Source organism: Hafnia sp. HMSC23F03 (assembly GCF_001816025.1).
Lineage (GTDB): Bacteria > Pseudomonadota > Gammaproteobacteria > Enterobacterales > Enterobacteriaceae > Hafnia > Hafnia paralvei.
The window spans coordinates 1-50,103 of record NZ_KV824235.1 but is presented as its reverse complement, the minus strand read 5'-3'; the positions used below and the strand labels follow the sequence as shown (position 1 = coordinate 50,103).

General features: G+C 49.5%; 45 protein-coding genes and 1 riboswitch. Of the genes, 16 read left to right on the top strand and 29 right to left on the bottom strand.

The genetic code is table 11. The annotated features are described in order from the left end of the window. The first annotated feature begins 561 nt into the window (after positions 1-561). From nrdA to HMPREF3091_RS18150, 8 genes are all read left to right on the top strand, one after another. On the top strand, positions 562-2,847 hold the full coding sequence (nrdA, locus tag HMPREF3091_RS18185; RefSeq protein ID WP_004092303.1) for a class 1a ribonucleoside-diphosphate reductase subunit alpha: 2,286 nt from the start codon (positions 562-564) through the stop codon (positions 2,845-2,847). Between the two features lie 124 nt (positions 2,848-2,971). After that, entirely contained in the window at positions 2,972-4,102 is a 1,131-nt protein-coding gene (nrdB, locus tag HMPREF3091_RS18180; RefSeq protein WP_004092301.1) for a class Ia ribonucleoside-diphosphate reductase subunit beta, read from the top strand. Positions 4,103-4,134: 32 nt separating this feature from the next. After that, on the top strand, positions 4,135-4,449 hold the full coding sequence (gene yfaE / locus HMPREF3091_RS18175; protein ID WP_070717768.1) for a class I ribonucleotide reductase maintenance protein YfaE: 315 nt from the start codon (positions 4,135-4,137) through the stop codon (positions 4,447-4,449). A 475-nt stretch (positions 4,450-4,924) separates the two neighbouring features. After that, a complete protein-coding gene (locus tag HMPREF3091_RS18170) occupies positions 4,925-6,505 on the top strand; it encodes an ABC transporter substrate-binding protein (RefSeq protein ID WP_070717765.1) in 1,581 nt (526 codons plus the stop codon). 36 nt (positions 6,506-6,541) lie between these two features. Further along, on the top strand, positions 6,542-7,585 hold the full coding sequence (locus HMPREF3091_RS18165) for an ABC transporter permease (protein ID WP_070717762.1): 1,044 nt from the start codon (positions 6,542-6,544) through the stop codon (positions 7,583-7,585). Next, positions 7,585-8,409 (top strand): ABC transporter permease, encoded by an 825-nt coding sequence (locus tag HMPREF3091_RS18160; protein ID WP_070717761.1) that lies wholly within the window; start codon positions 7,585-7,587, stop codon positions 8,407-8,409. Before HMPREF3091_RS18165 ends, HMPREF3091_RS18160 begins: the two co-directional genes overlap by 1 nt. Continuing rightward, positions 8,402-9,256, top strand: coding sequence for an ABC transporter ATP-binding protein (locus HMPREF3091_RS18155; RefSeq protein WP_070717759.1), 855 nt, complete (start codon positions 8,402-8,404; stop codon positions 9,254-9,256). The genes HMPREF3091_RS18160 and HMPREF3091_RS18155 overlap by 8 nt, the downstream gene beginning before the upstream one ends. After that, positions 9,243-9,959: an ABC transporter ATP-binding protein gene (locus tag HMPREF3091_RS18150; RefSeq protein ID WP_070717756.1), complete on the top strand. Its 717-nt coding sequence runs from the start codon at positions 9,243-9,245 to the stop codon at positions 9,957-9,959. The genes HMPREF3091_RS18155 and HMPREF3091_RS18150 overlap by 14 nt, the downstream gene beginning before the upstream one ends. A 98-nt stretch (positions 9,960-10,057) precedes the next feature. Here the strand turns inward: HMPREF3091_RS18150 and HMPREF3091_RS18145 are convergent, their stop codons facing one another. The 7 genes from HMPREF3091_RS18145 to moaA all read right to left on the bottom strand — a co-directional run bounded on the left by HMPREF3091_RS18145 (position 10,058) and on the right by moaA (position 14,415). Further along, a complete protein-coding gene (locus tag HMPREF3091_RS18145; RefSeq protein WP_004092289.1) occupies positions 10,058-10,768 on the bottom strand; it encodes a Bax inhibitor-1/YccA family protein in 711 nt (236 codons plus the stop codon). Positions 10,769-10,974: 206 nt separating this feature from the next. Beyond that, positions 10,975-11,553, bottom strand: a complete 579-nt coding sequence (locus tag HMPREF3091_RS18140; protein WP_070717753.1) for a flavodoxin family protein — start codon at positions 11,551-11,553, stop codon at positions 10,975-10,977. 127 nt (positions 11,554-11,680) lie between these two features. After that, positions 11,681-11,938, bottom strand: a complete 258-nt coding sequence (locus HMPREF3091_RS22315; protein WP_083321461.1) for a hypothetical protein — start codon at positions 11,936-11,938, stop codon at positions 11,681-11,683. Positions 11,939-12,208: 270 nt separating this feature from the next. Further along, a complete protein-coding gene (moaE, locus tag HMPREF3091_RS18135) occupies positions 12,209-12,661 on the bottom strand; it encodes a molybdopterin synthase catalytic subunit MoaE (protein ID WP_035503157.1) in 453 nt (150 codons plus the stop codon). Positions 12,662-12,663: 2 nt separating this feature from the next. Then, positions 12,664-12,906, bottom strand: a complete 243-nt coding sequence (gene moaD, locus HMPREF3091_RS18130; protein ID WP_004092281.1) for a molybdopterin synthase sulfur carrier subunit — start codon at positions 12,904-12,906, stop codon at positions 12,664-12,666. After that, entirely contained in the window at positions 12,903-13,385 is a 483-nt protein-coding gene (gene moaC, locus HMPREF3091_RS18125) for a cyclic pyranopterin monophosphate synthase MoaC (RefSeq protein ID WP_004092279.1), read from the bottom strand. Before moaC ends, moaD begins: the two co-directional genes overlap by 4 nt. A gap of 43 nt (positions 13,386-13,428) precedes the next feature. Further along, a complete protein-coding gene (moaA, locus tag HMPREF3091_RS18120) occupies positions 13,429-14,415 on the bottom strand; it encodes a GTP 3',8-cyclase MoaA (protein ID WP_070717750.1) in 987 nt (328 codons plus the stop codon). Further along, positions 14,406-14,559, bottom strand: a riboswitch (molybdenum cofactor riboswitch). Its footprint overlaps the gene before it by 10 nt. A 261-nt stretch (positions 14,560-14,820) precedes the next feature. Between moaA and yvcK the strand changes: the two genes are divergently transcribed. Next, on the top strand, positions 14,821-15,729 hold the full coding sequence (gene yvcK / locus HMPREF3091_RS18115) for a uridine diphosphate-N-acetylglucosamine-binding protein YvcK (RefSeq protein WP_070717749.1): 909 nt from the start codon (positions 14,821-14,823) through the stop codon (positions 15,727-15,729). 81 nt (positions 15,730-15,810) lie between these two features. Here yvcK and HMPREF3091_RS18110 read toward each other — a convergent pair whose 3' ends face one another. Together HMPREF3091_RS18110 and HMPREF3091_RS18105 are read right to left on the bottom strand one after the other, a co-directional pair. Continuing rightward, positions 15,811-16,962, bottom strand: coding sequence for a YjgN family protein (locus tag HMPREF3091_RS18110; RefSeq protein ID WP_246840022.1), 1,152 nt, complete (start codon positions 16,960-16,962; stop codon positions 15,811-15,813). A gap of 243 nt (positions 16,963-17,205) precedes the next feature. Next, on the bottom strand, positions 17,206-18,399 hold the full coding sequence (locus tag HMPREF3091_RS18105; protein ID WP_070717744.1) for a nicotinamide mononucleotide deamidase-related protein YfaY: 1,194 nt from the start codon (positions 18,397-18,399) through the stop codon (positions 17,206-17,208). Positions 18,400-18,609: 210 nt separating this feature from the next. On the opposite strand from HMPREF3091_RS18105, the gene tyrP reads away from it, so the two are divergent. Both tyrP and trpS read left to right on the top strand, forming a co-directional pair. After that, positions 18,610-19,821 carry a tyrosine transporter TyrP gene (tyrP, locus tag HMPREF3091_RS18100; RefSeq protein ID WP_070717773.1) on the top strand — a complete coding sequence of 404 codons (1,212 nt, stop codon included), beginning with the start codon at positions 18,610-18,612 and terminating at the stop codon, positions 19,819-19,821. Between the two features lie 179 nt (positions 19,822-20,000). Further along, positions 20,001-21,017, top strand: coding sequence for a tryptophan--tRNA ligase (gene trpS / locus HMPREF3091_RS18095; RefSeq protein ID WP_070717741.1), 1,017 nt, complete (start codon positions 20,001-20,003; stop codon positions 21,015-21,017). Between the two features lie 59 nt (positions 21,018-21,076). On the opposite strand, the gene HMPREF3091_RS18090 is transcribed toward trpS, so the two are convergent. Next, positions 21,077-21,622 (bottom strand): YfaZ family outer membrane protein, encoded by a 546-nt coding sequence (locus HMPREF3091_RS18090; protein ID WP_004092264.1) that lies wholly within the window; start codon positions 21,620-21,622, stop codon positions 21,077-21,079. 397 nt (positions 21,623-22,019) lie between these two features. On the opposite strand from HMPREF3091_RS18090, the gene HMPREF3091_RS18085 reads away from it, so the two are divergent. Further along, positions 22,020-23,453, top strand: a complete 1,434-nt coding sequence (locus HMPREF3091_RS18085; protein WP_004092263.1) for a catalase — start codon at positions 22,020-22,022, stop codon at positions 23,451-23,453. Positions 23,454-23,526: 73 nt separating this feature from the next. Here HMPREF3091_RS18085 and HMPREF3091_RS18080 read toward each other — a convergent pair whose 3' ends face one another. From HMPREF3091_RS18080 to HMPREF3091_RS18025, 12 genes are all read right to left on the bottom strand, one after another. Continuing rightward, entirely contained in the window at positions 23,527-24,693 is a 1,167-nt protein-coding gene (locus HMPREF3091_RS18080) for a fimbrial protein (protein ID WP_246840021.1), read from the bottom strand. A 25-nt stretch (positions 24,694-24,718) separates the two neighbouring features. After that, on the bottom strand, positions 24,719-25,444 hold the full coding sequence (locus HMPREF3091_RS18075) for a fimbrial biogenesis chaperone (RefSeq protein ID WP_246840020.1): 726 nt from the start codon (positions 25,442-25,444) through the stop codon (positions 24,719-24,721). Positions 25,445-25,456: 12 nt separating this feature from the next. Beyond that, positions 25,457-27,946: a fimbria/pilus outer membrane usher protein gene (locus HMPREF3091_RS18070; RefSeq protein ID WP_246840019.1), complete on the bottom strand. Its 2,490-nt coding sequence runs from the start codon at positions 27,944-27,946 to the stop codon at positions 25,457-25,459. A gap of 101 nt (positions 27,947-28,047) precedes the next feature. After that, a complete protein-coding gene (locus HMPREF3091_RS18065; protein ID WP_070717733.1) occupies positions 28,048-28,590 on the bottom strand; it encodes a fimbrial protein in 543 nt (180 codons plus the stop codon). Between the two features lie 358 nt (positions 28,591-28,948). Continuing rightward, on the bottom strand, positions 28,949-30,367 hold the full coding sequence (menE, locus tag HMPREF3091_RS18060; protein ID WP_070717730.1) for an o-succinylbenzoate--CoA ligase: 1,419 nt from the start codon (positions 30,365-30,367) through the stop codon (positions 28,949-28,951). Next, complete coding sequence (gene menC / locus HMPREF3091_RS18055; RefSeq protein WP_070717727.1) at positions 30,348-31,319, bottom strand: o-succinylbenzoate synthase; 972 nt, start codon at positions 31,317-31,319, stop codon at positions 30,348-30,350. Before menC ends, menE begins: the two co-directional genes overlap by 20 nt. Then, positions 31,319-32,176 carry a 1,4-dihydroxy-2-naphthoyl-CoA synthase gene (gene menB, locus HMPREF3091_RS18050; RefSeq protein ID WP_008813977.1) on the bottom strand — a complete coding sequence of 286 codons (858 nt, stop codon included), beginning with the start codon at positions 32,174-32,176 and terminating at the stop codon, positions 31,319-31,321. The genes menC and menB overlap by 1 nt, the downstream gene beginning before the upstream one ends. Positions 32,177-32,189: 13 nt before the next feature. Further along, positions 32,190-32,963, bottom strand: coding sequence for a 2-succinyl-6-hydroxy-2,4-cyclohexadiene-1-carboxylate synthase (menH, locus tag HMPREF3091_RS18045; protein ID WP_070717724.1), 774 nt, complete (start codon positions 32,961-32,963; stop codon positions 32,190-32,192). Next, the gene (gene menD / locus HMPREF3091_RS18040) at positions 32,960-34,639 is read right to left on the bottom strand and encodes a 2-succinyl-5-enolpyruvyl-6-hydroxy-3-cyclohexene-1-carboxylic-acid synthase (RefSeq protein WP_070717722.1); all 1,680 of its coding nucleotides are present in this window, start codon (positions 34,637-34,639) and stop codon (positions 32,960-32,962) included. Before menD ends, menH begins: the two co-directional genes overlap by 4 nt. Positions 34,640-34,907: 268 nt before the next feature. Continuing rightward, positions 34,908-36,230, bottom strand: coding sequence for an isochorismate synthase MenF (gene menF / locus HMPREF3091_RS18035; RefSeq protein ID WP_070717721.1), 1,323 nt, complete (start codon positions 36,228-36,230; stop codon positions 34,908-34,910). A gap of 243 nt (positions 36,231-36,473) precedes the next feature. Further along, positions 36,474-36,827, bottom strand: a complete 354-nt coding sequence (locus tag HMPREF3091_RS18030) for a hypothetical protein (protein WP_070717718.1) — start codon at positions 36,825-36,827, stop codon at positions 36,474-36,476. A gap of 138 nt (positions 36,828-36,965) precedes the next feature. Then, entirely contained in the window at positions 36,966-37,469 is a 504-nt protein-coding gene (locus HMPREF3091_RS18025) for a DUF1097 domain-containing protein (RefSeq protein ID WP_004092231.1), read from the bottom strand. A 312-nt stretch (positions 37,470-37,781) separates the two neighbouring features. Between HMPREF3091_RS18025 and HMPREF3091_RS18020 the strand changes: the two genes are divergently transcribed. Beyond that, entirely contained in the window at positions 37,782-39,248 is a 1,467-nt protein-coding gene (locus tag HMPREF3091_RS18020) for a C69 family dipeptidase (RefSeq protein WP_070717715.1), read from the top strand. A gap of 88 nt (positions 39,249-39,336) precedes the next feature. Here the strand turns inward: HMPREF3091_RS18020 and HMPREF3091_RS18015 are convergent, their stop codons facing one another. Next, on the bottom strand, positions 39,337-40,242 hold the full coding sequence (locus HMPREF3091_RS18015) for a LysR family transcriptional regulator (protein ID WP_070717712.1): 906 nt from the start codon (positions 40,240-40,242) through the stop codon (positions 39,337-39,339). Between the two features lie 222 nt (positions 40,243-40,464). Here HMPREF3091_RS18015 and HMPREF3091_RS18010 point away from each other — a divergent pair, with 222 nt between their 5' ends. The 3 genes from HMPREF3091_RS18010 to HMPREF3091_RS18000 are packed head-to-tail and all read left to right on the top strand — an operon-like array spanning position 40,465 to position 43,314. Next, positions 40,465-41,964 (top strand): UbiD family decarboxylase, encoded by a 1,500-nt coding sequence (locus tag HMPREF3091_RS18010; RefSeq protein WP_070717711.1) that lies wholly within the window; start codon positions 40,465-40,467, stop codon positions 41,962-41,964. A 9-nt stretch (positions 41,965-41,973) separates the two neighbouring features. Further along, a complete protein-coding gene (locus tag HMPREF3091_RS18005; protein WP_070717709.1) occupies positions 41,974-42,561 on the top strand; it encodes a UbiX family flavin prenyltransferase in 588 nt (195 codons plus the stop codon). Between the two features lie 36 nt (positions 42,562-42,597). Then, positions 42,598-43,314 carry a DUF554 domain-containing protein gene (locus HMPREF3091_RS18000; protein WP_035503148.1) on the top strand — a complete coding sequence of 239 codons (717 nt, stop codon included), beginning with the start codon at positions 42,598-42,600 and terminating at the stop codon, positions 43,312-43,314. Between the two features lie 61 nt (positions 43,315-43,375). Here the strand turns inward: HMPREF3091_RS18000 and hybE are convergent, their stop codons facing one another. Genes hybE through hybO form a run of 6 tightly spaced genes read right to left on the bottom strand, consistent with a single transcriptional unit; the run spans position 43,376 to position 49,380 of the window. After that, complete coding sequence (gene hybE / locus HMPREF3091_RS17995) at positions 43,376-43,879, bottom strand: hydrogenase-2 assembly chaperone (protein ID WP_004092220.1); 504 nt, start codon at positions 43,877-43,879, stop codon at positions 43,376-43,378. Next, positions 43,869-44,363: a HyaD/HybD family hydrogenase maturation endopeptidase gene (locus HMPREF3091_RS17990; protein WP_070717705.1), complete on the bottom strand. Its 495-nt coding sequence runs from the start codon at positions 44,361-44,363 to the stop codon at positions 43,869-43,871. Before HMPREF3091_RS17990 ends, hybE begins: the two co-directional genes overlap by 11 nt. Then, positions 44,363-46,066 (bottom strand): hydrogenase 2 large subunit, encoded by a 1,704-nt coding sequence (hybC, locus tag HMPREF3091_RS17985; protein WP_070717703.1) that lies wholly within the window; start codon positions 46,064-46,066, stop codon positions 44,363-44,365. The genes HMPREF3091_RS17990 and hybC overlap by 1 nt, the downstream gene beginning before the upstream one ends. Then, the gene (hybB, locus tag HMPREF3091_RS17980) at positions 46,063-47,250 is read right to left on the bottom strand and encodes a Ni/Fe-hydrogenase cytochrome b subunit (RefSeq protein WP_035503146.1); all 1,188 of its coding nucleotides are present in this window, start codon (positions 47,248-47,250) and stop codon (positions 46,063-46,065) included. The genes hybC and hybB overlap by 4 nt, the downstream gene beginning before the upstream one ends. Continuing rightward, complete coding sequence (gene hybA / locus HMPREF3091_RS17975; RefSeq protein WP_070717699.1) at positions 47,243-48,223, bottom strand: hydrogenase 2 operon protein HybA; 981 nt, start codon at positions 48,221-48,223, stop codon at positions 47,243-47,245. Before hybA ends, hybB begins: the two co-directional genes overlap by 8 nt. A gap of 2 nt (positions 48,224-48,225) precedes the next feature. Beyond that, on the bottom strand, positions 48,226-49,380 hold the full coding sequence (gene hybO / locus HMPREF3091_RS17970) for a hydrogenase 2 small subunit (RefSeq protein WP_008814001.1): 1,155 nt from the start codon (positions 49,378-49,380) through the stop codon (positions 48,226-48,228). Between the last annotated feature and the right edge of the window lie 723 nt (positions 49,381-50,103).

Below are 50,103 nucleotides of genomic sequence, written 5' to 3'. Positions count from 1 at the left end.
CCCGACTCGGACGCCTGCACGGAGTGCATGTATATTTCAGTGCATTAGGCGTACGAAAACTTACACCGTAACCTAATAAGCAACCGACGTACGGAACCTTACACAACCACAACATAAACAACCAGCTTACGAAACCTTTCACCGCTAGTGCATAAACGCAATATTTCCGTGATCAATATTTGACTTTTCGCCACCGAATAAGAAACCAGCAGTCGATCAATTTATTTTATTTTTAAGCGCAATCTTATCCCCCTAGCCTCTCCACCGCTGCCGCCAGTAATGACGGTACGTTAGCGCCTGACTTAACATTTCACCCCCAAGTTATCCACAATTATGAGCCGTTTTGTTCACTTGCAAAGTCACGCTAAGAACACTATCTTGTTATCACACCTTGATTAACACACCACATCTTGTGTTCACAGCATAAAATCGACACTACTCGTTAAGATACTGCAACAATGTTTTTGCACTAATTTAACGCGTGTGTTTTTCGCAAATTTGCCTTTAGCAAATAATGCGATGGCGTGAAGCATGAGATCGCACACGGACAGGTATCGCCCTATGAATCAAAGTCTGCTGGTCACCAAACGTGACGGAAGCAAAGAACGTATCAATCTTGATAAAATCCACCGCGTGCTTGATTGGGCAGCGGAAGGACTGAGCAATGTTTCGGTCTCTCAGGTGGAACTGCGTTCTCACATCCAGTTTTATGATGGGATCCGCACCGCGGACATTCACGAAACCATCATCAAGGCCGCTGCAGACCTGATATCCCGTGATGCTCCAGACTATCAGTATCTGGCCGCACGTCTGGCTATTTTCCATCTGCGTAAAAAAGCCTACGGTCAGTTTGAACCGCCTAAATTGTACGATCACGTCGTTAAATTGGTCGAAATGGGCAAATATGACAAACATCTGCTGGAAGATTACACCCCAGAAGAGTTTGCTCAGATGGATGAGTTTATCGATCACTGGCGTGACATGAATTTCTCTTATGCCGCAGTGAAGCAGTTGGAAGGTAAATATCTGGTTCAGAACCGCGTCTCTGGCGAAATCTACGAGAGCGCGCAGTTCCTGTATATTTTGGTTGCAGCCTGTCTGTTCTCTAACTACCCGCGTGACACTCGTCTAAGCTACGTAAAACGTTTCTATGACGCGGTATCTACGTTCAAGATTTCACTGCCTACGCCAATTATGTCTGGCGTGCGCACCCCTACCCGCCAATTCAGCTCTTGCGTGCTGATTGAGTGTGGCGACAGCTTGGACTCTATCAATGCGACCTCTAGCGCCATTGTGAAATACGTTTCTCAACGCGCTGGCATCGGTATCAACGCGGGTCGAATCCGTGCGTTGGGTAGCCCAATTCGCGGCGGTGAAGCATTCCACACCGGCTGTATTCCTTTCTACAAACATTTCCAGACGGCGGTGAAGTCCTGCTCTCAGGGTGGCGTACGCGGCGGTGCTGCAACGTTATTCTATCCCTTGTGGCATCTGGAAGTTGAAAGCCTGCTGGTGTTGAAAAACAACCGTGGGGTTGAAGGCAACCGCGTACGTCATATGGACTACGGCGTTCAGCTTAACCGCCTGATGTATCAGCGTCTGATCAAGGGCGGCGATATCACGCTGTTTAGCCCATCCGATGTCCCCGGCCTGTACGATGCTTTCTTCGCCGATCAGGATGAGTTCGAGCGCCTGTATATGCAATACGAGGCTGACGACAGCATTCGTAAGCAGAAAGTGAAAGCGGTCGAGCTGTTCTCTCTGATGATGCAGGAACGCGCTTCCACCGGCCGTATCTACATCCAGCATGTGGATCACTGCAATACCCATAGCCCGTTTGATCCGGCTATCGCACCGGTACGTCAGTCAAACCTGTGTTTGGAAATTGCGTTGCCAACCAAGCCGCTGAACGACGTTAATGATGAAAATGGCGAAATCGCACTGTGTACGCTGTCAGCGTTTAACCTCGGTGTGATCAACTCGCTGGACGATTTAGAAGAGCTCGCGGTGCTGGCGGTTCGTGCGCTTGATGCCCTGCTCGACTATCAGGACTACCCAATTCTGGCCGCTAAGCGCGGGGCGATGGGGCGTCGTACTCTGGGTATTGGCGTCATTAACTACGCTTACTATCTGGCGAAAAACGGCGTGCGCTACTCCGATGGCAGCGCAAATAACCTGACCCACAAAACATTTGAAGCTATTCAGTATTACCTGCTGAAAGCCTCTAATGAGCTGGCGAAAGAGCAAGGTGCTTGCCCGTGGTTCAACGAAACCACCTATGCGCAAGGCATACTGCCAATCGACACCTACAAAAAAGATTTGGATACAATTTGCAACGAGCCGCTGCATTACGACTGGGAAGCCCTGCGTAGCGATATCAAGCAGTACGGCCTGCGCAACTCAACGTTGTCAGCCCTAATGCCGTCTGAAACGTCCTCGCAGATTTCTAACGCGACTAACGGTATCGAACCACCGCGTGGTCACATCAGTATCAAAGCGTCAAAAGACGGTATTTTACGTCAGGTTGTACCTGAGTATGATCGTCTGAAAAACGCCTATGAACTGCTGTGGGAAATGCCAAACAACGATGGTTACTTGCAGTTGGTCGGTCTGATGCAGAAATTTATCGATCAGTCGATTTCCGCCAATACCAACTACGATCCGTCGCGCTTCCCATCAGGGAAGGTTCCGATGAAGCAGCTGTTAAAAGACTTGCTGACGGCGTACAAATTTGGGGCTAAAACCCTGTATTATCAAAACACCCGCGATGGAGCAGAGGACGTGCAAGACGACTTGCAGGCAACGCCTGAAGACGACGGCTGCGAAAGCGGCGCTTGCAAGATTTAATCACGACCAATACGACTAACTCTGCGACAGCAGACATCAATTGACCCGATAAATTTCGAGTTACAGGTCAACGGCAAACACGCCTGTAACTTGAAAGATAAAGGGAAAACGGGATTAGCGTTTTATGGCTTACACCACATTCTCACAAAACCAAAACGATCAGTTGCTCGAACCTATGTTCTTTGGCCAGTCAGTTAACGTTGCGCGTTACGACCAGCAAAAGCATGAAATCTTTGAAAAACTGATCGAAAAACAGCTCTCTTTCTTCTGGCGCCCTGAAGAAGTTGACGTGTCTCGCGACCGTATTGACTATCAGGCTCTGCCAGAGCATGAAAAGCATATTTTTATCAGTAACCTAAAATATCAGACCTTGCTGGATTCAATTCAGGGACGCAGTCCAAACGTGGCGTTACTGCCGCTGATCTCCATCCCTGAGTTGGAAACCTGGGTTGAAACTTGGTCATTCTCCGAAACCATTCACTCACGCTCCTACACGCATATTATTCGTAATATCGTGAACGATCCGGCGACCGTGTTTGACGATATCGTGGCCAATGAAGAGATCCTTAAGCGCGCGAAAGATATCTCTGGCTACTACGATGATTTAATCGAGATGACCAGTTACTGGCATCTGTTAGGCGAAGGCACTCACAACGTTAATGGTAAGACTGTAACCGTTAACCTGCGTGCCTTGAAGAAACAGCTGTATCTGTGCCTGATGAGCGTTAACGCACTGGAAGCCATTCGCTTCTACGTTAGCTTCGCCTGTTCTTTCGCTTTCGCCGAACGCGAATTAATGGAAGGTAACGCAAAAATCATCAAGCTGATCGCCCGTGATGAAGCATTACATTTAACAGGCACCCAGCACATTCTGAATCTGATGCGTTCAGGTCAAGACGATCCTGAAATGGCTGAAGTTGCGGTTGAATGCGAGAAAGAGTGTTATGACCTGTTTGTTTTGGCGGCTCAGCAGGAAAAAGAGTGGGCTGAATATCTGTTCCGTGACGGTTCCATGATTGGCCTGAATAAAGATATTCTTTGCCAATACGTTGAGTACATTACCAACATCCGTATGCAGGCCGTTGGTTTAGGATTACCGTTCCAGACTCGTTCGAACCCAATCCCGTGGATCAACGCATGGCTGGTGTCTGATAATGTTCAGGTAGCGCCACAGGAAGTTGAAGTTAGCTCGTATTTAGTCGGTCAGATTGACTCTGAAGTCAATGCCGATGACCTGAGCGACTTCGAGCTGTAAATCCCGCGATGACTTTTACATCTCAGGATCACATGCTGGCGGTAGACGATGCCGCCAGCATCCAGTCAGAAAGCAGCACGGCGGTACCAACTACTCCCACGATTACCCTCACGCTTTCCGGCGCGCGTCTTGATTATATTCATAGCAAAGGCTCGCTGCTTGAGACGCTTGAGCACCATAAAGTTCAGGTTGAGTACCAGTGCCGTTCAGGCTATTGTGGCTCTTGCCGCTGTAAGCTCACCAAAGGTCAGGTGGTTTATCGCCAAAAGCCGTTGGCATTTATCAACGAAGGTGAGATTTTGCCCTGTTGCTGCCATCCCATCGATGATATCGAGGTGGAGCTTTAATCGCCTCCACCGCGATTCTTTTACCTGCCAGTTCTTTCCCTATCACACTGATAATTCTCACAAGAACTAGTCCTAACTCCCACATTTCTGCATGTTTATTTTAAACATCACACAATCAATTGTATGATATAGCCAGCTTTTTATGTGATAAGGACTCGGCTTGGCTCAGACGTGTGCTGGCAGCCGATTTATAAATAATCAGCTGTTGGTCATTATGTCGATTGTTTAAGAGATCGAGATACACGGGTCGAGCACACCAAGGGACAGTTACGGACCCCATCCTTGTGTTCCCCCCCTAAAATCAAGCTTAACCAAATGGCATTTCCATGACTCATAGATTATTTGGTTCTAGCAAACTCCTTTTGGGACTTTGCCAGCGGGCATGCACTTTTTTAGTGTGGACGCTGAGTACGACAGCAGCCATTTATAAGACCATCCAATATAAAATCGAGTCCTATCACGGAGCTACATAGCCATGAAAGCAAAACTTTTACCCATGTTAATTCTGGCCACCCTTTCAGCCGGAACGCTCGGTGCAAACGCATGGGCAGCAACACCACCAAAAACGCTGGTTGTCGTACAGTCACTCGACGATATTGCCAGCCTTGACCCTGCCGAAAGCAACGAACTCTCAAGCATTCAGACCATCCCTAGCCTTTACCAGCGTTTAGTTCAGGCTAACCGCGATAATCCGGCTAAGGTTGATCCCGTATTGGCTGAAAGCTGGCAAGGCGATGCGGCAACTAAAACGCTGACCATCAAGCTAAATCCTAATGCTAAGTTTTCCTCCGGTAATCCTGTACGCCCAGAAGATGTCATTTTCTCGTACACCCGAGCGGTTACGCTGAATAAGTCACCGGCTTTCATCCTGAACGTATTGGGCTGGGAAGCGGACAATGTAGCCAGTCATCTGAAAAAAGTGGATGACCATACGCTACAACTGACGTGGACTGCCAACGTTAGCCCTGACGTTGCACTGAATATTTTATCCACGCCCATTGCGTCAATCGTGGATGAAAAAACCGTCACACCCAATATTAAAAAAGGTGATTTAGGTAATGAATGGCTGAAAATGCACTCAGCCGGTAGCGGCCCCTTCAAAATGCGCGTTTATCAACCGCATCAGGCTATCGTGATGGATGCCAATCCGCTTTCTAACGATGCTCCGAAAATGGCCAACGTGATTATTAAGAATGTGCCAGACCCTGCTTCTCGCCGCCTGCTGATCCAGCAAGGCGATGCCGATATTGCGCGTGGTCTCGGAGCAGACCAAACATCCGCATTGCAAGGTAAAGCAGGCATCAACGTGATGAGTATCCCTTCTGCCGAGCAGAACTACCTCGCCTTCAACGCGGGCAACAGCGCCAACCCGCTGCTGGCGAATCCCGCACTTTGGGAAGCTGCGCGTTATCTGGTCGATTACCAAGGCATTACCCAAGACCTGTTAAAAGGCCAATATTTCATCCATCAAAGTTTCCTGCCCGTTGGCTTCAAGGGCGCGCTAGAAAATAATCCGTTTAACTTTGATCCCGCTAAAGCCAAAGCGATTTTAGATAAAGCCGGTATCAAAAATGCCTCATTCACGCTGGATGTGGAAAACAAAGCGCCGTTTATCACCATCGCGCAGTCTATTCAGGCAAGCTTTGCTCAAGGCGGTGTAAAAGTCGATCTTCTGCCAGCCGCAGGTAGCCAAGTTTATGCACGCGTGCGCGCTCGCCAACATCAGGCGGCTATCCGTATGTGGTTACCTGATTATTTTGATGCTCATTCCAACGCCAGCGCCTTTGCTTACAACGATGACAAAGGCAGCACCGTAGCCTGGTTGAACGGGTGGAAAATTCCCCAGCTAAGCCAGCAGACGCTTGCCGCCGTCGCTGAAGCCGATAGCGCTAAACGCCTGGATATGTACAGCAAAATGCAGCAGGAAATACAGCGCAACTCGCCGTATGTGTTTATCGATCAGGCGAAAACACAGGTCGTGCTGCGCGATAATGTCAAAGGCTATCAGCAGGGCCTGAACGCCGATATGGTTTACTACGATCGCGTAACCAAATAATTCATCCGCTATTTTTATTCATCAGGCGGAGAACTTATGGCTGCTGATTTCACGCCGGAAAATCGTTTCCGGCGTCATTTACAGACCCTGCTACAGGGTCTGGTTACGCTCGCCCTCACCTTACTAGGGCTACTGTTAATCACTTTCTTGCTATCTGCACTGTCTCCGGTAGATCGCGTGTTACAAATCGTCGGCGATCACGCCAGCGTGTCTACCTACAATCAAGTGCGTCACCAACTCGGATTGGATCAACCCTTAGCCGTGCAGTTCTGGCACTACCTATTACAACTGGCTCATGGCGATCTTGGTACGGCAAGTGCGACCGGTCAGCCCGTTCTACAAGATCTGCTGACGGTCTTTCCTGCAACCCTTGAACTGGCAACCTTAGCATTAATCATCGGCGCTTCTCTGGGGGTGTTCTTCGGCGTACTTTGCGCACGCTATGCGAGAACCCGTTGGGATATCGCCATTCGCACCCTAACCCTGCTAGGCAACTCGGTACCGATATTCTGGCTTGGGCTGCTAATGCTGCTGCTGTTTTATGCTCGATTGCAGTGGAGTGCAGGCCCCGGACGGTTAGATGACATCTACCAATACAGCGTGGAAGCCAAAACTGGTTTTGTGCTCATAGACACACTGCTGTCTGGCGACACCGGCGCATTGCTCAATGCGATTAACCATCTGACGCTGCCAACGCTGTTGCTCGCATACTTTTCTATGGCCAGTATTACCCGCCTCACTCGCTCAGCCTGTTTGGGCGAAATGAACAAAGAGTACGTAACGCTGGCGCGAGCCAAAGGTGCCAGCGAGGCGGCTATTCTCCTTCGTCATGTTTTACCTAACATCCGTGGCACGCTGTTTACCGTTATCGCGCTGGCCTACACCAGCATGCTGGAAGGGGCGGTACTAACAGAAACCGTATTTTCATGGCCGGGCATCGGGCGCTATCTCACTACCGCGTTGTTTGCTGGCGATACCACCGCGGTCATGGGCGGTACTTTAGTTATTGGCATCTGTTTTGTGCTGATTAATAACCTGACGGATCTGCTGGTACGTCTTACCGATCCAAGGGTGCATTGATGAATCTATTACGCAAAATCACGCGCTCTCCGGCAGCATGCTGCGGAAGTGTGTTAATTCTCCTCCTGATAGCAATCGCTATTTTCGCTCCGTGGCTGGCAGGACAAGATCCAAACTGGCAGAACGCCGCCTCTCGTCTGCTGCCTCCAGAGTCAGGGCACTGGCTTGGCACTGATGCTTATGGCCGAGATATGCTGGCACGGATGATTTACGGTACTCGCCCCATGCTGGGAATGGTGTTACTGGTGACCGCTATCACGCTGCCGCTCGGGCTGCTGATCGGTATTTTATCGGGTTACTATGGTGGCTGGACTGAACGCATTCTGATGCGTTTTACCGACGTGGTGATGTCGATGCCGCGTTTAATTCTGGCCTTTGCCTTTGTGGCCATGCTCGGACCGGGGCTCATCAATGGCGCACTGGCACTGGCGATCACCACCTGGCCTGCCTATGCTCGTCAGGCACGTACTGAAATTCAACGCCTGAGAAACAGTGATTATCTGAGCGCCGCCGAAATGCTGGGCATTCGGGGTTTAAGGCTAATGTGGGGGCATATTTTACCACTTTGCCTCCCTTCAGCGATTGTGCGCCTCGCGCTCGATCTGGCGGGGATTATTCTCGCCGCAGCGGGTCTTGGATTCCTTGGCTTGGGCGCTCGCCCTCCGATGGCTGAATGGGGCGCGATGATTGCCGACGGCATGCAGGTGATATTTGACCAATGGTGGATCGCCACCATTCCGGGAGCCGCAATCCTCATCAGTAGTCTGGCATTTAATCTGTTGGGCGACGGCCTGCGCGATATTTTGGAGCCCGAACATGACTGATCGTTCAAGAAATAGCGAACCGCTATTGGAAGCCGCTGATTTGTGCGTAAGCTTTGGCCGTTCTCAGGTCGTGAATCATATGAATTTATCACTGGGCCAAGAACGTTTGGCGCTGGTAGGAGAATCAGGCTCAGGCAAGTCCATGACCGCACGCGCGCTCATGGGGCTGATTCGTCAACCGGGTACAGTGAGCGCCAAAGCGCTGCGGTTCGAACAACAAAATTTACTGGCGCTCAGCGCAAAGCAATGGTCATCGCTGCGCGGCAACCAGATTGCTATGGTGTTGCAAGATCCACGCTACGCGCTCAATCCTGTGCTCACTATCCACCAGCAGATAGAGGAAGCCCTATCCCTACATCAGCGGCTATCGCGTGCCCAGCGCCATGAGCGAGTGCAACACATGGCCGAATCAGTCGGCCTTCCTCTTGCCAGCTTGAAGCGATATCCCGGAGAACTGTCAGGCGGTATGGGGCAACGCGCCATGATCGCGATTGCGCTCATCAATGATCCACACGTGTTGATTGCCGATGAGCCCACCTCGGCGTTGGATGCACGTCTGCGCCACCAAATTTTGGCATTGTTAGTTGAACAATGTGAACAGCGACGCATGGGATTATTGCTCATTAGCCACGATCTGCCTCTGGTGGCTGAGCACTGTGAGCGCGTGATGGTGATGTATCAAGGGCGACAGGTTGATGAACTGCGCGCCGCTGAACTACCACAGGCAACGCATCCTTATACGCGTACGCTGTGGACCTGCCAACCTAACGCGCACACCTACGGCACAACGCTACCGGTGCTCGATCGTTCGCTGTCTTTCGGGGGCAAAGCATATGTCGCTGATTAACATTCAAGATTTACGAGTCAGCTTTTCCGATGGAAAGCAGTATAAACACGTCGTGCAGTCAGCCCATTTTCACGTTAATCAGGGCGAAACGTTTAGTTTAATCGGCGCTTCCGGCTGCGGTAAATCCACGATTTTACGCGTCATTGCCGGTCTACAGCGTGAATGGCAAGGCGAAGTCACCCTGCTTAACCAAACGATTCGGCCACAAAAACGTTTCACCGGAGAACTCCGCCGGAACGTGCAAATGGTATTTCAAGATCCCTATGCATCGCTACATCCACAGCATCAAATCTTCCGCTCACTGGCTGAGCCGTTAAAGATCCACCAAGAGCCTGATGTGGAACGGCGGGTGACGCAAGCGCTCCAACAGGTGGGTCTTCCGGCCGATGCGGCACAGCGTTTCCCATATCAGATATCAGGCGGCCAGCGCCAGCGTGTAGCCATAGCACGTGCGCTGTTGCTGCGCCCCAAAATCCTGTTACTGGATGAGCCCACTTCAGCACTTGATATGTCGGTTCAAGCAGAAATTCTTAATCTACTTAACGATCTTAAGCAGCAATATGACATGACCTATCTTCTGGTCAGCCATGATGCTGACGTCATCGCCCATATGTCAGAGCGAGCGGCGCTGATGAAAGAGGGAAAAATCGTTCGAGAATTCGATAGAGCAGCGCTAATGCACGGCGATCACCGTTTCGACTAAAGCAAAAAAGAAAAGCCCCCGAGCTTATGAAAGATCGGGGGCTAGAGTTTCGTCTATCTATAACCGTTCATCGACAGTCTGAACGTTGAAAATCGCTATCAGCGACGGTTACCGAAGATACGCAGCAGCATCAGGAACAGGTTGATGAAGTCCAGATACAGGGTCAACGCACCTAAAATAGAATATTTGCGGAAATTATCTTTATCATCTGGAGATAGCTGCTCTCCCATCGCCTTCAGCTTCTGGGTGTCATAGGCAGTTAGGCCAACAAAGATAATCACGCCTGCGTAGGTAATAACCCACGTCAATGCAGGGCTTTTCAGCCAAATATTCACCAGCGACGCCAGAATAATACCGATCAGCCCCATAAACATCATGGAGCCAATACCGCTAAGGTCGCGTTTGGTGGTGTAACCGTAAAGACTCATCGCACCGAACATACCTGCCGTCACCACGAAAGTACTCGCGATAGACGAATATGTATACACGATAAAAATACTCGCCAGCGTTAATCCCGTTAGCGCAGAGTACAGCATAAACAATGATGTCGCGGCAGCGGCGCTCAGCTTATGCACCATACCAGACAACACAAACACAAGGCCCAACTGGACGATGACCAAACCGAAAAAGGTAATTTTGCTGGAAAAAATGAAATTCAGCACGGCTGGGGTATGTGCGGCATACCATGCCACGATAGACGTTAACAATAAACCACAGGTCATCCAGCCATATACTTGCGCCATATATGTCTGAAGACCGGTATTTGCGCGCTCAACGATCGAGCCATTATCTCGAGGATATCGATCCATGAAGATCACCTTTATCTAGGAATAACAACATTGTCTGGATTGATAAAGCAACCAGACCGTTCTCCTAATAAGCCTACCACAGAACCGGTTTTTTGCTGCCTATGTAGTGTGCGGATATATTTCAAGTTTAGGTAATATTGACTTGCCAAACCTAGCATCCACCGTACTCAATGCGTACGGTGGAGAGCTCACCGCAATTTGAGTACTTAGACCTTAGCCCAGCGCTTAGCGACGCTCGCAACCCGTTCGCCAAACTTACGCGCCGTTTCCAGATCACCCGGTAGCGGAGCTTCGTCTGGAGAAGCGTCTGAAGGCGAAACCGTCATCAATCCTGAGAACCCAGCAATGTAGTTCACATCGTTGCGGTTAGCGGTTTTGGTATTGGTAGGCAGCATCCCCATCCCTACCCACACGCCGCCATGCTGCTGGGAAAGATGGAACATGTAGTCCAGCGTTCCTAGCTTATCGCCGTTCATGCTGGCCGAGTTGGTGAAACCCGCAAAAACTTTGTCCTTCCACTCCTGACTAAACCAAGGTTTCGAAGAAGCATCAGCAAATTTCTTAAACTGCCAAGATGGCCCGCCCATATAGGTTGGGCTACCAAAAATGATTCCGTCTGCTTTCGCCAGCAAATGCCAGCCACCTTCAGGTAGATTACCTTCACTATCAATCGGTAATACGTCGACGGTTACACCTTCAACATTCTTGACTCCCGCTGCTACGGCCTCGGCGGCTTTGGCGGTATGACCATATCCACTATGAAAAACCACGGCTAATGCTGTCATTTGAAATAACTCCTCACGCGTTGGTTAATTAGTTATATGCCTGAAGTATTTATACGTTCAGAAAAACGCTGCGTCTAGCACAATGGCGGTTTATCGAATCTAGTGCAAACGTCCATGAGGTATCGGGTTACGGGCTGAGGGGACGCCGAAAATCCGTGGTATCAGGCAATAACGCGACCGTTCGTAGATGTCTATTGCAGATAAACCATATTTCATCTCGGTCGTTGGACAAAATATAATAGGCATCTGATGATTCCGAGGGATTAAATACGCCTAATGCACGGTAGGATACCCCTTCACTGAAGCCGCTACAGAGCGGTAAAGGCCGTGGCCCGTTTTCGAGCTCTTCAACCCGCAGATAAAGCCCTTGTTCAAACCAAATCAAAGTGACTCCTTAGCTCAGCGAGAATTAATGAATGTTTGCGAAAAAAACATCGCACTGAATTCAGTATAGTGAAAACTGGCTCGGTAGGATTTTTAAGATGTCGGATGCAACGGTGAAAAGCGGGTGGGACGTAGAAAGTGATTATTGCTCTAAGCAAGAATATCTAAGCAGGGATACATTACGAAGAATTAACCCTTTTCTCTGCCAGCTCATGGGTAAATTTAACCATCAACACCAGAGCTTAAAAGCCGAAAAAAGGGTTTCGCAGATTTACCAGCGTTTTGCCGCCTGATGGTCGCTGTCGCGCGCATCCACCCAGCGATCGCCCTGCTCGGTGGCTTCGCGTTTCCAGAATGGCGCACGAGTTTTGAGGTAGTCCATAATAAACTCAGCGGCTTCAAACGCCATACTACGGTGTGCGCTGGTCACGCCAACAAATACGATTTCATCTCCAGGATACATCGCGCCAACGCGGTGGATCAGCGAGATGCGCTGCAACGGCCAGCGTTCACGCGCTTCGGCCACGATTTCGCCGAGGGCTTTTTCAGTCATCCCAGGATAATGTTCCAGCGTTAACGCACTCACATTATCGCCCAGATTATGATTACGCACTTTGCCAGTGAAGGTGACCACTGCGCCATCGTCTTCACACTGTGATAGCCATTGGTATTCGTCACCAACGCTGAAGTTTTCTTGGCCAACGCGAATACGGGTGTTTTCCACGATCAACCTCCGGTTACCGGTGGGAAAAAGGCGACCTCATCTCCAGAGGATAAAGGATGTGAAAATTCCACCAGCGTTTGATTTACCGCCGCAAGCAGTTTGCCCGACTCCAGCGCCAGTGCCCATTTGTCACCGCGCTCTGCCAACGCCGTACGCAGCGCTTCAACGGTTGGATAAACTTCACAGCTCAACTCTTCGCTTCCCGTGAGTTCGCGTACCTGAGCAAAAAACAACACTTTAATCATGATGCGTCCGCCTTAAAATCACCTGATTTACCGCCGCTCTTTGCTAACAGACGAACAGGGCCGATGACCATATCTTTTTGCACCGCTTTACACATGTCATAGATAGTGAGCGCCGCCACTGAAGCCGCGGTGAGAGCTTCCATCTCAACGCCGGTTTTACCGGTTAAGCGGCAGCAGGACTCAATACGCACACGGTGGGTATCAACTTCCGCAAACAGTTGCACTTCAACTTTGGTCAGCAATAGTGGGTGACACAGCGGGATCAGCTCCCACGTGCGCTTTGCGGCTTGGATCCCTGCGATACGCGCGGTAGCGAAAACGTCGCCCTTGTGGTGTTTACCTTCAACAATCATCGCCAGCGTTTCGGGCTTCATTTCTACATAAGCTTCTGCGCGTGCTTCACGCACCGTTTCTGCCTTCGCAGAAACATCGACCATGTGGGCTTCACCGGCCGCATTGATATGGGTGAGTTGGCTCATAGTTTTCTTATAATTTATACAGTTAACGTGGTGTAAAGCGGAATTAGCCGCCGATGAAAGAGAGATTCTGCGTATGCCCGATGTTGCCGTCATGCAAGAAGTGCGTTTGCTTTTTGTGTCGCAAACCGCCTTGAATACGCAGCTTTAGTTCATCCAGATGCTCATCGCCAGCCAGCAAATCACGCAGCGGGATACCCGATTCACCGAACAGGCACAGATGCAGATTGCCAATGGCAGAGACGCGTAGGCGATTGCAGCTGGTGCAGAAGTCTTTTTCATAAGGCATGATAAGACCGACTTCGCCCAGATAGTCAGGGTGGCGAAAAACCTGTGCAGGTCCGTCGCTGCGGGCGCGTTCTTGACGCTGCCAGCCAAGCGCAAGCAGCTGATCGCGGATCACTTCACCTGAAACATGATGCTTACGGAATAAATCTCCGCCGTCACCGGTTTCCATCAGCTCAATGAAGCGCATTTGAATGGGGCGTGTTTTAATCCAGTTGAGAAAACCGTTCAGGCTGCGATCGTTAACATCACGCATCAGTACCGTATTCACTTTTACTTTCTCAAAACCGGCGTCAAACGCGGCGTCAATTCCCTGCATCACCTGCTTCAGTTTATCTTCACCGGTGATCGCGTGAAATTGGCGGGCATCGAGACTATCAACGCTAACGTTAACCGCCGTTAGACCCGCCTCTCGCCAGCTCGCAATGTCCCGCGCCATACGGTAGCCGTTAGTGGTCACCGCCAATGTTCTGATGGACTGATTTTCACGTACCGCAGAAATGATATCGACAAAGTCACGACGTAAAGAGGGTTCGCCACCGGTTAGACGCACTTTCTCAGTGCCCAGTTCGGCGAACGCGCGGCTGACGCGACGGATCTCGTCAAGAGATAAGAAGCTTTTGTTGGCATGGCCATTCGGCTTGTAGCCGTCTGGCAGACAGTACGTGCAACGAAAATTGCACACGTCTGTGATTGAAAGTCGCAAGTAATAAAACTTACGCTCAAATGCGTCAGTCAGTTGGAGCATTGTTAACACCTTTCCAATATCGGGAGGCACAGGCATTTCTACCTTGTACCCTGGTGGCTTATAGCCACGGCCCTGACGCCATATTTTTGAAAACATCCAGTTTTCGGAAAACTTAGGCAACAGGGCTAGGAGTTCAGACGCCATGAGAGCAGATCGTACTCACATCACATCTCTGAAATAGCTATGTAATCTTAGGCAATTCTAGCGTTAATCCTCACGCTTACCAAACACATCACGTTGTATAATTTTATATATAACGCTTTTATGTCAGTAACTTACGTGAAGAATACACTAGTTAACGTCCTACTATACTTGATATAAATCACGCAAATAAGTCAGGGTTTCGCCTTTTTAAGGCTGATCCGGTACTTTATCCCCAGTTTATTTTCATTTTGTAGGATTTTTATGCGAAACCGTGCTTTAGCCGATCTTGATAAGGTCGTCGCGTTAGGAGGCGGACACGGACTTGGCCGCGTGATGTCGGCTCTGTCTCCGCTTGGGTCACGCTTAACGGGGATTGTCACCACCACGGATAACGGTGGCTCAACGGGACGCATTCGACGCTCTGAAGGCGGTATCGCATGGGGAGACATGCGTAACTGTTTGAATCAGCTGATTACCGAGCCTAGCGTGGCTTCGGCCATGTTTGAATATCGTTTTAACGGTAACGGTGAATTAGCTGGGCATAACCTCGGAAATTTGATGTTAAAGGCGTTAGACCATCTGAGCGTGCGCCCGTTGGAGGCAATAAACCTGATCCGTAGCTTACTGAAAGTCGATGCCTCGCTCATTCCCATGTCTGAACAGCCGGTCGATCTCAACGCTATCGACAACGACGGTCATATTATTTATGGCGAAGTGAATATCGATCAGCTCAAAGAGATGCCCGCGCAGTTGATGCTCGAACCGCAGGTGCAGGCAACGCGCGAGGCCGTTGAAGCGATAGAAAAAGCCGATCTCATCCTCATTGGCCCCGGCAGTTTCTTAACTAGCCTGATGCCATTACTGTTACTGGACGATTTAACTCAAGCCCTACGCCGTACCCGCGCACATATGATTTATATCGGTAATCTGGGCAAAGAGCTCAGCGTCGCGGCGGCAGCGTTAACCCTGCCAGATAAGTTAAAAATTATGGAAGATGCCATTGGCGGGCACGCCATAGATGCCGTCGTCGTTGGCCCAAAAGTCAACGTCAGCGGAATGCAAAATCGCGTCGTCGTACAGGAAACGCTTGAGGCTAGCGATATCCCCTACCGCCACGATCGTGATCTCTTGCGCATGGCGATTGAGAAAGCGTTACAGCAGTTGAGTTAGTTTTATCGTTTGGGAATTCAACTAAAGCTCCCTACGACAGGGAGCCTTTATATGATTTAGAGTAATGATTGACTGTTCACGTTATAACATTAAACCGCGTGATATACGGCTGATAATACTGCCCTCAGGTTGTTCATCGTGATCTTGCAAATCTAGCGCATCCAAATCACCGTCGATCCACGTGTTTTTGGCCACATAGCGCGCATAGCGAACCTTTGCCCAAGGATATGCAAGCCAACAGGTGCACACTGATATCAGCAAATTACTCAATGTTTGCCACAAACACCCTGTAAACGTAAGCGTAGAGCGAAATGAAACGCGGTCTTGAAGCGTCGTCGACGAAAAGACATATTTGCGTAGAGCCACAATGGAATATATTGAACTAACTAATATACCAAGGATAAATAGCCCATAGCACATGGCTATTTGTGATATTAAATCACTGATATCCTCTGCTTGTGTAGAAATTTCGCCAGAGGCTAGCTGATGAAACAGTGGCGTTATAATCTTAATACACAATAATAGGAAGGGTAGAAGTATCAACATAGAAACACTAGATATCTGGAGACATTTCATCACACAAATATTTGTTGAGAAATAGTGCTTTCCAAAACTGACATTATTATACAGTAACTTAATTTGTAAATAATATGCCATTCCGTGTATTATACTTAATCCTATAATATAGAGAGTGACACTAATCCCAACCACGTATGCAGAATCTCTCAGCAAAAAGCATGAACATACAATAATAAACACCAGCACAAGTAACATTAATAACGGGCAACCTAGTATTGCCCACCATCCTTTTAATCCCGCGCATTTAAAATTAAAGCGCACACCGTTTAGCTCTGTCATCATGGCCTGAAAACGGAGTCCATGCATAACAACATAAGGGAAAAACAGGATGAAAACGGCAAGCATACAACCCAAGGTAACATTCGATTGTGCCCGAGCCGCCATAATCCAGCCAATGTATAAAGCAATCAGGCACAGCCAACTAAAAAATATCGAGCCACCGCTAGCATGATAAGAAAAACGAGAGCCTGAAATCTCGGTGTTAGCATAAAAATAACGCTTAGTCCGCACCAGAGCCCAAGCGCCATAAATCCCGCAAGTGATCGTCGTCAATAGAAAATTTACGATGAATATTTTAAAATATTCCTTCGCTGTTCCATGAAAAATAACGCACACACTTTTATTTACTGGGTTTATTTCATCATCCTCTGACATAACCATCCTTAATTGAATTTTCATTTATTTTACATAAAATAGCCCGAACATCAGAAAAACCTGATATTAAAATTAGTTAAGCATAAAAACGCAGACAACTCCAAACAATTGTCAGTTTAGCGGAGTTAATTTAAAATTAAGAACATGCCAATATTAATCTAAAAAAATAGATTTAGTTTATGATTAAAAGAATGCCCTGCATCTATAAACAGGGCATCAACATTATTCTATTTACTATTTAACTTACAGCAATTCTTCAGGCTTTAACCACTCGTAGTTGCCATAAGGTGACTCGTCATTCAGCCAACGACGCAGCATATCTAAAGCCAACATGGCGGTCATTTCTTGACGGATCTTCTGGCTGTGGCGTTGTGAGCTGTATGCCATCGTTTGACCGAAGGTTTTCTGTTGTGAATGCAGAACCACGCTGATGCGGTCGTCTTGTAACTCACCGATGGCAATCGTTAAGTCAGCTCCGCTATGGGTGGCTAAGATACGGGCGCGTGCAGCCACCTCTTTCAAAGTGCTATTGCCCATATGCTCTGGCAGTTCGCTGTTTGCCAGTGGAGCATCAACGGAACGCAACTGCCAGCTTAATAAACCCGCGGTAAACTGCTCGCTCAGCGCCAAACGTAGGCCCTTTTCCCGCAGTCCTAAGGCGACATCATGCGGTAGCCCTGCGGTGCCTTCAAATATGCAGTTTTCCCCTGCCACGGCACGCACGTGCTGCCAGACTTTCAGCATCTCTTCACGCTGGGAAGATGGCCCAGTGAGTTTCAGCTCAATGATTGGCATAGAAGAACGATAACCCAGCGTGGTATTGGGCGGCAGAGGCAAGGAGTCCAGTTGCTGCGCCAAACCGCTTTCTGAACGACCAAACGTGGTGAGGCGTAAACACAGCGGTGATTCCGTCTGCGGGAAACGCTGGCGTAAGCGTGGCACGATTTGCTGTTCAACCATGACCTTAAATTCGGATGGAACGCCCGGCGTAAAGAAAATCCAGCAGTCATTGAGTTGAATACTGAAACCACAGGCGGTACCCACTGGGTTATCAATCATCTCGGCGCTGGCGGGGATCATTGCCTGTTTCCGATTACTCTCCGACATAGGCCGCCCGCGTGAAGCGAAATACGCCTCCATGCGCGCAATCCATTCAGGATGCACCACCAACGACTCACCAAGAGCCTCAGCCGCGGCCTGAGCGCTAAGATCGTCACTGGTTGGCCCTAGCCCGCCGTTGACGATCAAAACATCCGCATACTGGCTTCGTAGCTGTAACGTGGACACTAAATCTTCCAGTGAGTCACCCACGGTGCTACGAGAACGCATCGGGACGCCTTGCTGAAAAAGATAATCCGCCAGCCATGCGGAATTGGTATCAACGATCTGACCATGCAGAACTTCGTCACCCGTACAGAGCATTTCTAGACGTAACATCCGCCTCTCCTGAAAAATTTCGTCAATAAGACACATGACCACTTTAGAAACAGCGTTCTAACAACACAATGCTTAATTGCGATAATTTAATATCTCATTGGGTGTAATTTATTATTTACACTCAATGTAACGCCAGTTTGACGAGAATAAACTTTTCACTTACCCTGCAGGGCATAAATAGTATTGGATCGTTTTAATGCAGAGGAAAGCGTGAAGAATCGCACTCTTGGCAGTATTTTCATCGTCGCAGGCACCACGATTGGAGCGGGAATGCTGGCGATGCCGCTCGCCGCCGCTGGCGTAGGCTTTGGTACCACTTTTATCATGTTGGTGACCCTATGGGCGCTGATGTGCTACACAGCGCTGCTTTTGGTTGAAGTTTATCAGCACCAGTCTGCAGATACCGGGCTGGGTACTTTAGCTAAGCATTATCTTGGGCTCTCTGGGCAATGGCTGACCGGCGCTAGCATGCTATTTTTGATGTACGCACTCACCGCCGCCTACATTAGCGGAGCCGGTGAACTGCTCGCCTCCAGCCTGAGCCAATGGCTATCATTAGAAATTAAGCCAACCGCTGGGGTACTCCTATTTACTCTGATTGCGGGCGGCATTGTGTGCATCGGCACTCACTCGGTAGATATGTTTAACCGTGTGCTGTTTAGCGCCAAAATCGTCTTGCTGATCATCATGCTTACTCTGATGATGCCGCATATTCATCAAGCCAACCTGCTGACGATGCCACTGGAAAAAGGACTGGCGCTATCAGCTATTCCTGTGATTTTCACCTCTTTTGGCTTCCACGGCAGCGTGCCGAGCATTGTTAGCTACATGAATGGCAATCTGCGCAAACTGCGCTGGGTGTTTATCATCGGCAGCGCCATTCCGTTAATCGCCTATATTTTCTGGCAATTGGCCACGCTCGGGTCTATTAGCTCATCCACCTTTGTTGGCATTCTCGCCGCTCAATCCGGTCTAAACGGCCTGCTGCAGGCTGTGCGCGAAGTTGTCGCTACGCCACACGTGGAACTCGCCGTTCATCTGTTTGCCGATTTAGCGTTAGCCACCTCTTTCCTTGGCGTCGCACTGGGGTTATTTGACTATTTGGCAGACCTGTTCCAGCGTAGTAATAAAGCGTCTGGACGCGCGCAGACAGGCTTAATGACCTTCCTCCCCCCGCTGGCTTTTGCGCTGTTTTATCCGCAGGGCTTTGTCATGGCACTCGGCTATGCGGCCGTTGCGTTGGCGGTTCTGGCACTGCTAATCCCATCAATGTTGGTGTGGCAAACACGTAAACATCATCCACAAGCAGGATATCGTGTGATGGGTGGCAAGCCATTGTTGGTGCTGGTATTTGCTTGTGGCGTCGCGGTGATTGCCATCCAACTGTCAATTGCTTCAGGGCTCTTGCCAGCTGTAGGTTAAATTTGATAGGTTAAAAACATGAATAGCACAATCCGAACTTCTCACGTTGCCCGTTGGTGGCGCTGCATCTAGCGGCGGCACAGGATTTTGTTGGTTCAAACATATCTTATACAAGCCGCCGGAGGGCGGCTTGTTTGCATTTGAAGGCGTGCTCCGGCAAATTTTTTTAGGAGCATTACATGATCAATTCCACCGATTCACACACTATCCTCACCGGCGATCGTCCTACGGGTCCATTGCACCTCGGCCATTATGTCGGCTCCCTACGTCAGCGGGTTACATTGCAAGATCGTTACCCGCAGTATGTGCTCATTGCCGACCTGCAAGGCCTTACCGATAACGGCAGTAACCCACAGAAAATTTCCCACAATATTTTCGAAGTGATGGCTGATTATCTGGCGGTGGGGATCGACCCAGCAAAAACCACGATTTGTTTGCAGTCTGCCCTTCCCGCGTTGGCCGAACTCACTATGCTGTATATGAATATCGTCACCGTAGCTCGCGTGGAGCGCAATCCTACGGTGAAAGCCGAAATCGCACAGAAAGGCTTCTCGCGTAGTCTACCAACCGGTTTTCTGGTTTATCCTATCAGTCAGGCCGCAGATATCACCGCGTTTAAAGCCGACAGAGTACCGGTGGGTGACGACCAGTTACCGATGCTCGAGCAAACCAATGAAATTGTGCACAAGATGAATAGCCTGCTGCCTAATCCTGTGTTGGTTCCTTGCCAAGCCATGCTCAGCAGCGTCAGCCGCCTGCCGGGAATTGATGGTAACGCTAAAATGTCTAAATCCTTGGGTAACACACTGACGCTTTCCGCCAGTGAGGACGACATCAGCAAAGCCGTTCATGCCATGTATACCGATCCCAATCATCTGCGCGTTAGCGATCCTGGTCAGGTCGAAGGGAATGTCGTATTTACCTATCTAGACGCATTCCACTCAGATCAAGCACAGGTAGCCGCATTGAAAGAGCACTACCAGCGCGGCGGTTTGGGCGATCGTCAGTGCAAGCAGGAGCTGGAGGCGTGTTTGCAAGCATTACTCTCTCCTATCCGTGAACGGCGCCAGCAGTTCAGCGCGGATAAAGCGGCACTCATGGACATCTTGCAGGCAGGAACGGAAAAAGCGCGCGAAGTGACCCAGCAAACGCTGAGCGAAGTAAAACGTGGTTTGGGATTGCCTGTCATGTTTTGAGATAAAATAAAAGCGCCGAATAACACGCGGCGCTTTTAAAGATTCTGGTTTCGAGTGGTTTAGAAACCGATACCGGCGCCCACATACGCACCGTCGGCCACGACGTTATCGCGGTTACCGTCTTTACCACTGATTTCAATATAGCGGTAACCGACATCAATGGTGACTGGACGAATGACGTTCCAGCGCATGCCAGCGCTCGCTTCTTTGTAGTTATTAATGCCGCTAGACAGCGACTCTGGAGAATAATACCCCTCGCCATACAGCGTGAAATGACGCGTAATTGGCCACTGAACGCCACCACCCGCCGCAACAGCATAATCATCGCCGCCGTCTTTTTGTGGGTTCAAATACAGTGCTTTGCCGCCCGCAGAAGCTAAGAATGGGCCTAAGGGAAGGTTAACACCTAGACCTAAACCAGCCACATCGCCATCGCTGTCGTTATGCGCCCAATCCAATGTGGAATACAAGCCTGCAGAGTCGGTCCCAAAACCAGCTTCAACGTTGGTGTAGTGTTCGCCTACTTGCCCATGCACAGTAATAGCATTTGCAGCTGAAGCAGAGAACAGAGCGGCACACGCGCAGCCCAAAACAATCTTTTTCATTATATGATTTTCCTTAAAAATAGTAGGCCGGATAGCCGGTTCCGGTGAGCGAGAGTTTAAACGAAACGTCAACAAGAACCAGCTAAAAAACCTCTATTATTTGTAAAAAAATTAACCAATTATGTGTCTGATAAGTTTTAGCGATATGGTTAATAATCCTTAACTATTTGCGTGAGATCAGTAAGAGGTCTACAAATATTGAATAGATTGGTTTGTGGAACAATTACGGAAAGCTGGTATTCACAGAGCAATCTTTTATATCAGCTACATATTTTGGATTTAGCTGAAGAGCAGTACCTCAAGTGATTGGCGTTACGCATTGATGCAGTAACCCGAAAAAACGACAGGTATCACCCGGTTGAAGCAATTCACTGACTCTTGATTAAGGAGAGACGTAATGAGCAAAAAAGGACTAACCACCGCCGCAGGCGCCCCCGTTGTAGATAATAACAACGTTATTACAGCAGGCCCACGCGGCCCCATGCTGTTACAAGACGTCTGGTTCCTTGAAAAACTTGCCCACTTTGACCGTGAAGTGATCCCAGAACGCCGTATGCACGCAAAAGGCTCTGGCGCACACGGTACGTTCACGGTTACTCACGACATCACCAAATACACCCGCGCTAAAATTTTCTCCGAGATCGGTAAGCAAACCCCCATGATGGTTCGCTTCTCGACCGTCGCCGGTGAGCGAGGCGCAGCCGATGCGGAGCGTGATATTCGTGGTTTTGCCATGAAGTTTTACACTGAAGAAGGCAACTGGGATCTGGTGGGTAACGATACGCCGGTCTTCTATCTGCGCGATCCGCTGAAGTTCCCTGACTTGAACCACGTTGTAAAGCGCGACCCACGTACTAACTTGCGTAACCCTGTATACAAATGGGACTTCTTCTCTCAACTGCCGGAAGCCTTCCACCAGTTGACCATTGATTTCAGCGACCGCGGTCTGCCTAAGTCATACCGTCATATGCATGGTTTTGGTAGCCACACCTTCAGTTTTATCAATGCCGATAACGAGCGCTTCTGGGTGAAATTCCACTTCCGTTGCCAGCAAGGCATTGAAAACCTGATGGACGATGAAGCAGAAGCGCTGGTTGGTAAAGATCGTGAAAGCTCTCAGCGCGATCTGTACGATGCCATCGAGCGTAAGGATTTCCCTCGCTGGAATCTGCAGGTGCAGATTATGCCAGAGAAAGAAGCGGCTCAAACGCCATACAACCCATTCGATCTGACCAAAGTTTGGCCACACAAAGATTACCCGCTGATCGATGTCGGCTTCTTTGAGCTAAACCGTAACCCAGACAACTACTTTGCTGAAGTTGAACAAGTGGCAATGAACCCAGCCAACGTCGTACCTGGCATCGGTTTCTCACCCGATAAAATGCTGCAAGGCCGCCTGTTCTCCTACGGTGATGCACATCGCTACCGTCTGGGTGTGAACCACCACCAGATCCCTGTCAACGCTCCGCAGTGCCCGTTCCATAACTATCACCGTGATGGCGCGATGCGCGTCGATGGTAACAGCGGTAACGGTGCAACCTACGAGCCAAACAGCTTTGGTGTATTCCAAGAGCAGCCTGATTTCAGCGAACCGCCATTAACCCTTGAAGGTGCGGCCGATCATTGGAATCATCGCGAAGACACCGACTACTACTCTCAGCCACGGGCGTTATTTAATCTGCTGAGTGAAGAAGAGCATCAGCGCATGTACACCCGCATCGCCGGTGAACTGTCTCAGGTACCTGAAGCCATTCAGAAACGAGCTCTGTGCCACTTTGCGCAGATCCACCCTGACTATGCTGCCGGTATCATGAAAGCCTTAGGTCAATAATCATTCCTATATAGAATGTAAAACAGGAGCCAAAAGGCTCCTGTTTTTTTGGTGATCTCACAAAGCAGACGCTTTAATAGTAAGTGATCGTCACGTTCGCTTTCGCTGTAATATCGCCGGTGAAATTGTTGGTGTTTGAATCCGTTATTTCCGGCGCAGTTTGGATAATTGCCGCTTGGAAATGCGCCGTATTTTTTCCTTTTACAGCGGCGCCAATGTTTTGTTTTACCCCCATTCTCACCGCTTTTCCTGCGCTGTCGAACAGTCCAACCGCAATGCCATCTAAGGTTTTTCCATCGGCTTCACTTTTCACGTTGAGCGTGTCTCTTCCTTGTAAGATTGCATGCGCATCTTCGAAAGTGAACTCCACGTTATTGGTATAAGCGCTGCAGGTGAAGTCCATGCCGAAACCGGTCAATGGCCCTTGCTGCGGATAAGTACCGCTGCTCGTCTTATTAATATTGCCTAAAGAGACGGATTGATGCTTAGTGTCTAAACTGCACGATGGCGCTGCCATAAATACCCCAGAACCCAAGGGAACATCGACCGTATTCACACCGGACAAACCATCGATAGTAAAAGTTAAATGAGCCCCTGGGGGGATAACTGCCTGTGACTGATATTGTATCCAACCAAATTTAATCAGTTCAGCTCGCATCGATTCAATAGCAAAATTATAATTACTATCATATTTATACAGCGTTTTGTCCGCATTATATTGCGCACCAAATTGAAATAGCGTGGTGTCTTCTTTGCCGTTAATCACTGGGTATTCCACTCCCAGATGCTTTCCTGCCGACATTGACGCAGGTGGATAGCTGTTTGCCAGTGACTCCGTGTTGTAGGACACCGCCTTAATATACATTTTTAACTTAATGCCATTATTGGTCGTCTGAGCTTCTCCCGTCCAATCAAGTGCCTTATCGTTGATAGCACTGAGGCTGAGAGTTATGTTGCCATCAAAGTTAGCAGGCGCCGTAAACTCTTGACCATCTGAGGAGCAGCTCAAACGCATATTTGGCAAAAACTGAGCATAGTCCAACGAAAGCACCACGGTGTAATCGGGCGTGTTCTCGTCTACCGCAATGGGGTTTTCCCTGGTGAATGGAGAAAATGGTGCCGCTCCCCCTGAATTGATATCACAATGTAAGCCAGCCCAGCTGTTGCCAGAAGAGAGGGAAAAAAGTAATAACGTTGCCATCACGGCTGTCATTCGAGAAGCGGTCGACCATCTACTCATGGATTAATGTCCGTTAAATGACGCGTTAAAATGATAAAGATTGATGCAATACCGGAGTCTCACCGCCAAAATCGTTGATGGTAGAGTAATTCAGCACACCCGATTTACCGGAAACGCCGGCGGGTACTGCGTAACGCATCTCACCTTTTGCGGGAACCATGGCATTTTTATCTACGACGGGAATAGACTTGCCACCTGTGGTAACCGAAAGCTCTGACAAACTGGCGTAATATTCAGTTGGATTATTTGCCACTATCCACTCTTTATCCCCTTCACGACGCACTTGCCATTGCAGTTTGTTCGGTGTATCCGCCGATTTTTCTGTCAACGTCGTTGGGCGGATAAATACTTTCAGTCGAGTACGCACGGCAATTTGCAACTGGTTGCCCTGTACCTTACTCACAGGGGGCACTTCTTGGATCCATAGCCAATAGACCGACTCACGATCCTGAGGGATTTTGCCCGGCACAATCACCATACGCAGCTTACCTTCACGTCCCGCACCAATTTTGAATAGCGGCGGAGTCAAAATAAGCGGCAAACCTTTATCATTACCGTTGAGATCTTCGATCCAAGACTGAACCAGATAATCTTGGGTCTTATCGTCATTCAAAATTTTGATCGACGTTTCTTTGTCGCTTTCTAACGCAACAACACGCGTAAGCGCGGGACGAACAGCCGCAGAGGCAACATTCGATAAGAGCAACATGCTCACCAGAACGGGTACTACAATTTTGGTCAATTTTTTCATAGCCATCTCAATTTAGTGACAAACCGCATTAATTTGTTGATACCAAGGAGCGGATGCATCTTTGGCAAGAGGTAAAACAAACTGACACTGACCATCATTTGGCAGAGTCACATGCAGAGTGGTATCCCCATCGGCCAATATGCCATTGAGATACAGCAGTCCATTATCAGCAACCATGCCGACCTGCTCCTTACCTTGCCACGCGGTAGCCCCGAATGGAGCCAGTTTGCCATCGGATAAAGACAACATAACTATAGCGCGGCGTCCTATTTTTGTTTGGAAACGGCGTACGACAACCGCTCCATGAGTAGGGATTACGTTATCCCCACCGTCTATCAACTCAACGTTATCCTCAGTGTGGCGCGTATCCAGCGACAAATTATTGTCGCGATAAGGCGAAATCGACGGCACAACGGCATGTCCCCAACGATCGGTGGACACCCCGGGCTGCCCTTCCACACTGATATTTTTCGCGCCCGGTGTTTCAATAATGGCAATGGTGTCCCCCAATTGCTGCGAAAGCACCACGCCATGGCGATAGGCCACAACCCCACCAGAAATACTGCCTGAGTACTGTCGACTATCTTGACTTGCGCTCGCGCTGGCGTTCATATTTGCCATGCTGTTACGGTAAGAAACCGATGCCGACGGCGAATAACCATCGCTGCTATGCTGAGCAGATAACGAATAATTCAGTGCACTATCAAGCTCCGTACCCGTAACCGTTGCCATCTGTGAGTTGCCTGAATGGTTACTGTTATTGGTGCTGAAAGAGAGATCACGGCTTCTTTTTTCACCCATATCCAGAGGTACGGAGAAACTGAGCGACAGTTGGCGGTCAGGGCTTTCAGAGCCATCGCCTGAATTCGCCTGATAGGTGTAATCCACATTCACGCTCACTGAACGAATATTGAAGCTATACCCCATTGTTACGGAGGTATCCTTCGCACTCGAGTCGTAATAACTATCGCGCTGTAGCGTCAAATACCCGCTGCCAAAATCCCCTAAACCTTGATTGATCGTGGCTTGTATTTCATTTTTGCGATGGTATTGCGAATCATCATCTCCCCAGCGCCAGTCGGCATACTCAGGAAAATCGACAAAATCTGGCGTCTGATAGCGATACCCCATCAGCTGTAATGAGGTATCCGTGTCATCAAAACGACGGGCATACAACACTCGTAGCGCACGACCGCTATCGCTTAAGTCTTTTTCCGACTGTGCATTATCGTCATCGTCGTTAACATTATTCTCAGTATCCGATTGATGCTTCTCAAATGCCCAATCCAGAGAGACACTGCCTAAAGCGCCAAGATTAAAGGCACCGCCCAGCGCCATCGATTGATACCCTTCACCAATCACCACAAGATCGCTCAGGGTTAATCTATCCCAACCATATTGCAGACTTCCCTGCGTCACTAAGGGATCGTAAGAGAGTCCGCTGTCGCGATAGCGCCCAGCGGTCAAGCTATAGCGCCAAGTGCCCGGACGCAGCATATTTGGCAACGACGTATAGGGCACGGTAAATTCCTGTTTACTGCCGTCGCTCTCTTCAACCGTGACATTTAAATCAGCGCCAATTTGACCGTTGGTTAAATCAGTGATGGCAAAACTGCCCGGAGCAACTGTTTTGCTATAGATAATATTTCCACGCTGGCGGATAACCACGCGCGCGTTGGAATGCGCCACGCCACGAATAATAGGAGCGTAGCTGAACATATCTGATGGCAACATCTGATCGTTGGTTTCTAATGTCATCCCGCGAACAGGCAGAATGCCTAATACATCGCTTGAAGTACTGGCATACACATCCCCAACGGTAAAACGGGAGACTAGCGCTGCAATATCTCGCTCCGCATAAGCACGGTCGTGATTCTGCTCCCAACCAATCTGAGATTTATTGAAAGTATCGAAGCTATAGAAGCGCCAGTTACCCAGATTTAATCCAGAATTCAGACTCAAATAGACCGTATTATCGCTGCCTGAATCAGCGTCCGAACCATGGTTTTCAGTATGATAGACGTAACCTGAATAGCTCATGCGTAAAGCATTGACACCGCTATCCCACAATGAAGGGTCAATCATTTCGCTTTGGCTGCTCACGTTCATTGCAGCCTGTGGCGCAATAATACTTAACTGCTGCATTGCCTCGTCATACTTTATTTTGGCATCGGGCCATTTAGCTAAAAAGTCGTAGCAAACTTCATTACCATTTTTAGCCAACTCATCTAAATGATGATCTAGGCCTATCTGGTGTAATAACCCTTGAGTCAAACACGGCGTAGCATTATCCCTGCCCTTTAGCAAAATAAATTCAATATTCGTTTTAAATAAGGTGCGATCGTTTAGAACAACATCAACTGATTTTGTACCGGCATCAACGTGGTCTGGGTTATAAAATTGTTGAGGTATTTGCTGAGAGTTTTGGCGTAAAAAATCAGCGTCAAATGCAGCACCCTCATTATTTTCAGCATGCAATGTAAAAGAAAAAAAAGCAGACACAAAGATGAGAGCTCTCATTAATAATGATAAATGATATCTAATCAAAGGAGGCCTGCTTGTTAAAAACAATATTCCACTATTAAACTAATACATTTTCAAAATCAGTTGTACGCGACATCGACAAATGCTTTAGCTTTCACATTACCTGGGGTGATGGTTTGAGGCGTCGTAGTGGATTTATACGCAACTTTAAATTTAAGCTCGGTATTACCCGTAGTTAACGCCTGTGCTTTAGACGGCGTACCGCCATTGATATCAATCACCGTTGTGCCATCATTTTCTAAAATAGCCACACCGACGCCAGTTGCCGCCCCGGTATCCATCGTATTTTTTAAAATTGAATTATCTGTCGCATCGGGAGTACCGCTAAATGTCACTTTAGCATTCTTAAACGTCGTGGTATCACATTCCCTCAGTTCAATGGTAAAATCTTTCATACCAGAGTAACCCCCTGCCGAAGTAAATGATAAAGGCGTGACGTTCGGCAATGTCATTGAAGCACTTCGAGTACCACCGCCATTAAAGCCGTCTAACAGACAAGAAGAGGCGGTAACCGTCCCCGTAAACGTAATATCTCCGTCAGAAGCAAAAGAAGATAAAGGTAAAACACTTAAAACAGCGAGTGCTAGCAATTTCACTTTCATAAAATGAATCCTTCCCTGCATTAAATTAAATGCAATTTAGAAATTAAATAAAACCATCTCAATTGATAGTCCTTCAGGAATTATTTTAATGTAATAAATACAAGAAGTGAATGCGAGCTACTTTATTTCATGTTTAAGCGCCTCTAACAAATAGAGGGGGAAGACAAATAAAACCTTTAAATTCAATACAATGGTTTTTCATGTAAAAACCAGAGAAGGAAACCGATGCCACCTATAATATTTATATATAAGTAAAGATATCAAAAAAAAAATAATCTAGATATTTTTTGAATAAAATGACGATCTTTTACCCTCAACCGCCATACTCCAAAAAGGCGGCTGAGATGCCAATAAAATATTAGTTTTGAGAAACAACCCAATTGAGCACAGCTTGGCGTGAAATTTTTATCCCACCGTTTTTTAGGCTTTCAGGCAAACGTAAGTAACGTACAGGCTGCTGAAAGCGAGCCAGTTTTCCCTGAACCCATGTGTTCAATACAGCGAAATCAAACTCTGCGAGTGGCTCAATGACGGCCACCGGACGCTGACCAAATTCGCGATCATCAACGGGCACCACAAAAACTTGCTGAACTTGGGGATGAGCTAGCAATACGCGTTCAACGTCCTCAGGCTGAATGCCTTCGCCGCCGCTAAAAAACAGATTATCCAATCGCCCAATGATCCTGAGCTCACCGTTTTGCATCTCCCCTCTGTCACGGGTATGAAACCAACCGTCGGGATCAGCCAGTGGAAACAGTTGTCCATCACGCCAATAGCCTGAGGCCATATTGTCGCCACGCAGCAGGATCTCATCGTCTTGCAATTTCATCTCACGCCCTGGCAACGGCAACCCTACGCCAGGCAACGCATCGGCACGTTTGGCACACACCGTCGATGCCATTTCGGTCAGACCATAGCCGCACCAACAGCGAATACCACGCTGTTCTGCCTGTTCGGTTAAATCAACAGGGATCATTGCGCCACCCAAAAGAACCTCTTTGAGCGTTAAGGTGGTTTCCGGCTGATGAAGCAAACGCCAAAGCTGCGTGGGTACCAGCGAGGCATGTGTACAGCCGCGCAGAGCATCATCCAGAGAACGCATATTGCGCACCACTAAGCAGGCACCCGCCAACAGCCAACGCCAAACAATGCCCTGCCCTGAGACATGAAACAGCGGCAGGGAAAGCAGCCAGCTATCTTGCGGCCCCAGCGGCATCAGTGATAACACGCCCTTCGCGCTGGAAAGATGTGCATTGAAACTGTGCGCAGCCGCTTTAGGCATTCCCGTTGAACCAGAAGTTAGCGTCAGAGTCGCCAAGCGCTGCGAATGCCATTGCGGCAGAGCGCGTATTGGCGAAACGACATCACTCGGCGTCACCGCCAGCGTTTTGATCGGTGAAGGCCAACAAAAATCAGCCTCAGGGCTATAACCGTAACCCACATTGAGGCTCGGTAATAATTCGGCGAGCAGCGTATCAGGCAACTGCGGATTGAGTGGTAAGACGCGCGCGCCGCATTGCAAAACAGCTAAATAGGCGAATAGCAGCTCAGCGCTATTTTTTCCCCGTACCGCCACTATCGCATCGGGTACAACACCTTGCAGGATAAACGAAGCCGCTAACTGGCTGATTTTTTCATTCAATGCCAGCCAACTCATTGGCGTTTCATTTAACAATAAGGCGGTGCTATCAGGTCGTTGACTGGCCCAATGCTGCCAAGGCCAGTCGCTAAACACAGGATAAATCGGTGCTGTCATACTAGGAACGCCATACCACATCTAACGAAGCCACATCCTGTAATGGCAGGTTGTTTTCCGGCCATGGACGAATGAGCTGTGCCTGCATCAAATCGAGCGTATCTAAGCCTGGAACGGTATCCGGAGTCAGCCACGCAGCGACCCGTGCGAGCTGAGTCAAACCTAGGCTAGATTCAATGCTGGAGCTAATCACCGCCTCTAATCCAACCTGATGCGCTTCGGTAATCAACTGCTGACAACGCTGCAAACTGCCGGTTAACGTCGGCTTGATAACAATGGCTGCAACGCCCTCTTCCGCTTCAACACGGAAATCCGGCTCACGTACACTCTCATCCCATGCGATAGCAATACCCGTTGTACGCGCAAAATCTCGTGATTCATCGCGGGTTTTACACGGTTCTTCAAGAAACGCGATACGATTGCGCCACTCAGGATTGACGTATTTAGCAAAGCCATCCGCCTTGGCGCGCGTCCAGCTGCGGTTAGCATCTAAACGCAGTTTGAGATCGGGCAAAGCCTCGAGCAGCACGTTAACCACCATGCCATCCCGCACCGCTTCGTATAACCCGACTTTCACCTTAGCGACTTTCTCGCCCGGTATCGCCTGCAGCACGGCAAACAGCTCATCAGGATCACCTGAGCACAACGGCGCTTTGCGATAATCCGCCTGCGTCGGCAGTTCGCCCGAGAGCTCGGCCAGCGCACAGCTCAGGCCGAAAGCCACCGAAGGCAGCGCATTTTCACTTAGCGGGTGACCTGCTAGCCATTGTTGCAAATCTGTCAGAGCAGCTTCCTGAGCCTGCTCCAAGGTTTCGTGACTAAATTCAGGCAAAGGGGCGATTTCCCCCCAGCCTTCATGTTCACCCTCGCGCAGGCACACTATCAACCCGTCACGAGTTTTTAGCCGCTGGTTGCGCAGAATGACGCCTGCATCCATGGGCAGGCTGTAACGGTAAAGTGTGACCTGTCGCATTATGGGTTACGCTTGAATTTAGAGAAATCGGGTTCACGTTTTTCGTTAAACGCGTTGCGTCCTTCCTGACCTTCATCAGTCATATAGAACAGCATGGTGGCGTTACCGGCAAGCTCTTGCAGTCCTGCTTGACCATCGCAGTCTGCATTCAATGCGGCTTTCAGACAACGCAGCGCCATTGGGCTGTTGCGCAGCATTTCACGGCACCAACGCACGGTTTCTTTTTCCAAATCGGCCAATGGCACCACGGTGTTAACCAAGCCCATATCCAATGCTTCTTGCGCATTGTACTGGCGGCACAGGAACCAGATTTCACGCGCTTTCTTCTGACCGACGATGCGCGCCATATAAGATGCGCCCCAACCGCCATCGAAGGAACCGACTTTTGGCCCAGTTTGACCGAAGATCGCGTTATCTGCCGCGATGGTCAGGTCACACATCATATGCAACACATGGCCACCACCGATGGAATAACCGGCCACTGCCGCTACGACGGGCTTCGGACAGGTACGGATTTGGCGCTGGAAATCCAGCACGTTCAGGTGATGAGTACCGCTCGCATCTTTATAGCCGCCGTAGTCCCCACGAACCTTCTGATCGCCGCCGGAGCAGAAAGCTTTCTCGCCAGCACCGGTCAGAATGATAGTACCGATGTGATCGTCATAGCGCGCGTCAGACATCGCCTGAATCATCTCTTTAACCGTCTGAGGGCGGAAAGCGTTGCGCACCTGCGGACGGTTGATGGTGATTTTGGCGATACCGTCTGCCGATTTATGGTAGAGAATATCTTCAAAATCAGCAGAGCAGTCCTGCCACTCAATCGGTGCATACAGCTCTTGTTCGCTTGGATACAGCATAGTCAGATTCCTGTTAAAGATGTTTGGTAAGAAAATCACGCACCTGCGTCACAAATTCATTCGGATTGGCGCGATGTGCATTGTGTCCGGCGTCAGCAATAATACGCACTGGCAAGTCAGACTCCACGGCAAGCTGTTGAAACTTCGCATCTCGCTCGCCGCATAAATAAACAAAGGGGATCGCCAGCGTTTTCAACGACGGCGTGAGCAAAGGCTGTTTGCCGAGCGAGGTCGCCTCCAGCATCGCGGCCAGCGGCTCGCCCACCTGAGCAGAGCGCAGCTCAACAAGGCGTTTGCGTTCTGCTTCATTCAGTTCGGCAAAAACCGGCTGGCGATACCAGTCAGATAAAACCTCGCGCAGGGATTGTGACCGAAAACGTTCTGCCCAGCGTGCATCATGCTCAATTCTAGCTGTGCGTTCACCCTGCGTTTTTAGCCCTGGGTTTCCGCCTTCAACCAGCAACGCTTTCAGCCCTTCCGCGCCCTGCACAGCATGATACATCGCTACGCGCCCGCCCAGTGAGTAACCGATAAGCGCGTAGGAAAAGATAGCATAGCGTTTCAACGTATCCCGTAGCGCGGCGTCCACAGCGGCGAAATCCGCAACCGCCCGCTCAGCCGAACCACCGTGGCCGGGTAAATCAATCAGCAAATGGGCGAAATTAGGCAACTGCGCGGCAAGTTCCAACCACTCTTCGCCGCTGCCCAAAAAACCATGCAGCCAAACTATCGTTGGATGCTCAGTCGTTTCCGTTTTTGCTGGCAGGAAGTGGGCGGCCAGAATCACAGCGCGGCCACCTGAGCAAGCAGATCGCGCAGTGTTTCAGCACCTTCGCTTGGTGAAACCTGCAGTTCAATCAGGGTCGTCCCTGCGCGGCACCAGCCTTGTTGTACCGCGTCGGCTAGTTCATCCCAGCTCTGCGGCTGGGCATATGCCAGCTTGAACATCGCCGCCGCATGCTGAAAATCGACATCCTGTGGCATCAGATAAAAACGTTCGCGTTCGGCCTCCGGCGTAGGCAGCATCGAGAAAATTTGCCCGCCGTTATTATTCACCACAATCAGCACCGTTGGCGCTGAGCTATGGCGCAATAAGGCCAACGCATTGAGATCGTAAAGTGCAGAAAGATCGCCAACAATGGCCAGCGTCGGCTTAGCCGTTGCACGTTGCACACCGGCGGTTGTAGAAATTAAACCATCGATGCCGCTCGCACCGCGATTGCTATAAACCGGATATCCCACAGGAAGCTGAGCAAAAGCATCTATCAGCCGAACAATCAGGCTATTACCTACGAATAGTTGACCATTTTCAGGCAATAACTCGGGAATACGCTGCGCAACCTGCGCCTCGCCAAAATGCTCATCTAGATATTCAGTGACGCACTGCTGCGCCGTGTCCGCTAAGATTTCCAGCTCAGGTGCCCACGGCGCACGCGGCTGAGCGGGGTGCAGAACCAACCAATCTGAAATCGAGGAGATAACACGACGCCCAAAGTGATGAGCCGGATCTAAACGTCCTTCTAAGGGATCGATCAGCCAATATTCTTGCGGCTCACAGCTTGCCTGCCACTGTAACAGGCGTTTTCCGGTCAGACTGCTACCAAACTGCACCACCACCTGTGCCTGATCCAATAACGCCTGCGCTTTGGGGTTCGCTAGCCACAGATCGGCACAGGGTAACGGCTGACCACTTTGCGACAGCACATCGCCAATCAGCGGCCAACCTAATAACTCGGCCCACTCGGCAACGCGATCGCCCTCTTCTGCACTCATTCGCCCAGCCAGAATCACACCGCGTTTTTGTCGCCAATAGAACCAGTCCAACTGCTTAACCGTCGTCCGTGCATACACGTTCGTTTCACGCAGCCACGGACGAGAATCCTGCCACCATTCCCCTAAACTTTTAGACCACGCATCAGCGGAACCATCGTCGTCACCGTACAAGGGTTCAGCAAACGGACAGTTCACATGTAACGCACCGTGGCTGAGCTGCGCCATCGCGCTATCAACGGCAGAAGCGAGCCAGCGCGCAGGAATATCCGGCGTGGGCCGTGGTAAATTCAGCGTTTGTTGGGGATGAGAGGCAAAGATGCCGTTTTGGCGGATGGCTTGATTAGCACCACAGTCGATAAGCTCAGGTGGGCGATCGGCGGTTAACATCACCAGCCGCTCACCCGTTAGACCCGCTTCAATGAGTGCAGGATAGAGATTCGCGACCGCAGTACCAGACGTAACAATAACGGCCACCGGCTCACCTGACGCTTTGGCTAGCCCCAACGCCAAATGACCAAGGCCACGCTCGTCAAAATGGGTATGGCAGATGAGCTGCGCATTCGCCGCTGCTGCCAGCGTGAGCGGCGTAGAGCGGGAACCCGGAGCAATACAGATATGGCGAACACCGTGGCGGGTTAACGCCTCTAGTAACAACGCGGCCCAGTGGCGGTTAAATACACTTGTCGACATGGCAGCTCAGCAGTCTGGTTGATAAAGGATTGTCTCAGCTTAGCCCACCCATAGAAACTCATCTGAGTCCGCGAGGGGAAAAACCGATGATTTATTCGCTGCCCGACGGTCTTGCAAAATCATAACGTAAAGTAACCTTATGTTTTTGAAAGAAAATCGAACAGGATAATTGGTGCAATATGTTACACCAGCATTCCAAAGACCACAATCAGCTAAGGGGAGTATGTCTGGCCAGCAGGAAACGCTGGCCGAGCAGCGATAATTCAGCCTATGAAAGCTCTGTTTCCAACAACGTTCTCAACCCTGCCGCCTTATTTTCAATCTCCAGCCACTCTTGCTCAGGATCAGAACCTGCAACGATACCGGCTCCGGCATATAGATGGATATGATCGCCTTGAATTAACGCCGAGCGCAGTGCAACGGCAAACTCGGCCTGTTCCAGTGCCAGATAGCCCGCAGAACCTGCATACCATCCGCGATCGAAAGGTTCATCGCGCATAATAAATTGGCGCGCCGGTTCGCGAGGCAAGCCCGCCACTGCGGCGGTTGGCTGTAAACGACGCAGGCAGTCCGCGTCGTTGTCATGAATCAAGGTGGCATGGATCGGGCGACGTAAATGCTGCACTTTTCGCAGTCGGATCACTTCAGCAGGCATAACGTCTAGTGCTTGAGCGCCACCCTGCAAACGCTGGCAAATATCATCCACCACCAGCAAATTTTCATGCTGATTCTTACGATCTGACATCAGCCATTGCGCATTTTCCTGCGCCTGAGCATCGCTGTTTCCACTCGCGACGGTGCCAGCCAAAGCTTCAGTCTCTAACGACAGCTGCTGGCGACGATAGAGCCGTTCTGGTGATGAACCTAAAAACGCGCGTTCCGGCGCAAGAGCCAGCATAAAGTGATAGCAGCGATGATTCACTGCGCGGCTGGCAGATAAAAACTGAGCCGCACGGAGCGGTTGAGAAAGTTTCAGCGTGGTGCGGCGAGCCAGAACAACTTTTTCAAATGCTTTATGCTCTATTTCAGCCAGCGCATGATTAAGCAGATTGCACCAAGCATCGTGTCCAGGTTGATGATGAGCCGCCAGCACGATGGTTTGCAACGGTGGCAGAGGTTGGATCTGACATAGAGCAGCCAAATCATGCAACGCAATGTCCAGATCCTGCTGTAGTGACGTTTCCCCATAGAGATACACCACCAGCTCAGCCTTACCCGCATGGCGCATTAGCGCAATGCGCGGTAAAAACAGCAGACTGTTGATTGTGCCATAGCCATCCAGTTCAACCTGACCAAACGCGTTCAGGCCCCAAATACGTAATTCCGGGCACTCATTTTTTCGAATAAATTCTTGCGCCTGCTCAGCATCTGTAAAGGTACATACGGCACCGCATACGGCCGCCTCTTCAGCACCATCTCGGTGGCGCCAATAGAATTGTGGAAATAGCGGCTGAGAGGCCAACCACTCGAGCATCTGGGTGCCATCTTTCAAACTACAGGGTAACGCAACGCGTACCAATCCCGATTGCTCGGCAGCGGCTTGGCGTAACAAAGGAATAATGCGTTCTACCAGAGCGGAAAGATGAACCACGACAACCTCGGGCGGCTAAAAGGAGAAGTGTGGAATTATACGGTGGATTAATAAGAAGGAAAGCAACCAGAAGAGTTATCAGCACAGCCAGCGAGTGATCGGTGAAAAACCCGCCAGCTGTTAACATTTGACGCCCTATCGGCTGGCCTGTTTTACCTCTGCATAAATATTTGGCTGGCGGAAGTAACCACGCGAGCAGAGGATATCAATCTGTAATGAAAATCTGCGCTTACGACCTTCTGCTCACCCTAAAATAAGATGCCATAGCATGGTGATAAAGATGATGTGGCATACGATCCATAGGTGAAAAGACTGTCCCAGCCAACGACTCACCAAGAGCGCAACGATGAGTGAAAAAAACATAGCCGTTGCTGAAAACACAATGATGATAGTCATGCCACCATAGGCATACCCCCAATATGTCACAGCGGAAAATAAAACCACTGCCGCGATTTGCGGAGCTTCAATCCACAGCAAAATACGGCGACATTTCAGGCTACCACCGAGAGCATCGAGACATACCGTTGATAGAATGATCAGATAAATGACCGACAGAAAAGCCGAGCATATAAAAAGAGCAATCCCCAATCCATCCATGCTAATTGCCCGTCAATTTTTTCCATTACCGTTAAATAGCCTCAAAGCCCCCAAGAAGCAAATTAAATCACTTGAAAGGAATCGTGAACTCACACGGTAATGGAGCCGCCATCTGCAACAGATTGGGGCGAAAAGTGATTACGAGCTAACTGACTTGTTATCTGCATCAACGGTTGGCAGCGCCACGCGATTTTGCTTACGAGCAGCCAGCCACAAACCGCTATTTTTCATAGCGTAACCAAACACCAGACCGACGATCAGTGAAGGAACAACCATCTTCCAATCACCATTCCCCGCAAAGGTGGCGCAGGCGCCGATAAAAGTACCGGGTACAAAAGCCAGCCAACGCTGCTGTGCCTGAATGCACATAAGGAAAGCGACAATGCCCGTTAAGATATAACCAAGGATCGTCCATTCTGGGCGTAACGCCCCACCATAAATAATCACTTCAGCCCAGAATACACCGCTCAGGAGTGTACAAAAGCTGATGCCAAACCCCTTCAGCCCGCCCTGTGGACACGCAAAATAGGCCGTACAACCGAGAAAACCTGCCCAGCTTAGTAGACCGAGGCTAACCGCTACCCAGCCCCAAATGCCAGAAAGGATGCCGGTGGTAATGGCGATAGCAACCAAAACATTCATGATGGAAATCTCACGTATTCAAAAAAAGTAGTTTAACGATAGGAACAGATTATTCGTTGACTGGAATCACAAATTACAAGTGATATGTTTGCGTGATTACATTTTATTGTGATTTCAATCACAAATAAAGCTGGTTTTTTAAGCACACATTTTTGCTAACAAAATTGAGAATCTACCCTTTTTGACGATTATGGCTACAAATGCGGACACTTCAATAAGAAATAATCACGCAGAGTTCGTTGTCTTCTCAAAAACACAGGTCTAGGTTACGTCCATGACAAAATTTTTAACCGCAACCTCAAGGCCATTTTAATGAAAAAACACATCATTGCTGCCATGCTGCCTGCACTCATTATCCCTTCAGCAATGGCATGCACCACTATTTTGGTCGGTGATAAAGCATCGACCGACGGCTCATTTTTGGTCGCTCGTAATGAAGATTATTCCGCCAATAATCCTAAGCATTTTCTAGTCCATCCGCGCGTTGAACACCAGAAAGGCGAATTTAAGTCACACGCTAACGATTTTACCTACCCACTACCGGAAACTTCTCTACGCTACAGCGCCATTTCTGATTTTGACACCCACGACCTATCAATGAGTGAAGTGGGTTTTAACGAGGCTGGCGTGGGTATGACGGCAACAGAAACCATTTACAATGGCCAGCAGGTTCTTAAATTCGATCCCTACGTCGAAAAAACCGGCATTACCGAAGACGCGATTGAAAACGTGATCCTGCCTCGGATCCACAGCGCTCGCGAAGGGGTGGAGCTGCTGGGCAAAATTATCGAAGAAAAAGGGGCTGGTGAAGGCTTTGGCGTTGCCTTTGTCGATCAGCATGAGATCTGGTATTTAGAAACGGGCAGCGGCCATCAGTGGATGGCAACAAAAGTACCGAGCGATAAATATTTCGTCTCGGCCAATCAAGGGCGTTTAAGAACCTATGTTCCTGATGATACTGCGAACTATCTGGGTTCAAAAACTCTGATTAGCTTTGCCGAGAAACACGGTTTATATAATCCCAAAGACGGCGCGTTTGATTTCCATAAAGCCTATTCACAGGATGTCGAAAATGATGTCACTTACAACTATCCACGCGTATGGACAGTGCAACATCTGTTCAATCCTAGCCTGAAAACGGATATCAAAGACGGTACCGCGTTCCCCGTATTCTTACAGCCAGAGCATAAAATATCGGTTGCTGACGTGCAGGCCGCACTGCGCAACCACTATCAGGGCACCTCGCACGATCCGTATGCTAACGCCAATCCAAAGGAACCCTACCGCCCAATTTCAGTATTCCGCACACAGGAATCTCATGTCCTTCAGGTACGTCCCGATCTGCCAAAAGCCATTGGTGAAGTCGAGTATGTCGCTATCGGTATGCCATCGCTCAGCGTATATATTCCCTATTATCAAGGACTCGAACATTATCTACCGGGCTACGACAAGGGTACCGATAACGCTAGCCAAGACTCGGTCAGTTGGAAATACCGCACGCTGCAAACGCTGGTGATGCAAAACTACAACGCCTATGCGCCAGAGGTAGAAAAAGCCTACGCCGAATTTGAGAAGAATACCGCCACTCAGCAAGCATCCATGGAAAAAGAGTATTTGAAACTTTATCAGGCCCATCCACAGCAGGCTCAAAAAGTGTTGCAGAGCTTTGAAGATAAAGTCATGGCCGATGCCTTAGCGTTAACCAATAAATTAACACAGCAGGTTATTACCCAGATGACCCACGATACCGATATGAAATATCACTTCGAAGGGGCTTAATCGCCACTTAGAAACCTCAACACGTTTGGCTGGGGGAATCTCGCTCCCAGCTAAACGCTCACCGTCCGCAATATCACATCATTCAGTATCACTTAATCTCTTTAGATAACTTGAAGGGAAAGCCTTCTTTAATAATGTCCATCACCTCTTGGGTATAAGGCGCCATCGACGTTTTCACCAGCGCAGGAAAAAACACCTGCGGCGATGGAAAAACGTCGACCACATGGCAGTGGGGAAGCTTTCTGGCATCGACTTCTGAAGCAGGTAACAAAGTGGCAGCCTCTAGACCCGACTCCAACCAGTCAAGGATCACTCCCGGTTGGGTAACCTGCATAATCACGCGTTGCTCTTTCCCTCCCTTGCGGAAGTGATCCAGCAGGATTTCATAAGTTCCAGCATCACGTGCTCGGTGCAATAAAACGAGCGGAAATTGACTCAGCTCCAAATAGGGAAAAGGGCTTTGTGGAACGTCAGGCAGCAGCTTTTTAGCAATGACCGCCACGATAGGCACCGGCGAAAAAACGAGACAATCATAACCCTCGGTTTTTCGTGGTTTCTGGATAAGAGCAATATCGATCAAACTATCATTTAAATGAGATTCCAGATGGCTCGAATCAAGAACCGATATATTTAATTCCACCTCTGGGTAGCGGCGATGTAATTCCAACAGCAGTGGTTTAAAATAGTTTTGAAATAAATGCGTTAGCCCAATACGTAATATTTGCGTTTCACGATTCGATATTTTTGTCGTTTCACGTGCGGTATCTTCCACCTGACGTAATATTTCACAGACTTTGTGATAGAGATAATAACCCGCATCAGTCGTCTCAAGCCGGTTTCCATTGCGGACAAACAGCGGTGCATTAAGCTCTTCCTCAAGCTCCTGTATCCGTTTACTCAGAGGAGGTTGCGCCATATTCAGCACACGCGCGGCTTGACTAATCGAGCCTTGCTCTACGACTTTACAAAAGTACTTTAGCCTTTTGAGATCCATACTGTCCTTCCCGATTCTTATACCACCCAAGACTAGAGGATCCTGACACTTTGACCTCGCATAAAATAAAATTCAACACAAAACATTAGCGCAACACTTTTAACGTATTTATTACTAATACCCTTCTGATCTAGTGTCTATCACCTAAACGGTATTTGTCACACGACGATGCGGGGAATATATCTATAGAGGACATCTATTCCAGTTTAAGGTGAAAATATTATGGCTAATAATGCGGATAATAAAATTAAAAATCCAATTCATGATTTACGCTCAGCGCTTGAGTTTTTAAAAAATCAGCCGGGGGAACTTGTCTCTACGAATGTTGAAGTGGATCCGTGCGCAGAGCTCTCCGGCGTTTACCGCTATGTTGGCGCTGGCGGGACTTGCCAACGACCAACGCGAAAGAATGGTCCCGCCATGGTGTTTAACAAAATTAAAGGTTTTGATGACATCAGCGTTGCGATTGGCCTGAACGGCTCTCGTAAACGCGTCGGTCATTTTTTGAATTGTGCCCCGGAAAGACTGGGACACTTGCTGAAAGACTCTGTCAAAAATGCGATTCAGCCGGTTACGGTCAGCGCTGATAAAGCGGTATGCCAGCAGGTCACTCATTTTGCTGAAGATGCTGATTTCGACCTACGCAAACTTCTTCCTGCGCCAACCAATACCGAAGAAGATGCGGGGCCTTATATCACCATGGGCCTTTGCTACGCCTCCGATCCCGACACTCATGAATCCGACATCACTATTCACCGCCTGTGCGTACAGAGCCGCGACGAGCTTTCTATGTGGCTAACGCCGGGTCGCCATATTGATGCGTTCCGTATGAAAGCTGAGGCTCAGGGTAAACCCTTACCCATTTCTATCAGCATCGGCGTAGACCCCGCTATCGAAATTGCTGCCTGTTTTGAACCACCAACAACGCCGCTCGGTTTTGATGAGTTAAGCATTGCGGGGGCACTGCGCGGTCATGCTGTTGAAATGGTGCAATGTAAAACCATCAATGAAAAAGCGATTGCTCACGCCGAGATCGTGATTGAAGGCGAGCTCTTGCCAAACCTACGTGTTCGCGAAGATCAAAATACCAATACCGGTAAAGCCATGCCTGAATTTCCGGGGTATACCGGCGCGGCCAAAGATGCGCTGCCCGTGATTAAGGTCAAGGCCGTGACGCATCGATACCATCCCATCTGGCGCACGACCATCGGACCGGGCGAGGAACATGTCAATATGGCCGGTATCCCAACCGAAGCCAGTATTCTGGATATGGTTGAACGAGCGATGCCAGGAAAGCTTCTCAACGTCTTTGCTCACTCAGCCGGTGGCGGAAAATTATTAGCGGTAATGCAGTTTAAAAAATCAGCGCCGGTCGACGAAGGACGTCAACGCCAAGCCGCGTTGCTGGCTTTCTCAGCCTTCTCTGAGCTGAAACACGTGATTCTGGTCGATGAAGATGTTGATATTTTCGACAGCGACGACGTGATGTGGGCCATGCAAACCCGCTATCAGGGCGACGTCGATACGGTCTTTATCCCAGGAGTGCGCTGCCATCCTTTAGATCCTTCTCAAATGCCAGACTATAGCCCTTCAATTTTGCAGGAAGGTATGTCCTGTAAAACCATTTTCGACTGTACGGTACCTTTCCATCTGAAAGCGCACTTTGAACGTTCTCGTTTCAAAGAGCTGGATGTGAAACGTTTTCTACCCGATTTCGAATAAGGAGCCACGATGGCGACGCAACGTATTATCATCGGCATAAGTGGAGCCTCCGGTTTTCAGTATGGCGTGAAAGCCCTAGAGCTACTGAAGGATCGAGAAGATCTGGAGGTGCATTTGGTGATATCCAAAGGCGCAGAGAAAACCTGTGAGCTAGAAACCGATTACGTTTTGGATAAAGTGATGGCACTGGCTGATGTTGTGCACCCAGTCACACATCTGGGCGCGGCGATTTCCAGCGGTTCCTTCCGCACACTCGGTATGTTGGTGGCTCCCTGCTCCATGCGTAGCCTCGCGTCGATCGCTCACTGCATGACAGACAATCTGCTGACCCGCGCTGCCGACGTCGTGCTTAAAGAACGGCGTCAGTTGGTATTGCTGGCAAGAGAGACGCCGCTCAATCTTGGTCACTTGCGCAATATGCAGCTAGTGACTGAAATGGGAGGGATCATCTTCCCGCCAGTACCGGCGCTGTATCAGCGGCCTCACAGTGTGGATGAAATTATCAGCCACAGCGTTGCGCGGGCGCTCGATCTATTTGGCATTGAACTGAATAAAATCCCGCGCTGGGGTGAAGGCAAACTCCAACACTTAGCATGATTGGGTCAAGGAATTGATTTAAGAAAGGAAAACTCGATGTTGATTGGACCTTATGTAAACGGAACTGCAGTGATCGTGGGCGGACTCATTGGCGCTTTGGCAGGCCATAAAATTCCACAACGTGTTAAAACCGCGCTTCCCCTCACCTTTGGACTTTGTTCCGTGGGCTTGGGGATTAATTTAGTTATTAAGGTGAAATACATGCCCGCCGTTGTTTTGGCAATGGTGTTGGGCGCTGTAATCGGCGAGCTCATTTTTCTCGAAAAAGGGATTGGTAAAGCGGCGGGCTCTACCCGAGGGATCGTCAATAAATATCTCCCTCCCGTTCATGGCTTATCGCATGAAGAGTTCACCGAGAAGTTTGTTGCCATACTGGTGCTCTTTTGTGCCAGCGGAACCGGTATCTTCGGCGCCATGCATGAGGGAATGACCGGCGATCCTTCGATTCTGTATATCAAAACCGTATTGGATCTGTTTACCGCCGGTATTTTTGCCACCATGTTGGGTTATGCCGTGATGACCATCGGGATTCCGCTCATCATCATTCAAGTGGCACTTGCTATGTTAGCGGTATTTATTCTGCCAATGGTGACACCAGAAATGATGGCCGATTTCTCCTGCGCGGGCGGACTGATTATGATTGCAACAGGCTTACGCATCTGCAATATAAAACCATTCCCTGTCGCCAATATGCTGCCGGGATTGATCTTGGTGATGCCTTTTTCTTGGCTTTGGATGACGTTAGTGGCTTAGTTAAAACAAAAGGCCGGTAAATACCGGCCTTCGTTATTACGATGCATGACTGCGTTGACGACTACTTTTTACGCATGAACAGTTCTCGGCGAGATACGCTGACAGGCGTCGCCTGATCCTGCACCGGCAACGATAGCAGCATCTTCAGCGTATCACTGGCTAACGCTTCGCCTTCTGCGGCACTAATATGTGGCTCTATCGGCGACATCAAAGAGCAGGAGAGTAATTGCCCTGTTTGCGGCAACTCTCCCACCATAAACGTCATATCACCACGCGGTAGTGAAAGCGCGATACGCTCGCCCAATGCACGCAGTGGCCAAACCTGATCGGGTCCAGGCAAAATCACCACGCTAAGCATCCACGGCGTTAATACCGTTCCCAGCCACTGGCCTTCATACTCTTGCATCTCTACTTTAATCGGCATTTCTGCACGATAAAACGGTAGATTCGCCATCTCTTGCTGTGCAATGTGCTGATACTGTTCAATCAGCAGTTTTGTGGGATTGTGTTCAAATCCCCAAAACTCATCTGCACCAATCGCATCAGCCATAGAATTAGCAGTCATGCGACACTCCTCTGTGCTCTAACGTGCAGCCATCTTCGCGCAGGATTTGAATAATACGATCCATCGCAATTGGCACCGCGGCTTCAATCGTTGGAGTCATGCCGATGTACGGTTCCAGCGACTGCGGCACAACGCCCACTAGCGTTAGACGCTTTGGAAACTCGTCGGTCAGATGCAGTGCCGAAAGCACATCGCATAATCCCAACTGATGCGGCGAAATTTTTCGGCTGAAAAAAGCGGGCACTTCATCGTCATGTAACGTAAGCACGCTGCCGGGTTCAGCATCGCTAAGCACCGCATCGGCCACGATCAAATGATCGCGGCTCGCCATGTACTCCATCAGCTCCATGCCAGCCGTGCCGCCATCCATCAACTCAACGCCTTCTGGAAAACGGTAGTCCTGCTCTAAACGTTCAACGATGCGAACACCCACCGCTTCATCGCTGAGCAACAGATTACCGATGCCTAAGACCAGCGTATTCATTACAACACCTTAACCTTGGTGACTTCGCCACCGCGCGTATCAACCACATGAACCGCACAGGACATACAAGGGTCAAAGGAGTGAACGGTACGCACCACTTCCAGCGGTTTTTCAATATCCGCAATAGGAGTGCCGATCAAAGCCTGTTCATAAGGCCCCGGTTCATCGTTGGTGTTACGTGGGCCGGAGTTCCATGTTGACGGTACCACCGCCTGATAGTTCTCGATTTTGCCGCCTTTGATAACGATCCAATGTGAAAGCATACCGCGTGGAGCCTCTTCAAAGCCTACGCCGCGATACTCTTTATCAGCCAAAATTTCTGGTTTGATAAAGGCCACGTGATCGCCTTTACCAATGTTATCAATCAGCGCCTGCCACTGTTGTAGCAGAGTATCTTTCAGCACACAGCAGCGTACCGCACGACCAATAATGCGTCCCATGGTGGAATGCAGTTGTTCAGTTTGCAGCTCTTTACCGTTCAGCGTCTTGTAAAGTCCGTTAACCTCATTGAAGTGTTTAACGGTATCTGGGTGCTTCGCCGCCAGTTTAACCAGCAGGTCGGCCAGCGGCCCCACTTCAACCACTTTGCCGTAGAAGGTTGGGGATTTAACCCACGAGTATTTACCTTCATCCTGCCAGCCGGTGTAGTTCGGTTCCGTTTTGCCTTCCCACGGTTTTAAGATGGCATCATCTTTGTACCATGAGTGTTTGCAGCTTTCGGCAATCCCGTCGATCAGCCATTTATCTTGGTGGCTCGTGATTGGGCGATAGTTGCTCATGTCGCCATTTTCGATATAGCCACCCGGCATCAGGAAACTTCCGCCTTTGGCATCGGTTGGCAGCTCTGGCACACTTAGGTAGTGTTTTGCGCCCTCACCCAACGAGAGCCACTCAGGATAGTTAGCCGCAATAATGGCCGCATCAACCTTGTAAACCTGCTCGATGAACTCGCCCAAACGCTCAATGAACATTTTCACGTACATCAAACGCTCAAGATTCAGCACGCTCGGCGCATCCAAATTGATTGGGTTAGCGACGCCGCCCACAGCCAGATTCTGAATGTGCGGAGATTTACCGCCTAAAATCGCGACTACACGGTTAGCATCACGCTGGCACTCCAGCGCTTGCAGATAGTGGGCAACCGCAATCAGGTTCACTTCTGGCGATAGTTTCATCGCTTTGTGACCCCAATAGCCGTTCGCAAAAATCCCTAACTGGCCGCTAGCAACCAGATCGCGAATTTTCTGCTGCACCTTGGCAAGCTCTTCCGAGCTGTTAAGCGACCAGCTTGAAACACCTTTCAGCATCGCTTCACATTTTTTCGGATCGGCATTCAGCGCGGCGGTGATATCCACCCAGTCCAGCGCAGAAAGTTGATAAAAATGTACGATATGGTCGTGGATGCTATGTGCCGCCACGATCAGGTTACGGATATATTGTGCGTTGACCGGTACTTCGGCACCAATCGCATTTTCTACCGCACGTACCGATGCAATAGCATGAATCGTGGTACATACGCCGCAAATGCGCTGGACAATCATCCACGCATCGCGCGGATCGTTGCCTTTTACAATCTCTTCCATCCCGCGCCACATGGTGCCAGACGACCAAGCCTTGGTTACCTTGCCGTTTTCAATTTCGCAGTCAATGCGCAGATGGCCCTCGATACGGGTGATCGGGTCGATAGTGATACGTTGACTCATACTTTAGCTTTCCCTCGGGCCTGATAATCTTTATGTACACGTTCAAGCGATGGCAATACCGGTAAAACCCGGATTAGCAACAAATAGGCACAGACTTCAATCGCCACGAAGCCGACCGAAATCAAAATCTCTTCTGGCGTTGGGAAATAGTGATAACCATTGCCCGGATTGAACGCCAGTAATGAATAGTTCATACGCCACAGCGCAGCTCCCAGCAGCATGCTTAATGCGCCAAGGAATAACATACGCGAGTCGCGACGGAATCTATCCCAATGGAACACCAGCAGCGGGAACAGCATCAGACCAATTTCACACCAGAACGAAATGGAGTAGCGATTCCACTGTGAGAGGTATTCTGATTTGTCACGCAGCACAATTTCAGCGAAGCGCAGCGCTACAAACAGGATCAGGAAGATGTCGATAACCTGTGTTAAGCGATAAAACAGAGGTTTTTCGTTAGGCCCTTTTCCCGCCAGACCCGCCTGCACCAATGAGCCTTCAAACACCACAATCGAGAAGCCCATAATAAAGGCCGTTAGCAGTGAGAAGACCGGCAACAGCTCATAGCTTTGCCACAGCGGATGGATTTTATTCCCCGCCGCAATCATCAGCGATCCCATTGAGGATTGGTGCATAGTTGGCAGCAGCGCGCCTAAAGCCAGAATGAAGAACATGATTTTATTCAGCCACTTCATTGGCACTTTCCAGCCAAACTTCTCCAGCACAACGGGGGCAAACTCCAGCGCCATGACGCCGATATACACCGTCATACATACCGCGGTTTCAAACAGCACCGAGGACGTATTGAAATGACCCGGCAAGTAGAAATAGGGCAGGTTCCAATAACGTCCGACGTCGATGGTGATGGATAAGCCGCCCAGCGAATAGCCGAACAGACTCGCCAACAATGCAGGGCGTACTAGCGGGTGGTATTCGCCACGGTTAAAGACATATACCGCCCACGCCAGTGCCCAACCACCACAGGCAAAACCGGTGCCGATTAACAGGTCAAACGAGATCCACAAGCCCCATGGATAACCTCCGTTCAGATCGGCAACGGAGCCGATCCCGAAGATCAATCGTTTGAGGATGAAAATACCGCACAGCACCACGAAGGGTGCCATCACCATTACCGGCCAACTCACTAAACGGCCGCCTAACGGACTGGCCTTATGTTCACTCATTGTCATCATCTCCGTCATGGTGATTTTTGGTGTTACGACGAATCAGTACTGACAGACCCGTCAGAACCACCAGCGGCAAGATCATGCCTTTGTACACGGTATGCTGAATGTGCTCGGAGCGCGCACCGGTAGAGAGTTCAGCCAGTTTTGGCATGCCCAGATTTTCGTATGGCACACCGGCCAACACTAATACCTGCGTCCCACCGCCCTCTTTTTCGCCATAAACATAAGGCTGATAGTTGGCAAGCGGATGCAAATAGTTGTCACCGCCGGTCAATGTCTGACGCGGATAGGCATATTCCATACCGGGTTTGGCCGCTAACCGTTTTTTCGCTTCGGCTAACAAATCGTCACGGGTACCGAAAATCACCGCTCCGGTTGGGCAAACTTCAACACAGCCCGGTAATTGGCCTTTGGTAATGCGTTCTAGCCCTTTTTGATCGCACAGCTGACACTTATGAATCTCACCAAACGGGTTGTGATAATCATATTTTGGTACGTCAAACGGACAGCCAACCATGCAGTAACGACAGCCCGTACAGACGTCTGGGTCGTAGTGCACAATGCCTGTTTTGGGATCTTTCTTTAACGCCTGCACCGGACACACCGACACGCAGTTAGCATCAACGCAATGCATGCACTGTTTTTTAATGTAGGCATAGCCGTTTTCGACCTGGTCTTTATTCACGCCAGAACCATCACTCCATACCTGAATAATGTTATTGGTATAGGGCGTTAGTTTGTCGTTGTCAGACCACGTTTGTGGGCCGTTTGGGTTGATCTGGTTTTTATTCAAGCGCTGACATTCCGCCACGCAGGCCTGACAGCCTACGCACAGCGTTGAGTCATACAGCATGCCAACTGCACCTGGAATGGGCGGTTTGTTCTCCACCGCATGCGCAGTACCTGATGTCACCGTACCTGCTGCCAGCGCTCCGGCAGAGGCAAACTTAATAAAATTTCTTCTGTTCACGGTTATTCCCCCCGTGAATCATGGTGCTCAGAGTGACTTTTCTCTGCGTTTTTGCGCTCGGACTCATGGCGCTTTTGCTGGCGGCCAAGCTCACGCACCGTCATCAAGCTAACCCCAATCAATATCCCCAAGGCACCGCCGATAAGGCCCGTCGCCGTTGGAGAAATATGCCCGCCTTCACGGTTATCTACAGCAGGTTTATCCACGCGCGGCGTCGGGTTCTCTACATTCGCTAGCTGGAAAATGCCTTTGGTGAAACCAACCCCCTGCTCATTACAGCCATAGCAAGGATGGCCGATACCGACTGGCCAGATCCCGCCGCCAATATCGCAGAACTCCAACGTTGAGCAGTTACCGTAGGTTTCTGGCCCTTTACAGCCAAGGTGATACAAACACCAGCCTTGACGGTGACCATAATCGCCAAACTCTTTGGCAAAACGCCCCGCGTCAAAGTGCGGACGACGTTCGCAGTTCTCATGAATCAAACGTTCATAGGCAAACAGGGGACGATGTTTGCTATCCAGAGCAGGCAGTTTGCCGTAGGTGATGTAATACACTACGGTAGTCAGGAAGTTATGTGGGTTAGGAGGACAGCCCGGAATGTTGATCACCGGTTTGCCGATAGCCTCTTCAAGACTCACCGCACCGGTTGGGTTTCCGCCAGTGGCAGGAACGCCGCCCCATGCAGCGCAAGATCCAATAGCAATGACTGCTGCCGCATCAGCCGCCGCACGGCGAATATGATCGACAATAGGTTCGCCCGCCACCATGCAATACACACCGCCGTCTTTTAATGGGATAGACCCATCGACGACCAGCACATATTTGCCTTTGTAACGCTTCATCGCGTTATGCTTATTTTCTTCGGCTTGATGACCAAACGCTGCTGATAATACCTCGTGATATTCGAGCGAAATGGTATTTAGGATCAGGTTTTCAATCGTTGGATGCGTTGCACGCAACAACGATTCGGTACAGCCAGTACATTCTTGAGCACCTATCCAGATGACAGGTGGTCTCTGTGGGTCGGTAATTGCCGCAGCCATTTCAGCCGCTGCATTGGAACTTAGCCCTAGTGTGGCGGCCATACCCGCGCACAACTTCATGAAGTCACGACGGTTCACACCGTGAGCGGATAGAAAGTTATCCTCAGCCATTCGTAGTATTCCTTAGATGCGCATTCGTCTGGCGGAATGCTTAGGTGAGCAAATGCTAAGGATTAACCCCACTAGTTGTGGTTGATCTTTATCAAGTTGAGAAGGATTAGCTTAACGTCAACACGAATTATGTGAATAAAACCGATTCAGCGGAAATTAAATAGCGTAAATATTCCGCAATTTTTATTATCCCCAGCGTTAAAATAATTATATTGATTACTGTTATATGATTTTTCTTATTGAATAGATGTGTTCTAAATGAGAGTGGTTTTTATTAAAAATAAAAAATAGAATTAAATAAATTAAATTCATTTAAATTTTTAGTTAAATATTAAAGGTTATTGAAGATATAGAGAGGTTCTCAATATTAGGGGTGGGTTGTGGGATTTCGTGTGAGGTTCAGCCTGTCATCTATGTCACCGTTGTGTAAGGTTCCGCCCGCCTGTTCATACCGAGCGTCATTGATACACTGTGTGTAATATTCCGCCCGCCTGTCCATACCGAGCTTCATTGATACATCCATGAAGGCGTACGGGCAGAGACCACCAGCGCGTGGTCTCTGCACTCGCGCGCTTTTATCCGAGACGCCATCTCCGCTCCGGTTTGGTATCGCCCATCCAGGGCGCCCCAAACTCCGTCACGACATCCCTGTCGTGCCGGCTCTTCCTACCAAGACTTAAACTAAAAACCGTCCACGCTTTTTGTTTTGATTTTGACCTTTCC

Excerpts from the sequence above, each read along its gene's own strand:
- nrdA (WP_004092303.1), top strand. The coding sequence starts at position 562 with ATGAATCAAAGTCTGCTGGTCACCAAACGTGACGGAAGCAAAGAACGT.
- nrdB (WP_004092301.1), top strand. The coding sequence starts at position 2,972 with ATGGCTTACACCACATTCTCACAAAACCAAAACGATCAGTTGCTCGAA.
- yfaE (WP_070717768.1), top strand. The coding sequence starts at position 4,135 with ATGCTGGCGGTAGACGATGCCGCCAGCATCCAGTCAGAAAGCAGCACG.
- HMPREF3091_RS18170 (WP_070717765.1), top strand. The coding sequence starts at position 4,925 with ATGAAAGCAAAACTTTTACCCATGTTAATTCTGGCCACCCTTTCAGCC.
- HMPREF3091_RS18165 (WP_070717762.1), top strand. The coding sequence starts at position 6,542 with ATGGCTGCTGATTTCACGCCGGAAAATCGTTTCCGGCGTCATTTACAG.
- HMPREF3091_RS18160 (WP_070717761.1), top strand. The coding sequence starts at position 7,585 with ATGAATCTATTACGCAAAATCACGCGCTCTCCGGCAGCATGCTGCGGA.
- HMPREF3091_RS18155 (WP_070717759.1), top strand. The coding sequence starts at position 8,402 with ATGACTGATCGTTCAAGAAATAGCGAACCGCTATTGGAAGCCGCTGAT.
- HMPREF3091_RS18150 (WP_070717756.1), top strand. The coding sequence starts at position 9,243 with ATGTCGCTGATTAACATTCAAGATTTACGAGTCAGCTTTTCCGATGGA.
- HMPREF3091_RS18145 (WP_004092289.1), bottom strand. The coding sequence starts at position 10,768 with ATGGATCGATATCCTCGAGATAATGGCTCGATCGTTGAGCGCGCAAAT.
- HMPREF3091_RS18140 (WP_070717753.1), bottom strand. The coding sequence starts at position 11,553 with ATGACAGCATTAGCCGTGGTTTTTCATAGTGGATATGGTCATACCGCC.
- moaD (WP_004092281.1), bottom strand. The coding sequence starts at position 12,906 with ATGATTAAAGTGTTGTTTTTTGCTCAGGTACGCGAACTCACGGGAAGC.
- moaC (WP_004092279.1), bottom strand. The coding sequence starts at position 13,385 with ATGAGCCAACTCACCCATATCAATGCGGCCGGTGAAGCCCACATGGTC.
- moaA (WP_070717750.1), bottom strand. The coding sequence starts at position 14,415 with ATGCTCCAACTGACTGACGCATTTGAGCGTAAGTTTTATTACTTGCGA.
- yvcK (WP_070717749.1), top strand. The coding sequence starts at position 14,821 with ATGCGAAACCGTGCTTTAGCCGATCTTGATAAGGTCGTCGCGTTAGGA.
- HMPREF3091_RS18110 (WP_246840022.1), bottom strand. The coding sequence starts at position 16,962 with ATGTCAGAGGATGATGAAATAAACCCAGTAAATAAAAGTGTGTGCGTT.
- HMPREF3091_RS18105 (WP_070717744.1), bottom strand. The coding sequence starts at position 18,399 with ATGTTACGTCTAGAAATGCTCTGTACGGGTGACGAAGTTCTGCATGGT.
- trpS (WP_070717741.1), top strand. The coding sequence starts at position 20,001 with ATGATCAATTCCACCGATTCACACACTATCCTCACCGGCGATCGTCCT.
- HMPREF3091_RS18090 (WP_004092264.1), bottom strand. The coding sequence starts at position 21,622 with ATGAAAAAGATTGTTTTGGGCTGCGCGTGTGCCGCTCTGTTCTCTGCT.
- HMPREF3091_RS18085 (WP_004092263.1), top strand. The coding sequence starts at position 22,020 with ATGAGCAAAAAAGGACTAACCACCGCCGCAGGCGCCCCCGTTGTAGAT.
- HMPREF3091_RS18080 (WP_246840021.1), bottom strand. The coding sequence starts at position 24,693 with ATGAGTAGATGGTCGACCGCTTCTCGAATGACAGCCGTGATGGCAACG.
- HMPREF3091_RS18075 (WP_246840020.1), bottom strand. The coding sequence starts at position 25,444 with ATGAAAAAATTGACCAAAATTGTAGTACCCGTTCTGGTGAGCATGTTG.
- HMPREF3091_RS18065 (WP_070717733.1), bottom strand. The coding sequence starts at position 28,590 with ATGAAAGTGAAATTGCTAGCACTCGCTGTTTTAAGTGTTTTACCTTTA.
- menE (WP_070717730.1), bottom strand. The coding sequence starts at position 30,367 with ATGTGGTATGGCGTTCCTAGTATGACAGCACCGATTTATCCTGTGTTT.
- menC (WP_070717727.1), bottom strand. The coding sequence starts at position 31,319 with ATGCGACAGGTCACACTTTACCGTTACAGCCTGCCCATGGATGCAGGC.
- menB (WP_008813977.1), bottom strand. The coding sequence starts at position 32,176 with ATGCTGTATCCAAGCGAACAAGAGCTGTATGCACCGATTGAGTGGCAG.
- menD (WP_070717722.1), bottom strand. The coding sequence starts at position 34,639 with ATGTCGACAAGTGTATTTAACCGCCACTGGGCCGCGTTGTTACTAGAG.
- HMPREF3091_RS18030 (WP_070717718.1), bottom strand. The coding sequence starts at position 36,827 with ATGGATGGATTGGGGATTGCTCTTTTTATATGCTCGGCTTTTCTGTCG.
- HMPREF3091_RS18025 (WP_004092231.1), bottom strand. The coding sequence starts at position 37,469 with ATGAATGTTTTGGTTGCTATCGCCATTACCACCGGCATCCTTTCTGGC.
- HMPREF3091_RS18020 (WP_070717715.1), top strand. The coding sequence starts at position 37,782 with ATGAAAAAACACATCATTGCTGCCATGCTGCCTGCACTCATTATCCCT.
- HMPREF3091_RS18015 (WP_070717712.1), bottom strand. The coding sequence starts at position 40,242 with ATGGATCTCAAAAGGCTAAAGTACTTTTGTAAAGTCGTAGAGCAAGGC.
- HMPREF3091_RS18010 (WP_070717711.1), top strand. The coding sequence starts at position 40,465 with ATGGCTAATAATGCGGATAATAAAATTAAAAATCCAATTCATGATTTA.
- HMPREF3091_RS18005 (WP_070717709.1), top strand. The coding sequence starts at position 41,974 with ATGGCGACGCAACGTATTATCATCGGCATAAGTGGAGCCTCCGGTTTT.
- HMPREF3091_RS18000 (WP_035503148.1), top strand. The coding sequence starts at position 42,598 with ATGTTGATTGGACCTTATGTAAACGGAACTGCAGTGATCGTGGGCGGA.
- hybE (WP_004092220.1), bottom strand. The coding sequence starts at position 43,879 with ATGACTGCTAATTCTATGGCTGATGCGATTGGTGCAGATGAGTTTTGG.
- HMPREF3091_RS17990 (WP_070717705.1), bottom strand. The coding sequence starts at position 44,363 with ATGAATACGCTGGTCTTAGGCATCGGTAATCTGTTGCTCAGCGATGAA.
- hybC (WP_070717703.1), bottom strand. The coding sequence starts at position 46,066 with ATGAGTCAACGTATCACTATCGACCCGATCACCCGTATCGAGGGCCAT.
- hybB (WP_035503146.1), bottom strand. The coding sequence starts at position 47,250 with ATGAGTGAACATAAGGCCAGTCCGTTAGGCGGCCGTTTAGTGAGTTGG.
- hybO (WP_008814001.1), bottom strand. The coding sequence starts at position 49,380 with ATGGCTGAGGATAACTTTCTATCCGCTCACGGTGTGAACCGTCGTGAC.